A 43499-nucleotide genomic window follows, 5' to 3' on the forward strand; every position below is an offset into this window, starting at 1 on the left:
TCTTTGTCTTTTGGCAGCTCGTTCATGCGTTGACGCAATTGATCTACTGGAATATTAATCGCGCCAGCGATACAACCACCCGCTTCAAGCTCACCTGGGTTACGGACATCTAGCAACAATTGTTCTGCTGATAAATTATCCATTTCATCAAAATGTATCGCGCTTGAATCACCTTTAATAAGGTTATTGGCCACAAATGCTGCTTGGTTGATGACATCTTTAGCGCTGCCATAAGGCGGTGCATAGGTCAGTTCAAGGTCTTGTAGCTGTTCAACTGTCATACCGGCACGTTGGGCAACGGCCATCACGTCAATACGTTTATCGACGCCATCTTTGCCTACCGCTTGAGCGCCAAAAATTTTTCCTGTTTTAGGATCAAATAACATTTTAAACGAGACAATTTCTGCGCCTGGGTAGTAGCTTGCATGGCTTGCGGTATGCACATACACTTTTTGGTATTCAACGCCATCACGCTTTAATTGCTTTTCATTTTGACCCGTTGAAGCAACGGCAAGGTCAAAAATCTTACAAATTGCGGTGCCCTGCGTGCCCTTATAGGTTTCATTACGGCCAAGCATATTATCTGCTGCCATACGCCCTTGGCGGTTGGCAGGCCCAGCTAGCGGCACTAAGGTTTGTTTACCGGTCACAAAGTCTTTGTCTTCTACTGCATCACCAACGGCATAAATATCTGGATCACTGGTTTGCATGTTTTCATTGGTATAAATACCGCCTAAATCGCCAATTTTTAAACCCGCTTCTTTAGCAAGTTTTGTTTCAGGTCGAACGCCAATGGCCATAATAAGAATATCAGTATCTAGGGACTCACCATTATTGAGTGTAAGGCTTAACTTACCTTGCTTGTGTTGGTGGGCTTCATTTTCGCCAGACTCGATACTTAAGATATTATCGCAAGGAGTAAACTCAACAGCTTCTAATGCTACCCCCAGTTGTAAATCAACACCTTGTTGGCGAATTTCTGCGTGGGCAAATCCTGCCATTTCACGATCAACAGGAGTCATTACCTGCTCGGCCATTTCAATTACAGTGGTTTTTATCCCTAGTTGATGAAATGCTTCCATCATTTCTAAACCAATAAAACCACCACCAACCACTGTTGCGTGCTCGGGTTTGTTGGTTTTGATGGTATTCAGAATCCGATCCATATCTGGGATATTACGTAACGAGTGCGTCAATGGATTATTAATGCCAGGAATAGGCGGAACAATGGGGCCAGCGCCTGGGCTAAGTAATAGCTTGTCATAAATTTCAGTGTATTCATTGCCACTGATTAAATTTTTTACCGTCACCGACTTAGTGACGCTATTGATTGCAGTCACTTCATTCATCACGCGAACATCAACGTTAAAGCGTGCCAAGAAACTTTCTGGCGTTTGCAGCAATAGCTTGCTTCTATCTTTGATGTCACCACCAATATGATAAGGCAGCCCACAATTGGCGAACGACACGAACTCGCCACGTTCAAACATGATGATCTCAGCATCTTCACTGAGACGACGAGCACGTGCTGCAGCTGAGCCGCCACCCGCTACACCACCGATAATTAAAATTTTTGACATGACTCTCTCCCGTTACAACCGATTGCTGAACTGAAATAACTGTAATGGCAACTTAGTGTTTTGCGACGATGTCGTCTGCCATACTTTTTATTCATCGTTCTATATAGTTCACATATTGAATAAAACATATTATCTATAAGTTTTTTCTAATGCACAACCAGTTAAACAAAATTTCATAAGATTAGATTTTATTAATATACCAGCTCTTGTATACTGCGCTAAAACCTTGCTTTAACAATGGCTTGTGTGAAATTAATGCTGCGCGATAGCGTTAATTGTTACCGCACTGACAATTAAGTGTTACAGCCGTTAAATTATTTTGGAGTGTTGAATGACAGAATTCACCCCTTGGAGTGCCTTATTTGGCGGAATGCTGTTAGGCCTTTCGGTAACCATGCTCATGCTGTTAAGTGGAAAAACAGCTGGGATCAGTGGCATTTTAGGCGGCATTTTTGGCGCTAATAACAAAGACAGAGCATGGCGAGTGGCTTTTGTTATCGCCATGGCTGCCAGTTTATTGTTTGACCCTTTAATGGGCCTTCACACCGCCGCTTTACCGGACTATTCATTAACTTGGTTATTGGTTGGCGGGTTAGCTGTCGGTATTGGTACCCAACTCGCTAATGGCTGCACTAGCGGCCATGGTATTTGCGGCATAGGTCGCCTATCAATGCGCTCAATGATTGCCACTGTGATATTTATGTTAAGTGCGGCGTTAGTGGTGTGGTTGTCTGGAGGTGTGCATGTTTAAGGTCTTAGTAGGCTTAATCACCGGGCTGTTATTTGGCTTAGGTATGAATATTTCGCAAATGGTAAACCCTTACAAGGTGCTTAACTTTTTGGATGTCACCGGCAATTGGGATGGCAGTTTAGCCTTTGTTATTGGTGGCGCGCTATTGGTATTTTTGCCAAGTTACCATTTTTTAATCAAACCCCGTACTCATGCCGTTAATGGCGATGAAATGCCAACGCTGCAACAGGGGCTTACGCCTAAGTTAATTATTGGCTCAGTTATTTTTGGTCTTGGCTGGGGAATGGTAGGCATTTGCCCGGGTCCGGCGGTAGCAAGTTTGTTACGCGGTGAGTCGGCGATTTACTGGTTCATGGCAAGTATGCTGCTTGGCTACTACGGGAGCAAAAATGTCCCTTGGCCAATTAAAAGGTAGTCCCCTTAAGAAACACAGTGGGACCTTGCGCGGTTAAGCTCAAGTGAGTGCTTAGCATTTTGCAGCACTAAAATATCTATCCCTTTTTAAAAATGCCAGCGATATAATCGCTGGCATTTTTTTATCGCTTTTAGCTAACTGACTGAAGCATCAGGCTGCTTTTTCATATAAGCCATAACCACTAACCCTAGCCCCAATAACACAAACGGCACGCTAAGCATTTGCCCTACGCTCATACTCCAATCTTGGGCAAAGTCAGCCTGTCTTACTTTTACAAATTCAATTAAATAACGTGAGCCATAAACCAGCGCTAGAAATAGCCCTAATAATGCCCCTTGTTTTTGTTTCATGTCAGTAAAACGATATAGCAGCCACATTAGAATAAATAGCGTTAAATAGGTGATTGCTTCATATAATTGCGCAGGATGACGTGGCAGCATATCAATACGCTGGAAAATAATGCCCCAAGGTTTATCCGTTGGCACCCCGACAATTTCTGAATTGGTAAAATTGGCCATACGGACAAAAAAGCAGAAAATACCAGTGGCGATGGCAATGCGATCCATCAAGAATAAAAACGGTAACTGCACCTTGCGTTTATAAAGACACATGGCTAACAACACACCAACAGTGCCCCCGTGACTGGCAAGCCCGCCTTTCCAAATAGCGAATATTTTTAAGGGGTTGGCAAAGTAATAGCCCGGCTCATAAAATAACACGTGCCCTAATCGCGCACCTACAACAATGCCGACCACACAGTAAATGACTAAATCATCTAATGACTCAACATCAAGCGCTTCAAGCACATAAATGCGCCTCATTACTAAAAAACCACTGATAATGGCGGTGGCAAACAACACTCCATACCAATGAATTTTTAGCCCCATAAACGACAACATAACAGGGTCGACATTCCAAACTATATGCTCCAAAATCGATGCTCCATATCAGATTGAATAATAAACATGCTAACAAGAGTATTACGTGCTTTGAGGTGGTAATTCAAGCAGTGATTATTTACTCCCTTCATTCAGCGAGTATCAACATCTATCTAACAAGCCTAATTCCGGCTATTAAGCTATGATGATATCTAGGGTGTCTTTATATTTGATTCTCATCAATTCATCCTGCTAAATAACTAGGAGCCATCGTTATGAGTATTACCGCTATTGATGCCCAAACAGCCTTAATTGTTATCGATTTACAGCAAGGGCTGGTGACCTTAGATACTTGTCATCCCATCAAAGATATTATCGATAATAGTTGTAAATTAGTGTCGTTATTTCGCTATGCCAGTTTACCGATTGTGCTGGTTAATGTGGATGGCATCGCGCCAGGGCGCACAGAACAAGTCAGAGTGCAGCAACAAAAACCAGAAAATTGGAGCCTATTGATTGATGAGTTACAACCTCAGCAAGACGATTTACAGTTAACCAAAAACACTTGGGGCGCTTTTGCTTCAACAGAGCTGCACAAGTACTTAGCATCATTAAAAGTCTCCCAAGTGGTCATTAGTGGTATCGCCACCAGCATGGGGGTGGAATCAACCGCAAGACAAGCCTTTGAGCTGGGCTACAACGTCACCATCGCCACTGATGCCATTACTGATTTTAATATGGATATTCATAACAATAGCGTTCACTCTATTTTCCCTAAGCTTGCTGAAACCGGCACCACTGCTGATATTGTCGATAGAATATCTACTGATCATGCTTAGTTTTAAGCTGCAGTTAACTCAAGCAAGGTTAGTCATTCTGCCCCATCGTTTGTAGCAGCATTCATATCCTCTGATTCCATGGGTGGTAGGTGATGGATGATAGGTGATAGCTGCTATCCACTACGCCGCTTAGCGAACAAATTATTAAAACAGTGCTGCACTTTCATTGATGAGCTTAACCTGACAACAACCTTGTATTCTGGGGGGATTTACAAAAACTAGCATCAGCAATTGTGTCTTATGTCCAACATTGCTTACTATAAATTACGGCCTATTTGAACAGTTAACTCCGACTTGTTGGACAAATAATTCCGTTTTTCTTGGACAGCACAATATGGTTCTTTGGTCTGTGTTAGCTAGAAATGCATGGGATACCTTGGTGATGAATGATGAAATATCAACTTTACGCTCAGGCTAAAGCTCTTGCTGAATTCGGTTTATCTCATTTAGCAAAGCAGGTAATTTAAAGCTGCGAAAACTCGCCAATATTTCTTAACAAACTTCCCAAACTTCTTAAAGAAATAGCCGCTCCGATCCGTATAACTCAACGGGTTATTCAACACATAACTATAACGGTTATAGTTCTGGCTATTCGTTGGGGTCTGAATATGCGGATCAGCTTGCAGGAATCTACCCAACGTTGGATCGTAGATCCGGCCGTTCATATGGGCGCTTAGGATGTAGGGTATTTTCTCTTACAAAAGTTATTTTTTTCAAATAGGTACAGCTATAACAACGAAGCTAAAAATTTTGTAAAGGGAGCTATATTTTGCTCGACGCTTGCCGCTTCTAATGCTTCCATGTACTCACTTCTTCGCTCAACGGGTACAATCGTCCACGAGTAACCACCTGCTGCCATCATCAAGTTCATAATAAATCGTCCCATTCGACCATTACCATCAAAATAAGGGTGAATATAAACAAAAATAAAATGCCCTAATACAACGCTAACCGCAGGGTTCTCTTCTTCCATTAATAAATCGAAAAGTGCAGGCATCAACTCTCTAACAGCTGCTTTGGTTGGTGGGGTATGTTTTGACTTTCTAATATAAACAGGCCCCGTTCGATAACCGGCTAAATCAGATTGTTTAATAATTCCAGCGGCAACACTTGGGCCGAATAAAGCTAAGTACCAATCAGCATGAACTGCTTCGAATACTTCTCCTGGGTTTTCACCATTAAGTACACGTTCAACGGCTAACTTTACTTGTTGAAAGGCATCCCAATAACCTTTCGCAGCCATTGCATCTAAATGCTTTCTACTATCATCAGATTGTTCAGGATTCCAATTACCTGAGCGTACATGTTCAATGAGCTCATGTGTTACTCGGTAGCCTTCAATCGATAGTGAGTGATAAGCATCAGTAACAAACTTGTCTTCTACTTCATTTAAGTAGCCTTGAACATTTATTTTAGCGTCAGCTACATCTGGAAAATGGGTAATCACATCGGTTCGCATGCTTTGCCACAATAAACGCAGTCGATTTACATAGGGTGAAACTTCACGGCGACCAAAGGTGATGTTTGTTTCATCTTCAAATGGATCAACTTCTTTAACTTTAAAATCTGCTGCATCCATGCTTTTAATGATATTATCCGCAATCAAGCCTCTGCCAATATTACGAAATGCCCCAGCCAATCGTCCTGCACTGGCAACATGACCACCATCAAGTAATACACTCAGGACTTCTGAGGCATCTGTGACCATTGAAAGTAGTGTTCTCATTTGAATGGGCTTTTGTGCAAAGGTAGTTTTAGCACAATGCACTAAAGTTGCGGCCAAGCTATACACTCTCAAACCATCAACGACTGTTAACTGTGCTTGCTCTGGCATCGCAGAGCGAATATCAAATACCGAAGTATTATGGAGTAAAGCCGTTGGTTTATTTCGCCCTTTAGGGGAGCGAACTAATAACTGAAGAGGAACCGTTTTATCACCAATATGAATTTGAATTGATTGCTCTGGTGATAAACACCAGTTTTGCTGAAGACGCTCATCTAGATATGCCCCACAAAAATCCCAAAAGAATGTATACCAAGCGGTACTATCCCCCTGTTGTTCATCTGGGCTTGAAGAAATATACCAACCTCGCATCACTTCTTTGATGAAGCCATGTTTAGTTAAGCGTTCTCTATCGGCGCGTTCAAGCATTTTTGATTGCACAGCAATAATCCCGCTATCTTGTAATAGCTTTAATTGCTCTAGCGAATGTGCAAGCTTCTCTGATACTTGACTCATGTTAACACCGTTAGCTTTTAATGATTTCAACAACTAGCTTTTAGTGTAAATCAAAATTAGCTTTTAATGAAGCTACTAATTAGCTTTTAATGAAGCTACTAATTAGCTTTTAATGTATAAACGATAGAGTTTTCAGCACTATAATCTTTACCTACGCTTACTTAAAGCCCTTAAATATCTATCGTTATGCAGAATCCATTATCTTCAAAAGTAAAACAAATTGACGGAAAGCTCCATGCTGAATTCCCCGCTAAAGTGACTGATACACTTAACATAAAAGAAGGTGACATCATTGAGTTCGGTCTTAGTAAACACATAGAACTTTGGAAAAGTCAGCAAATAACTATTCCAGAAAAAATTGTACCTTTATCAAAAGCTGCTTTTAAATCTGATGATTATATTTTTAGATGGCTTAATACCTCAAGAAGGCTTAGATATGGCTGTGGGGATTTGCTAAGCCACTCGCTATTTAGGCAAGTCTACTTCCCCATCAGCAAACCTTTATTTGATGTAATAACTAAACTTCTAACTCCCCAAACGGGTGAAAACACCTATTTTTCAAGCGAAAGATACCAAGTATTTACAAGTGAACAATCTATCAAGTTTAATGCCATTCAATCATTTGAAAACGCAGGTATTCCGCTACATGGCCAAGTTTTTGGTGCGTTTCTATATGATCTAAAATCATGTGATATCAATACGATTTTAACGGAGCTAAAGTGCCTAAAAAAGATACTCTAAATAAAAAAATAATACCGGTACGTTATATTGGTTAATCAAGAAAATAACAGCTTACTTCGAGCCAGAACAACGACATTTTATCCATCAATAACCACCTAGATTCACCAATAAGCAAGCTGTCCAATCAACCATATTTACTTGTAACGATTTAAACGGAAATAAGTGCTCAGTTTTTTCATCGTAAAATGTCCAAATCATCGAAATATATGCTTACCTTCATCCCGCCAACCAGGATCTGGCATGACTATTCCTGCAAAGGATTAGTGCGACCAACCATGGCTCATTTTCAAGCTAACATATTGAAATTATGATATTAAAAAATTAACAGTAGTTCGTAAATATTTGACCACAATCAATTTATCCTAAATGGTGCTCTGGCAAAATGTAGCAACACTTTTGCAACCAATTAGCTTGTATGCGTATAAATAAACCAATAATAAACAGCGAACAACCACTCAGCGATGATTGCATTTTACTCTCAACAACTGACCTTAAAGGAAATATCAAATACACCAACCAAGAGTTTATTAATATTTCAGAATTTAGTGCTGATGAATTACATGGTCAGCCACAAAATATCGTGCGCCACCCTGATATGCCGCCAAAAGCATTTGAGTCAATGTGGCAGTGCATTAAAGCCGGAAAACCTTGGAATGGCTTAGTCAAAAACCGTACAAAAAGTGGTAAATATTATTGGGTTAATGCCTATATCTCACCTGTGTATGAAAATGGTGAAATACACGAATTTCAATCTATTCGTCGAAAAGCCACTAAAGCACAAATCGAAACTGCTGAAAAAGTTTATCAGCAGCTTAATGATGGTGTTGCGCCAAAAGAGTTAGCTAGCCCCCTCATTAGTTTTGTTGGTAAATTGTGTTTATGGGCAATGTTTATCTCGTTAGCTACTATCATTGCCACCAGCATGATAACAACTCCCGCCCTCAGTATTGTAACGGCAATCGTCGGCATTATTTCCGTAGGCCTTGGGATCAATTATCTTTGCCAACCCTTGAAAGCGTTAACCACTAAAGCCACTAACATCATTGATGACCCCATTGCCTGCGGCATTTTTACAGGTAGCCAAACTGACATAAGTAAAATCGATTTAGCATTACATTACTTGATCACTGAAACGGGCGGCGTGGTCGGTCGCATGGCAGACTCTGCCACATCAATTAGTGAACAAAGTAAGCAACTTAATCAAACAATTATAGATACACGTGACCGAGCAGATAGCCAATGCCAGCAAACCAATCAAGCGGCAACGGCGATGGAAGAAATGACCGCCAGCTTTACTGAAGTCAGTGATAATACCCAAAACACTGCCCAAGAAATTACCCGTAGCCATGAAGCTGCAACATTAGGTCATGAGCGGATGGTCAACGTCGTTGAAGCCATTGAGAAACTAAGACAAGAGGTAGTGCATTTCTCAACCATTGTTGAGTCTATTGAACATGACAGTCATGCCATTTCCACAGTACTTGGCGAGATAAAAGGTATTGCTGAACAAACTAACTTATTGGCGCTTAATGCCGCTATTGAAGCAGCTCGAGCAGGAGAATCAGGCCGTGGTTTTGCCGTCGTTGCTGATGAGGTGCGCCAACTGTCAATGCGAACTACTGAGTCAACCACCCAAATCAGCAGTATTGTAAGTAACTTCCAGCAAAGCACCCAAAGTGCAGCTAAAGCCATGGATGCAGGTCAAGCGCAAGCGGATCTTTCTGTGCAATTAGCTGAAGATGCCGATAGCGCCTTTGATCAACTGCTGGCATCCTTGGATAATATTCACACCATGGCAGAAATGAATGCCACCGCGATGAGCCAACAAGCCTCGGTAGCCGAGGAGATTAATCAATCCATCTTGGTTATTAATGAGCTGTCTAATACCAGCTTAGCGCAAACAGACCAAGCTAAAATTAAATGTGAGCAAATGGCCCGTTTATCTAATAAAACCGCCCAGCTGTCAAAACAGTTTTGGCAACAAAGTGTTCAAAGGGAGTATTAATTCGCACATCACACTGTGATTTTTAGCCCCTTTGGGTAGGTTTAAGGGGCTTTTGTTTTGGTTATGACAGCTTAGTTGGCATCAATTGATCAGAATTCATTGATAAATGCAAAAACTGGATCAGTGATTGCCGCTCAAGAGTCATTTTTTGAGGATGATAAATAGCACAGATATTGGCACAAATATTCTGTTTGAGTTCAATAAAGCGCACATGTTGCCATGGCTGATGACTAAAACTTTGCGGTACAATAGAAATGCCTTGATGGCTGTTTATCATATTCATTAGCGTCATCGGCTCAATCACCTCTTGAATGATTTTCGGTAAGAAACCCTCCTTAATACAATGATTAATCACTAAATGCGCTGAAGCCGAGTTGGTTTGACTCATCATCACAAATTCTTCTTCTGCCAACTCAGATAAGCACAATTGATCACGCTGACTAAAAGGATGGCTGTCTGGTAGCACCAATGCCATAGGTTCACTGAATAGATTACACGACTCTAAAGGTTCAATATCCACAGTATCGGCATAGCGCACCAGTCCTATATCAATTTCGTTATTGATCAATGCTACCTTCTGCTGCTTAGGTGATTGCTCAATAAACTCAAACTGAATCGAAGGATATTGCTTTTTCAACTGTTGGCAGGCATTACCAAATCCAGCCAAAAACACTGAGCTAACAATACCTAAACGCAAGTGGCCTTGTTTTTCTCGCGCATATTGGGTCACTTTATTAATTGAACTATCCATCACCTCAAAGATGCTTTGGCATTCTTGACGCAGTAACATTCCCGTAGAGGTTAACTGCACACTTCGATGTTCTCGATTAAACAATTCAACCCCGAGAATCGCTTCTAATTCACGTATTTGCGCACTTAACGGCGACTTAGAAATATGCAATCGCTCGGCGGCTTGGGTCAAGTTTTGGCTATGGCTCACCACATAAAAATATCGCAGCATTTTCATACTGATGCGTTCAGCCCAAAACAAGTTTTTTAAACTCGTTTGCGCCGTAGGAATGACTTTTGCGTCTGAGTTCACAACTTTGCTTTCCATTTTATTGATACAAATCACCTTACAGCCTTAACCGAATTTAAGTAAATACAATTTTTCAGATAGTTAAGGCTAAAATTATTTCATATTTAGCTCATGGAGGAATCTGTGCTGAAAAAGAGCACATAGACACTGAATATAGTGATTTTAAACAAAGTGGCTTGGGTTTACCGTGAGTCCAATAGCAAAACCACTTAGGAATTAATTATGTCTCTATACGATCCTGTCCCAAATGCTGTCGCGACCATCGAAGCTTATAAACCGGGCTTTAAACCCCAAATAGCCATGATTTTAGGCTCTGGTTTAGGTGTACTTGCCGATAAACTCGAAGACAAAGTCAGCATTGGTTATCAAGAATTAGATGGTTTCCCTGTGAGCACAGTTGAAGGTCACAGTGGTGAATTAGTACTTGGTTTTTTAAACGGTGTCCCCGTTGCCTGTATGAAAGGCCGTGGCCATTTCTATGAACACGAAACCATGAAAGTCATGACCACGCCAGTACGGACCTTTAAAACCCTTGGTTGTGAAATGTTACTGGTCACCAACGCTGCAGGTTCCTTACGTCCAGATCGCATTGATGTGGGTTCTCTGGTGGTATTTTCAGATCACATCAATACCATGCCAAGTACGCCATTAACGGGTCCAAATGATGATAAATATGGCCCGCGCTTTTTCAGCCTTGCCAATGCTTATGACTTTGACCTGCGCCAGCAAGCACTATCTATCGCCAGCAAGGAAAACATCACCCTTAACGAAGGCGTGTTTGTGTCTTACCCAGGTCCTTGTTTTGAAACTGCTGCCGAAATCCGCATGATGCAAATCATCGGTGGTGATGTCGTTGGTATGTCAGTGGTTCCTGAGGTTATTTCTGCTGCTCATTGTGGTTTACCAGTACTGGCTATCTGCGCAATCACCAACATGGCAGAAGGGCTTGGTGATGTAAAACTCTCTCATGAACAAACGCTTAAGTGTGCCAAATTAGCGGAAGATGACTTCTTAAAATTAATCAACTCATTTGTAAGTGCCAATAAAGCATAGAGGGTAATACCATGATGTTTATCGGATTTATCGGAATGCTGGCACTTTTAGGTATCGCCTATGCTTGCTCAGTCAATCGAAGTGCCATTAACCTGCGCACAGTGGGAACGGCATTAGGCCTACAAGTGGCCATTGGCGCCTTGGTACTCTACGTCCCCATAGGGCGACAGGCATTAGAGTCTATGTCTCACGGAGTACACGTGGTACTGGATAGCGGTAAAGCCGGTATTCAATTTTTATTTGGTAACTTGGTTAACTTCTCAGTTGAAGGTATAGGCTTTGTCTTTGCCTTAAACGTTTTACCTTTAGTGGTGTTTTTCTCTTCACTTATTGCTGTACTTTATTACCTTGGGGTTATGCAGTTTATTATCCGCTTAATCGGCGGTGGTATGGCCAAAATACTGGGTACATCAAAGACTGAATCCATGTCGGCAGTGTCTAATATTTTTGTGGGTCAAAGTGAAGCACCGTTGGTCATTAAGCCTTACATGGCTAAAATGAGTGATTCTGAATTCTTTGCGGTAATGTGTGGCGGCATGGCTTCGGTATCTGGTACGGTTTTGGCCGGTTATGCAATGATGGGCGTCAACATGGAATATTTGCTAGCAGCCTCGTTTATGGCTGCACCAGGCGGTATTTTATTTGCAAAAATTATTCTACCTGAAACTGCAACACCAACTTACACCGTTGATAATAGCGTTCAATTTGATGAAAAGCCGCCTGTAAACGTGCTTGCAGCAGCCGGTGAAGGCGCATCAAGTGGTATAAAGCTCGCCGCAGCGATTGGTGCGATGCTGATTGCGATGATTGGCTTAGTCACTTTAGTTAATACGCTTTTAGGGAGTGCTGGTGATGCTGTTGGAATGCAGTTATCACTTGAAGGCATTCTCGGTTGGATTTTTGCTCCACTGGCCTTTTTATTAGGTGTACCGCCAGCAGATATTGCCATTGCAGGTTCTATGATTGGTAAAAAACTGATTGTAAATGAGTTTGTAGCATACAGTGATTTAGCGCCTTACTTAAAAGACAGTGCAGATGTGGCAGCAGCAGGGCTGCATGAGCTACAAGATAAAAGTAAAGTGATTATCAGTTTCGCCTTATGCGGCTTTGCTAACCTCGCATCGATGGGGATTTTAATTGGTGGCCTTGGTACACTGTGTCCATCAAGAAAAGACTTCATTGCTAAGTATGGTTTACGCACTGTTGTGGCTGCAACTTGCTCAAACCTAATGAGTGCAACCATTGCTGGACTGTTCTTTTCTCTAGCAAGCTAATTCTCTGCTAAGTAATAAATTAACACTAAAAGGGGCGAGCTTTCGTCCCTTTTTATTTAAGGTTTTTTCATGTTCAAGTCTGCGCTACCCCATATCCAAATGCTGTTTTTTACCTTTATCATTGCGATGACATTTCCCATTGGTAAGCAATTAATGCTTGAAGTACCACCAATGATTGCCACTTGGCTTAGATACGTTATCGCAGCGCTTCTGTTTGTCATTTTATTAGCCTTAAGTCGCCGTTTAAACTTACCCAGTGTAAAAAGCCTCTTACGTTATACCTTGGTGTGCCTCCCCTCTCTGGCTTACTTTACTGCCATGTTTAGTGCCCTGACTCAAACTACCGCCTTTGCCACCAGCGCTTTGTATACTGTGGTCCCCTTGATTACGGCATTTTTAGCCATGTTAATCTATAGAAAAGTGGGTAAGTTAAGCCATTGGTTAGCACTTATTGTCGGCTTTGGTGCTTCGCTGTTTTTAGTGATACAGCAATCAAGTGGGAAGTTGGCATTTGAATGGAACACTGGCTATAGCCTGTTTATGCTTGGCTGCATTGCTATGGCCGCTAACCCTCTGGTCATAAAAGCGTGCTATCGACAAGAGAACTTTATGGTATTCACTGGCTGGAGCCTCATTACCGCCTCGATTATTTTGTCGGTATGCTTAACCCCACAGATAATCGATTTTAACTGGCAACAGGTCTCTCGCAATGGCTGGTTTGCCTGCTTGTACCTTGCTGTATTTGCCACTGCCATTAGCTTTTTTCTGTTTCAAAAAGCCAGCGTAAAATTAGCACCGCAACAAGTTTCAGCTTATGTATTTCTGATCCCGGTGTTTGTATTAATGACAGGTGGCAATATCGATGTTAACTGGATTTATACAACGATTGCCATGCTACTGCTTAGTGCGGCAATGTATTTACTGATGCGAAAGCAATGAGGCATATTTATATACTTTTGAAGCTGTTTTCTACCGTTATATAAAGAGCGACGTTAACACAAACAGGCGCGCATTCAGCATAAAAACCCACAAACATAACAATGATTTAACCAATATTAAATGTCATTCATGTACTTGCTTTGCATGTTTAAGCAGCGCTATTCTTACTGCCCAAGGTTATGGTTTTATTGATGCCCCTCAACTTTACACGTCGCACCAATCCTGAAAGTTAGCCAACGCTATATTCAGTTACCAGATCTACTTAATTAAATGTAACGGAGTTAGCCAATGAGAAATTTACAACTATTCAGCACCGCATCTGTCGATCACTTACTATGGTCTAGCAAAGTACAAGCCGCACATATGGATTCACCTGCGTTAGATATTTTTACTGACTTTGATGTTGCCCGTCCCATCGTAGTTGATGCGTCGACCAGTGCTGTCGGCACAGGTAAAATCATGGAAAAAACCCATGCTTACATGCGTCTTGTTGTTGATAAAGATGATAAATTTCTTGGTGTGATTACCATGCAAGAGCTGTCACATCATAATCTATTAATGACAGCGAAAAAACTAGAACACAACATTGATGAAGTCCTAGTGACTGATGTCATGGTAAAAAGAGAAGATCTTCAAGCGTTTGACTATGATCAAATTGCCACAGCAAAGGTCAGCGATGTGGTACGTATTTTAAAAGAAAATAGCTTGCACCATATGTTAGTGATTGATCACGAACAGCATCATATTCGCGGTATTATTGCAGCTAGTGACTTAGCAAGAAAACTAAGTGTGCCAATTGAAATTCATCAACGTCCTTCATTTAGCCAGATTTTTAACACTGCCAGCTAGAGAAATCAGCAGTAAATTAACTCTGAGAATGATACAAATTCTATCTATAAGCCTTACTTCAAAGGCTTATAAATTTATCATTCAGATTCATATATTCAGATCAACCAACATTGTACTTATACCTGTCGGCGGACATTAATTATAAATGCTATGTTACATGTAACTACCGATAAGCCACTATTTAACATGCTTTTTTACTTGGTTGCACTTTTTATGATTAAAAGTTCTTATTAAAATTAAGGTTGCTTAGTGCTATCAATTTCTAACGCTGCTTTATCAAACGTATAAACCACTGATACTTCGTCATTATTTAGCTGACCATATCGCTTCGCTTTGTTTACAATTAAGGCATCTGGAAAATCAGCCTGTTTAATTTTACCGCCCGACCTAATAGGCTTGGCGTTAGTGAAGTCTTTTAAAGCTCCCCACACAGCCTGTCCATCCTCAAACGTCAATTTAGGCTCTGCAAATAACGCATGAACCACATCAATTATCTGCTCTTTACTCAAGTTGTAACGCTTACCTTTGAGCGTCCAAATTGTTTCAGTTAACACGACATCAGTAACCAAAACAGGTTGAGTTCCTAAAATCAATTTAGACGCTTTACTAGCTTGCTTTTCATCATCTTGTAGCAAATAACGAAGCAATACATTTGTATCAATTGCAATCATCTCTCTAAAGCACTCTCTAAAGACTTTTGCTCACTAATGAGTTCATTGGTAACAATATCTTTTAACAAGCCTTTCGCTGCTCCTGCTTGTTTTTTCACTATTGAAATAACACCTTGCCTATCAACAAAGCTTTCCACATCATCACCCGCATAAATGTGAGCTATTGCACACTGTTCAATAGGTAGTGTTATTTGCCTTTTTGCGCTAACTTTAGCCATGTTAACCTCTTTACCAAACCAATATAAGTAAAGAATAGCACGTCTTTACTCTACGTCAAATAGTAAGGATTACTGAGGCGTTTTTATAGTGAAGCTTAATGTTCAAACGTTTTGAACGTAGCTTTTTGGAGGTTAATAGTCGTTACATTTTTGGGGATTCATAACATTAAAGATCAAGATTTTTCTCTTACACAGGACTGATTACTACGTGACACTATAGCCAAGAAGTGCCAATAAAGATTGATACTTAGACTCAAATCAAAGTGCTTATCCAACGAAATTTTGACGCTAGCTTACTGTCATACAGCCTTGATCTGCAACGATTTCAGGACTAAGCACAGCCTAATTATTATTTCTATATCATTAGCTCATGGGTTAAAAAGTGTTTCTACCGTTTTCATTGATAGAAACATGCGAATGCGCCCATTATGTTCACACAATACCTCAAAGCCAAATTTTGTATAGAATGCCTGTGCTGAATCAGTGAGACAGTCTACGACAATAGCGTATGCCTTCATATGGTGGTTAACTTCCCAAAGGTACTTCAGTGCACGGATTAAACTGACTTTACCTAGCCCTGAGCCGTGAAATTCCTTATGCACAGCTAACTGAGCTAAAAGAAACACTGGAATTGGGTATCGAGGAAGTTTCTTTGCTAGTTGCGCTGGTAAGGTTTCTCGACTGATTGAGCTAGGCGCAACACTGTAAAATGCGCATATTGCAAACTTCTGATTAAGCAATGGCTGAGCACTAGGAAGAATCATAGTTCGACTAATACCTGCTTCCATATGCTTTGCTGCTTGAGTTTTGATAAATGTATTTAGCTCTTGCTCACCACAGTCGAATGAGTTTCGGTCGTGGTATGATTTACTAAGTTCTACAAACTCTTTGCCCCAACTCACTTGATACCGCTTTCATCTGTAAATTTTGCAGCTTCCAACAAAGCTTGATTTGGCGCTTTTGCTTTATCACAAGCAGCCATAAATGCGTCAAAGACACTATCTTGAACCACGATACTTTGGTGCTCTTCAATTACGTGTGTTGCATCTTCGTCCATAAGCCTAACTACATATTCAGTTAAACTTTTCAGCCCAAGCAATGCTGATGCCTTTTCAGCTTTCGCTTTTATCTCTTCATCAAGGCGGATATCTAAACGTGCTATTGCCATAACTCCTCCAGTGTACGGAAATATTCCGTAACGTCAGAGATTATAGTTCAAACATTGCTCATATTCAACTTGTACGGAAAGGTTACGGATTTAAAAAAGCATAATGATTTCGATGTGACACTGAGACGCATTAATTCGTCGGGAGCAGAGTTCAGATAACTTTTAATATGGCAAACGCACATTAACGGCATGTGAATGAGTATTTACTCTATCGAATAAAGGGCAAAACCTTGTCAGAACAAAAAACAAACTACAACATAAAACAATCGAAAAGTTTTGATTTTATTGTCATAGTTCTAATCTTTATTGTCGAATTTAAAACTTTAATGTTCAATGAGAATACCATCGCCCAAACTGTATCCCGTCAACGTAATAAATACGCCGTGATTAAGCCACTTCAAGTGTAAATTCAATACAGCAATTTTTACCCTGATCTTTAGCGCGATAAAGCGCACTATCTGCTTTTTCAATAAACTCTCTGGCTGTTGTATTAGCATCTGGCGTCATGGTAACAAAACCCACACTCATTGTGACTACCGGCTCAGCGCCATGAAAATGAGGGATACTTAACTCAAAAACACTTTTGCGAATATCTTCAGCCAATGCGGCCGTATCTACATTTTTCGCCATAACAAATAATGGCAAACTCTTCACCACCATAGCGGCACACCACATCAGTAGAGCGACTGCATACTCGGGCAATACACTGAGCGACTTTTATCAAACACTGATCGCCCTGATAATGCCCCAAACTATCGTTGTAAGATTTAAAGTAATCAATATCGCACATGATTAAAGAGACATTTTTCTGTTCTCTTTTGGCTAAATTAATGACGAAATCCAATTGAGAATCGAATTCACGGCGGTTATTAAGCCCAGTTAAGCTATCAATTTTCAATAATTTAAACAGCTCAGCACTGGTGCGTTCACATTCAATCACTCCAAATAATATGATTGCGTTGCCCTTATCATCACGCAGTACCACCCTTGCCTTACTGGTAAAATAAAGTACTTCATCAACGCGACTGTCGTAGTAAGGGAAACGATTATTGAACTCTTCGATAACGCCATTTTTTAATTTAAGGTAGTCATCTCGGATCTTGTTGGCTTTTTGGGAGTCTTTTATCGCAATATTTTTATTGTAATCTCCAGCAATGGGGCAGGTTTTTTTAACACTGTGATGGCTTAATTGTTTATCTAAAGCAAACATGTCACACATACTATCGTTGCAATAATAGGTATTAGCGTCTTCAGATAAATCGATTAACCACCATGAAACACCAGAGAAATTGAACAAGTTTTGATATAATTGGTAATACTTTTCTATACAGGAATTAGGAAATGTCATATTTAATTAGCCGCTCATTTTTAGCTAATTTATTAGCCTGATAACAGACTAACTTTCCTTTTAGCAGGATTTAAGATAAAGGTCTTTCGCTAAAAGTATAGACCTTAAAATCAAAATTTCCTGTTTAAGCTTTCGCGGCTAAGCATCAGATTACTATCTTGAACAAAACTATTTAGCCAACCATTGCTGGGTTAACTGCGGAGCATTATTAAGCATGTAGTTTTCAAGTGAGCGGCTATCACTGTAGTCTATTGCGCGCCATAATTTTACGCTAAAGCAGTCGCCCACATTAACTACGCCGACACCTTTAGGGGTACCGGTCATCACAATGTCACCGTCTTCTAAACTGATAAATTCAGTTAACGATTGCTTAATGGCAGTTGTGCTATACATCATTAAGTCACTGTGACCCACTTGGACAATGTTTTCATTGATAGATAATTGAAAAGCCCATTTACTGCAGGCTGTTGCGTCTAATCCCTTAAGGGAAATAAAATCACTGAACAGCGCCGAGCCGTTAAAGGCTTTTGCCCGCTCCCAAGGTAATTGCTGAGCTTTAAGTGTCGATTGCAGCGCTCGTTTGGTTAAATCTAACCCTACACCCACTGCTGAAAACTGATTGTTTTCCATAATAAAACATAACTCAGTTTCGTAATGAATTGGCTCTTGTTGAAAGGCAATAAGCTCTGTTGTCATAGCTGAATTGGGTTTTAAAAATACCACCATATCTGCAGGCATCTCATTACCCAGCTCTTGGATATGATCGACATAGTTGCGACCGATACAAACGATTTTAGAAGGCGTCATCTTTACACGGCTTGAAGCCGATGAGTTCGCGGTTGGGTTGATGATTGATACGGAATGTAAAGCCACGATGAGTCCTTTTTTTGATGACTAGGTATAAACAAATGTAAATTATGAATCGAGTAAATAAGATGCTGAAGAATCGACTAAAAACCGCCCTGCTAGTGCTCTTCTGCCCAGCAACATTCTAAATTGCATATTGTCACGGGCAGTGAGTGTCAGCTCAATATCAAAATGATGTTCACCAATGATAATCGGCGTTTTTATCACATAACGACTGGTTATGTGTCCGCCAGAATCTTTGACATTACGACGATCAAACACCACAAAGTCACAAACAACTTCACGAGAGGATTTTTGCTCAGGGTGAAACCACACTTTAATCCACTCTTGGTTATTTTTTATAAAGGGTTCAATTTTAAAAGCATGTAAGCATGAGGTTTTAGCGCCAGTATCAATTTTCATATTGACCCGTTCATTGGCAATTTCGGGAAATGTGGCCCACTCACACCAGCCAAGCACTTGTAACGATGTCGTCATGGTAAACCTTTAAAAATTTCTGTTTTATCCCAAGGGGCGCGTATAAAATACGCTATCAATAATGGCCTTTAATCTAGCCTTTGATAGTACAAAGTACTACTTTAATATAAGCCTTTCTAATACTGAAACCTAGCTTTTAATAGATTGAATTTAAACTTAATCTATATAAATGAACACTCATTTGAGCTGATGGCGATCATACGCCGTTAAGGCGCAATTAACGATTAACACGAATAAGGCAGCCTATGTTTTCTCAACAAAGCTTTGATTTTCTGACTCTTCTAGCTGATAACAACGATCGAGAATGGTTTAAGCAAAACCAGCAAACCTATGAAGACTTAGTGCGTACGCCAACCCTTAAATTTATTGAAGCCATGCAAGGCCCTATCCTTAGCTTATCGCCAAGGTTGACAGCTGTGCCTAAAAAAGTCGGCGGCAGTATGATGCGCCCCCAAAGAGACAGCCGATTCAGTAAAGATAAAAGTCCTTATAAACTTAACGTTGGCATTCAATTCCGACATTTCCAAGGTAAAGATGTCCATGCTCCAGGCATATATTTGCACCTTGCCAATGATGGCTGTTTTTTAGCAGCAGGGATTTGGCACCCAGAATCAAAAGCACTCAATGCCATTCGTCATTGTATTGATGAAAACCCTAATGGTTATAAAAAGGCTTTGGCACAATTAGCTGCAGCTGGGTTTGAGTTATCTGGGGAAAGCTTAATCAGACCACCCCGTGGATTTGATAAAGATCATCCATTCATTGAAGAATTAAAGCGCAAAGATTTTATTGCCATCAAACCTGTCACCATTGAGCAAGTCTGCGCTGATGATTTTGTGGAGTTCTGCGCTAAAGAGTTTAAGCATACCATTGGTTTAATGGGCTATTTATGCTTTGCCTTAGACTTAGATTTTTAGTAATAATGACTACTGTCATCATTGCAACAGGGTCGTAGATGGAGGTTATTCTGAAGATATAAACATTCGCCACTAAACGAGACCAACCAAGACGCTGAGAACCAGTGCTGGTGAATTAGCGAAAATTATCCAAATTTTAACTACTATTATTTAAAGGCTAACATAACCAGCAGGCATTTAAGTTGACAACATTCTCACGGCTATATTCTGTTATTACTCCAAAAGAACTCAGCAAAGAAACGATGATAGTGCTGATGGCGCTGTATTTTACGCTAGTGATTAACTTTCCGCTTATCCAACGTATTTTTCAATTATCAACTGATAGCCATTTCGTATTCTCTATTACACCGGCGCTAGTACTCTTTAGCATTTTTATCATTGTTTTTTGCTTATTTTCGTCTCGATTTATCTTTAAGCCCTTACTAACAATCTTACTGCTCACCTCTGCGGCAGCCATGTATGGCACCATGAAATACCAGGTATATTTTGATTACGCCATGATTGAGAATATCTTTGAAACCAATACTGGCGAAGCCCTATCCTATATCAGCACTACATCCATTTTATATATCTTGGTGTTTGGACTAATTCCATCCATATGGTTATGGCGAGTGCGCCTAACGCCATCACAAAGCTTAGTTAAATCCTTAATGAGACGTTCAACATTAGTGATTGTAGGCTTAGGTTTAATAGGAGTCGTGCTACTAGGCTTTTATAAGGACTATGTGTCGATGGGGCGTAATAATGTTTACCTTAAGAAAATGGTCATACCTGCCCACGCCTTTAATACGGTTAAATATATTTATAAAAACAATTTTGTCACCCCCTTGCCTTATACCGTTAGAGGCCAAGATGCACGCTTAATCGATACTAACCCAACAAAGCCAACTTTATTTGTACTGGTCGTCGGCGAAACGGCCCGCGCTCAAAATATGGCTTATTACGGCTATAGTCGTAACACCAATCCTTACACTGAAAACTTAGACTTTATTGTTGTTAATAATGTCAGCTCATGTGGCACCGCGACCGCGCATTCATTGCCTTGCATGTTTTCTGATCTCACTCACGATAATTATAACCGTGAAAAAGCACTGGCCACTGACAACCTACTAGACATAATTCATCAAGCAGGCGTAGAAGTGGTATGGCTTGACAATGATGGCGGCGATAAGCATCTGGCAGACCACGTTATTGAGTTTAATATTCCGACTGACTCAAGTGATGATTTGTGTGACGGTAATAGCTGTTATGATCAAGTCCTGGTGCGCGAGTTTGCTTCACATATCGAACAGCGATTAGAAACTAAGCAGCAAACGTTAACCAATCAATTATTGATATTGCACACAATTGGGAGTCATGGACCAACCTATTTTAAACGTTACCCTAAAGATAAGCAGCATTTTAGCCCCGCCTGTGAGCGCAGCGATCTTGAAAATTGCAGCGATGAAGAAATCATCAATGTCTATGACAATACCTTAGTTTATACCGATTATATTTTGTCAGAAATCGTTAAACTATTAGAGCAATACGCCAGCGATTATGAAGTGGCAATGATGTATATCTCTGATCATGGTGAGTCGCTGGGTGAAAGCGGTATGTATCTTCATGGCACCCCTTATGCTTTTGCACCAGCAGAGCAAACGCTTGTACCTTGGTATTTATGGTTACCAGAAAGCTACGCCCAGTCAAAGCAACTCGACCGTCAATGTATCATCACGCAAGTGAGTCAGGGGACGCATTCCCATGACAATTTGTTTAATACGCTTATCGGCTTGTATGGCGTCGATACCCATTTACTCGATACTTCGCTTGATCTTAGCCATTCTTGCATGCAAACAACTGAGCTTTTGGGGACAAAATAGCATTTAGTGATAGCGATTTATCTCTGCTATCACTCGTCGCCCTCAAACTAGTCGCAATAAATATGGCCTAAATTAGCCGACGAATTAGATTTTTAATCAACTTCATCTATATTTATCTAATAAATAAAATGATTAACTATCAGCCCGTTAATTACGTACTCACCGACAATGTTAAAGGCTCACGGATGATAAAAATGCGCTTTTCTCGAGCTTCGACTCGATACTATTTCACCGCCCTTTCGGCCTGTTCACTATTACTGACGCAATCTTTTGCCCATAGCGCCCCACAGAATATTAAATCCGTCATTAATCGCGCCGAGTCGCCAAGGGTTGGCACAAGAGAGCTGATACTCCCCTACGCCTTCAGTACCGACTCAATGGGCTTAAACTTAGGTGTTGGCACTATGGTCAGTGGTTACGGGCAAGAACAAATGACTATCGGTGGTACCGTCTATGGTGGTGATGTCAGTTACGGCGTTGGCGCAGGGATATGGAACTTTAAAATACCACGAACCGAACGCTTCTTTTTAAGTGCCGTTGGCTTTGTCGGCTATTATCCACAGAAAAAAGCCTACGCCGGCGGTACCTTGAATTATACCCCAGCAGGCACGCCTATACCTGGTAGTAATGACTCCTCAAATGAACAGTTTTTACAAGCTGATGGCTCGTCAAACTGGTGGAATATCAAACTTGAATACACCCTACCCATTGGTGCAACACGTGATAAAGGCCAAGTAAACTATGAACTGACCCGCGGCTTATTGACCTCAAAACCCTCTGGTGGTGACAGCTGGAACCCGCTTGAGTCTGGTGCCACAGTGGCAATATTGAAACAATTTAACCGCTTTGAAACCTTTGAATTTGAAGACGGCGAATTAGATGGCGCCGTTCATGCGATGAGTTTAGGGCTGCTTTATGATAATACCGACTTTTCACGAAACCCCAGCTACGGCAGTAAGCAGTTTGTCGCCATTTCCCATGATGCGGCTTGGCTAGATTCTGATAATCAGTGGACATTTATCGAATTTGAAGCTAGCAAGTACTTCTCTTTTGGGGCCTCAGACTGGGCATCGCAACGCATATTAGCGTTAAATTTTTGGACCGGTTACTCGCCCTCATGGGAGCTTGAATATAATGATGAAGGAGGAAGAAGGATCACCAATGATGCACCCTACAGCGAAGGGGCAACACTCGGTGGCTTTTATCGAATGCGCGGTTATGACAGCAGCCGTTTTCACGATAAAGCCTCGATATATGGCACAGCTGAATATCGCTACACCTTCAAAAACAACCCCATTGAAGATGTAAACTGGCTTAAATTTTTACGCCTAGATTGGTTTCAATTGGTGGGCTTTGTTGAAGCAGGCCGCGTTGGTGAGGCTTATACCGCCAATGAATTATTAACCGATTTAAAATTTGATTACGGCGTTTCTCTTAGAGCATTAACCGCAGGGATCATTGTAAGGTTTGATGTCGCCCAATCAGATGAAGCCACCAATGCTTGGGTGATGGTAGATCATCCGTTTTAACTAGGCCTTAATCCACAAAAGTGCCGCGCTAACAATAGTAAGTGTGGTTATAACAATAGTAAGCGGCGTTATAACAATCTGTACGACCATACTAAAGTTTGATCATTTTCAAGCTCACTTTTGGACAAAAATGTTGTAATGCACCTTCGGATGAATTACAACATATCTTCTATAAATGATAAAAATAAAAAGTGGACATATAGTCTTATCCTTAAATTACAAACGCTTATCTGCATACCTGTAAGCTTCAGCGCCTTCTCTTTTTCCAACAGCTACAACAAAAACAGTGATCCGCTCGTCTTGTACTTGGTATATCAATCGATAACCCGCGCTACGCAACTTGATTTTGTAACAGTCGGGTAATTCTCGTAACCGATTAGCTTCGATACGAGGGTTAACCTGCACCTCAGCTAACTTCTTTTTAAACTGCTGGCGAACGGTATCACCCAACTTGTGCCATTCCTTCAAAGCACGGGGATCAAACTCCAACTCATAGGTCATCCAAAGCAACCTTCACACCAGGTTGTGGATCGGCCAAGCGAGCCTTTGCTAATTCTAAAAGGGCTTGGTCCTCATCGGTTAACAGTACCGGCTTAAATGGCAGCACCCCTCTTTGCGCTACATATTCCAATGTTTGGCGTAGCAACTCTGATGGTGTCACACCGAGTTTTTCCAAGGCCGCATAAGAGCGTGTTTTTAGCTCGTCATCGACACGAATATTAATGGTTCCCATAATCAGACCTTGTAGTTACAAATGTAATTACATGGTATGAGTTTGTACAACAAATAGCAAGCGCCAAATATTGTAAGATAGCGCCCCTAGGTCGAATCGCCAAAAAATATCAAACTATTATATAAATGATCAAACATTATTAAGAATTACCAAACTAACATATAAACGCACACAACCTCCCCATTAACGGCTATTGCTGTCTGCTAAGGCCTAGGATAATTAGACACAAGCCTTGCTTTAACCGCCGCCGATAAAACAAGCACGGATTTAACAACAGCAGCAGTCATGGTAAACTGCAGCACAATTATCCCCATTGCGCTGCAAAGCCAACCTGAGTGAGTCATGGAACCAGTTAATCAACCCCATCTTCAAGCTAATACTCCTGCAGAAAAAAGAGCATTAAGCTACTCTGCCACCATCAAAAAGTTATTCGATGAAGTATTAGACACCAAAATGCCTGCTGATAGGATTGTGGCAAACTACTTCCGTGAGCACAAAAAGCATGGTTCAAAAGATCGCCGTGTGATTCGTGAAACCTTATTTGGGCTATTTCGTTGGTGGGGCTGGCTAAAACAGTTTGGTTCTCAGCATGAGCAACAAACTTGGTATCAAATGCTCAGCGTTTGTGCCTTACTTGAGCAGCATCAATGGCGTCAGTTTGCTGCTGCGTGGCAACAATTTGGCGGCTTTAGTCCTGAACAAATCAGCTTGATAAATCACACCATTGACGCTAATGCTGTTGCTAACTCATCTAATGCGCAACCAAGTGAAAGCTTTGATGTTAGCCACAAAAATAGCCTTATGGGTAAGCTGTTTACGACTATTGAATTTGCTGAAACCCAACTATTACCCGATTGGTTTTGGGCGCTATGCACCATTGATGATCAGCAAAACAAACTAAAATTGATTGAAGCCATGAGCAGCCGCCCGCCGATTTGGGCAAGAGCGCAGCGTATTAATACAGCATCGGCAGTCAGCACATTACAGGCAGCTGGTATTGACGCCCAGGCCAGTGAATATTTTACTGATGCATTAAGCCTTGGCAGCAAAAGCATTAACCTCAATGACGTCGACTTGTACAAACAAGGCAAGCTTGAAATTCAAGATTTAGCCTCACAAGTTATCGGTAATGTTTGTCAGCCTAAAGCAAACGACCAATGGTGGGATACCTGCAGTGGCGCCGGTGGCAAAACCTTACAGCTGCGCTCATTGATGCTGCAACATGGCGCATCAAACAACAATGCAACTGGTAGCATTACCTCATCAGACATTCGCTCAAAAGCCCTAGAAGAGCTTAATAAACGCGCCAAACGGGCAAACTTTGACAGCATTAGCGTCGCGCGCTGGAAAACCGATGAATTACCAGTCGCTAAAGCCCATTTTGATGGCGTACTGGTTGATGCCCCATGTAGCTGCACCGGCACTTGGCGCAGAAACCCAGATATGCGCTGGATTGATGAGCCAAGCTGTATCGAAGATAAGCCAGCACTGCAGCTAGATATCCTAACCCGCAGCGCTCAAGCGGTTAAACAAGGCGGCAAACTCGTCTATGCCACCTGCTCGTTATCGCCGCTTGAAAACGAACAAGTGGTGCAGCAATTCTTACAACACAATAGTGACTTTGAGTTGATCACCAGCGTACATCCATTTACCCAAGCTAAGCTTGAACATATTACTGTATGGCCTTATGAAGCCAATAGTGACGGCATGTACGTGGCGAGAATGATAAGAAAGTAACGTCCCTATTTATCAATAGGGATGACAATAAACTATTATCAAAAAAGGCCTTCACAAACATATGTGAAGGCCTTTTTATTTATTCAATGGCTGCACTCAATAGCAGTACTGTACGCCCGTATTAAAGTTTGATAAAAAATATGGTTATCATGAACGGTTACAACTCAATAGTTTGATAATTTCTCTGAGAACGGATGTCGTTTTCTTATAATAAAGTTTGTTACTTTAGCGTGCCGTACTTGTTCAAACTCTCAATAGCAGGCATCATTTTTAGGCACACTTTGCATCCTTTAAATTAATACTTTTTGAGCCGCTTCAATGTCCTTTACTCTAGCCATAAGCAACATAGGATCAAATGTGGATTCTTTGAAGCCAAATCTTGTGTAAAAATCTTTGGCTGAGTCGTCAATAGCGTGAACAAGAATACCCGCTCCGCCGACTACGTTCATAGCATAAACAGACCTTTTGACACAGTCTTTCAGAAGGCCAACACCGATGCCTTTTCCGTGGTGCGAGTCATTGACGGCTAATCTTGCAAGAACAATCATCGGTATTGGGCTGGGGCTGTTTCTTCTTAGGGCTGCTATCGCGCCTTCACGCTGAACAGACCCCATAGCAATAGCGTAATAGCCAATTACCTTTGCAGTGTTAGAATCGGTGACAATATAAACTTTTGCATTATTTCGTTGTTGGCTTTTTAGTGCCTTTTTTACTAGCCAGTCATTTAGCTCCGGCCTACCACAATCAAAATCAGATAAATCGTGAGTTTCTGTAAGCAATTCAGGTGCAGTTACTCCCAAGGTGATTTCCTATTCATCAACTCTACCATACCTTTATCAACTGCTGCTTCAGCGTCTAACGCTTGCTCAAATGCAGCTAAGGCTTGTTCATCCAAAGCAAAATCTCTTTGTGAAGCTATAACTTTGTGAGCTTCATGAAGTGCTGCTTGCTGAATAAATACAGAGCGGTCAACCTTTAGTAAATTAGCCGCAGCATCAATGATATTACGAACAGACGGCTCTACTCGCATATTGATAGGTGCAGTTTTAGTAGCCATGTCAGCTCCCGTATATTAATTAGATACACGCATCATAGTATATCTATTGGATACACACAAAGGTTTAATAATGTTGCTCGGGTATATATCAAACTTCAATATGAACGCACAAGTACTCGATAGCAGTGCTTTTAAGCATGCTTAAAAACCAAGCTTTACGCTAAATAGTCGTTATCTGTTAAATAGCGGATCACTTGTAAAGCGCACTGCTCAATATCTTGCTCTTCGGTCTTCACATGGATTTCAGCCTGGGTCGGTGCATCATAGGCTGAGTCAATGCCGGTAAAGTGCTTTATCTCACCTGCTCTGGCTTTTTTATATAATCCTTTAGGGTCGCGTTGCTCGCAAATTGCTAGCGGAGTATCAATAAATATTTCGATAAATTCATCTGTTGCTAATAGGCTTCGCACCATGTCGCGATCCGCTAAAAAAGGCGAAATAAAAGCAGTAGACACAATCAGCCCTGCATCGACAAATAGCTTTGATACTTCACCAACTCGTCGAATATTTTCAACTCTGTCAGTATCAGTAAAGCTTAAGTCGCCATTTAGGCCATGGCGAACGTTATCACCATCGAGTACATAGGTTTTACAGTTTAGATCATGAAGCATTTTATCAACCGCGTTGGCAACTGTAGATTTACCAGAGCCACTTAAACCTGTGAACCATAAAACGGCAGGCTTATGGCCATTTAGCTTAATACGCTCAGCCCGAGACACACTGGCCAAGTGCCAAACAACATCGGTTGACTTGTCACCAAGCACATCAACGTCTTGGTAGGGTGTATTTGACATGATAATTCCTTGTTCACTCTTTTCGTTCTGTTAATACTGACAACTAATATGTTTATATTGCTTAAAGCTGCCCACTAAAACGGGAAAAATATTGGCACGCTGATGGTCACAATTAAGCCGTAAACAATACTGACGGGCAAACCGACTTTAACAAAGTCTTTTATCTTATATTGCCCTGCATTAAAGACCATTAAATTGGTCTGATAACCGTAAGGGCTAATAAAGCTGCCACTGGCGGCAAATGCCACTGTCATCACAAAGGGTAAAACATCCACCCCAAAACCGAGCGCTAAACTATAAGCAATGGGAAACATCAACGCTGCAGCGGCATTATTAGTCACTAATTCAGTCATAAGCCAAGTCAGTACATAAACTAAAATCAGCGCGATATAAGCATGTTGCTGACCGACATTTTGCTTAACCACATCGCCAATCAATTCGACAACACCTGCATTAACCAATGCATGGGAAAGTAAAATGGCTGAGGCCACAATGAGCCAAATATTGACGGGTAATCGGCGCATCACTTCATTAACGTTAAGTGACTGACTAAACACCAGAAGTCCTAATAAAATCACTAAGCCTTCAAGTAAATCAATCACCCCAAATGCAGCAAGGGCTATTGAGGTTAAAAAGCCACCGACCGATAACCATGCCCGCCAGCCGTTAAGGCGTATTTCAGTTTCTACGCCGCTAAGCACAATAAAGTTTTTGCTTAAATTACGACGAGATTTAAAATCCTCACCGACAGATAACACTAAAAAGTCACCCGCTTGTAACTCGACTTCACCAAGTTTGCCAGAGACATTTTCGCCATCTCTGCGAATCGCCACCACGGCGGCATCAAATAGTGCTCTAAAGCCGACTTTCTTGAGTGTTTTTCTCACTAAAATACTTTCTTGCTTTACCACTACTTCAGTGAGGTTTGAGCCTTTTAAATCATTTTTATGGGCAAATGTTTCAAGCCCTGAAAACTGGCCTAATTGTCCTAGTTTTGCGATATCACCACTAAAAATAAGTCGGTCATTTTGTTGTAACACTTCTGTTGGCGCTACCGGAGTGATTAACCTGCCTTCTCTAACGACCTCGACCAAAAATAATGACTCTAAATGACGTAAACCATTGGCCTCGACAGAACGGCCAATCAGCTCTGAATTTTCGATGATTTTTGCATCAATAAAATAGCCCTTATTACCATCAAGTGTCTGTTCATTTTCAGGTAAAAACCTCACAAAAACCGCTAAAACGGCCCCGCAACAAGTCACCAGTATTAGGCCGATGGCAGTAAAAGAGAAAAAGGCTAATGAATGCCCCTCCACATCAATATACAGACTATTTACAATCAAATTAGTTGAGGTGCCAATTAATGTCAGCGTGCCACCCAAAATTGCTGCGTAGGATAAAGGCAATAATAATTTACTGGCAAAATGATGCGGGTTATTACGTATTGGCGATAAAAGCGTTGCTACCACAGCGGTATTATTAAGTAGCGCAGAACAAATCGTGGTAACACCAAAAAGCCGTATAAATGTGGCTTTATAGCCAACAACAATCACTTTTGACGCAATAACTCTCAGCAATCGGGTTTTCTCTAACGCGAAAGAGCAAATGATTAATAGAATGAGTGTGATTAAACCAGGATTGGCAATACTTGATAATAATTGCGTTTTAGACACTAGCCCAAGTGCAACTAAAGATAATAAGGTCACACCGCACACAGCAGCAGGTCGACTTTGAAATTTTAATAAACCACAAATCGTTAGTATGAAAATACTTATTGTTAAGTATGCATCTGTAGACATAAATAGAAACTAACCTCAACGATACAAAGTCAAAAAAAGCTGCAAGCTTACCAATCACGTTGCAGCTTTTTGATAAAGCCTAGCTGCTTAGCCTATGACTTTTGCGCCCCAATGAGGGTAGTGTTTTCTAACCAGTGCATTAAATTCGATTTCAAATGCTGAAGGTTTAGTGTCAACGGTGGCAGCTTTGCCTTCTAATGAATGCCTTATCATCCCCGCACCCACGGTGACATTGGTGAGACGATCAATAATGATAAATGCACCTGTGGTTCGGTTTATATCATAAGCATCAAACTGCACCGCTTCATTGACTGCAAAATTACAGCTGCCCATTTCATTGAGCTCAAGTTGATGGGCATCAAATGTCTCTAGGGTGTTCACATCGACTTTGTGATTCACATTCTCGACATAGCCATAAACTGATTTGCTGCCCATTTTAATGGCATATTCACGGTCGACATGCAGAGGTTCTTCTGTCATCCACACCACATCGGCCTCGAAATGACGACTTGATGATGGCAGCTCGTGAGGGCGAACCAGCATGTCACCACGGCTGATATCAATTTCATCTTCTAAAGTGATAGTGATTGCCATGCCGATAGTGGCTTTTTCAAGCTCGCCATCAAAGGTGACAATGGATTTAACTTTACTTTCTTTACCTGAAGGCAAGGTTTTGACGGTATCGCCAACGCGGATATCACCCGATGCAACCGTGCCACAAAAACCGCGAAAATCGAGGTTTGGTCGATTAACGTATTGCACTTGCATACGAAATGGGTGGGTTTTATCTTTGGCAACCGACACGGTATTTAACAGTTTCATCATGGTTGAACCCGGGTACCAAGTCATGTTGGCACTCTCGTTGACAACATTGTCGCCCTTTAATGCTGAAATCGGCACAAAGCGAATATCGTTAAACTGCAGGTTTTCAGCAAACTCACGATAGTCTTTCTTAATATTTTGATAAACGCTTTGGTCGTAATCCACCGCATCCATTTTATTGATAGCGATGATCACGTGCTTAATGCCTAGCTGAGAGCAAATAAAGCTGTGACGGCGAGTTTGCACTTGCACCCCATGCCTTGCATCGATCAAAATAATCGCTAAATCAGCAGTCGAAGCGCCAGTTGCCATATTGCGGGTGTATTGCTCATGGCCTGGGGTATCAGCGATAATAAATTTACGTTGCTCGGTAGCAAAATAACGATAAGCCACATCAATGGTAATACCTTGCTCACGCTCAGACTGTAAGCCATCAACCAATAAGGCTAAATCGAACGACTCATCGGTGGTATTAAAGCGCTTAGAGTCTTTTTCAATGGCCGCCATTTGATCTTCAAAAATCATTTTGCTGTCATACAGTAAACGGCCAATAAGGGTCGATTTACCATCATCAACACTGCCACAGGTTAAAATGCGCAGCATATCTTTATTTTCATGGACGTTTAAATAAGCTTCAATATCTGAAGCGATTAAAGCGGTATTAGACATCATAAATTCCTTAAGCTAACGTGCTGCCCTAAGCGTATATTCAACTGCAGCACATTGGTCATGTAATGGTTCAAACAATCAGAAGTGCCAAACACTTCATAAAAATGAGGTTTAAAAAAGCCTAGAAATACCCTTCCATTTTTTTCTTTTCCATTGAACCGGATGAATCATTATCAATCACTCGTCCCTGACGCTCAGATGTTGTACACAGCAACATTTCTTGAATAATCTCAGGTAATGTTTGTGCAACCGATTCAACTGCGCCGGTGAGTGGATAGCAACCTAATGTTCTAAAACGCACCATCTTATGCTCAATGACTTCGCCTTCTTCAAGCTCCATTCTGTCATCATCAACCATGATTAAGGTGCCATCACGTTCTAACACTGGTCTTTCTGCAGCTAAATAAAGTGATGGAATTTCAATACCTTCAAGGTAAATATATTGCCAGATATCTAACTCAGTCCAATTTGATAATGGGAAAACGCGAATGCTCTCGCCTTTATCGACTTTACCGTTATAGATATTCCATAACTCAGGACGTTGGTTTTTAGGGTCCCATCTGTGCTTGTTATCGCGAAAAGAATACACACGCTCTTTGGCGCGGGACTTTTCTTCATCACGACGTGCACCGCCAAAAGCAGCATCAAAACCATGCATATCTAACGCTTGCTTTAAGCCCTCTGTTTTCATGATGTCGGTGTGCTTAGCACTACCATGAACAAACGGGCTACAGCCCATTTCTAAACCGCGTGGGTTTTTATGAACGATTAGGTCAAAGCCGTACTTTTCGGCCATTTGATCACGAAAAGCAATCATCTCTTTAAATTTCCAGTTGGTATCAACGTGCATTAAAGGAAATGGAATTTTGCCGGGATAGAAAGCTTTACGCGCAAGATGCAATAAAACCGAGGAGTCTTTACCTACCGAGTAGAGCATGACAGGGTTATCAAATTCAGCGGCGACTTCACGCATAATTTGAATGGATTCTGCTTCAAGTTGCTTTAAATGAGTCAATTGTGTCGACATATCTATTCCAATAAACCTTTAATAATTCATACGCTATAAACAGACTCACATGATGTGCTGAGCAGTATCATAACCATGATTGTTAATCCAAAGTTGCATGCAATCATATTACCAGCATCAACTGATAGTAAAAGTTATTAATGAGTGGCTGACTATAACAAAAAGGAATAAAAAGGATGAAAAGGTTTGTTTGGAAAAATGATCTAAAAAGTATTAACTCAACCATGCATTCATCTATGTGGTGATCATTACAATTGAAAAGTTAACTTTGAAAGGTTAGAGGCTAACCAATAACTTAGAAAGGATTAAGCAGGTTAACGAGATAATATTTTTCTCGTTTATGACTCAAACCGAGCTTAAGCATCATCTGTAAAGCGTTATACAAATCATTAAGACTGCTTATAGAGCATCAACATCGAGATTGTTAACCAAGGTTTTAATTGATGCTTGCCAATCACAAGTGTCGATACCCCAAGCCATTTTTATCTGCTGGCAATCTAGCACGCTGTAGGATGGCCGCTTGGCAGGCAAAGGATAGTCGTCTGTATCAATCCCCTTGAGTGTTGGAACTGTTAGTAGCTTACCTTGCATACTTGCCTCATCGACAATGGCTTTCGCTAAACCATACCAGCTGATCGCTGTATCGCCGCAGTAATGAAAAGTGCCCCAAACTGTTTTACCCTGCTGAATTTGCGCAGCGATGTTTAGTATCGCTTTTGCTAAATCGCCCGCATAAGTGGGACAACCAGCTTGATCGGCCACCATAGTCAATGTCGGTTTAGTTTTGGCTAATCGAATCACCGTTTTGGCAAAGTTATGCCCAAACTCACTTATCAGCCAAGACGTTCGAATGATAATGTGTTGCGGCAAAATATCAGTAATACATTGCTCGCCGCGCCATTTAGATGCGCCGTAACGATTTAATGGATTGGGTACGGCGGTTTCAGGATATGGGCTTGGACTCGTTTTAAGGGCAGCTTCAAGGCTCTTTTCAAAAGCACAGTCAAGGCCACCAGCAAGCTTTGGCTCATCTATAGACAGCGTTGAATTCACCGCAGAGGATGACTGCCAGCCACTTTTGCCATCAAAGACATAATCCGTTGAGATATGAATAAGTGGAATAGATGCTTTTAGCGCCGCTAAGGCGAGATTCTTCGCCCCTGTGGCATTAACATCATCAGCGAGCTGTTGATGCGTTTCAGCCAGATCCACTTGAGTGTAGGCAGCGCAATTGATGATTAAATCGGGTTTTAGCCGATCAATCATTTCCATGACCGCATTAGCATCACTGATCTCTAAATCTGATTTATCTGCCGTGAGAAGTTGTAGCTCATTTGGCATGTATTGAGATGACAAGTCAGTGTTAAGAAAGCTGCTAATATTTCTATGATTATTATCATTATTCGTGGCTAAAAAGGCGTTATGATCCGCCACGCAGCCTCTGATACTCAAGCCTAATTGACCGTTAGCGCCTGTTAATAACAGCTTCACTTTGTGACAACCGCTTTTTGGGTTAACTGCTGCTCATTGTGGATTGCTTTTAACGCCTGAAAAGACAAACCTTGTTGATCTTTAGCAGATTGAATGACCTCCCTAATAGGCCAGTCTATGGCTAAATCAGCATCATCCCAGCTAAGACAAGCTTCATTTTTAGGGTCATAATAATCGCTACACTTGTATTCAACATCACATACCGCTTCTAAGGCAACAAAGCCATGGGCAAAGCCTTCTGGCACCCATAATTGTCGTCGGTTGGTCTCAGATAACTCAACCCCAACCCAAGCGCCATAAGAGGATGAATGTGGGCGGATATCAACAACCACATCGAACACTTTTCCTCTGACTACTCTCACTAATTTAGCTTGCGGCTTCTGGGTTTGAAAATGCAGACCTCGAAGCACACCATAGCTTGAACGTGAGTAGTTATCCTGCACAAAGGGTTTGTTGGTGTTCAGTAACTGCTGATAACGTTGCTGCTGAAAAGTTTCCATAAAAAAGCCGCGTTCATCTTCAAACACTTGAGGTTCAATGATTTTGACATCAGGAATGATGGTATTAATAACGTTCATTAACGATGCTCCTCAACGAGTTGGCTTAAGTAAGTGCCATATGCCGTTTTTTGATGAAATTGCGCTTGTTGCTCTAACTCATCAACAGATAACCAACCATTAATGAAGCCAATTTCTTCAAGACAGGCCACCTTTAAGCCTTGGCGTTTTTCAATGGTCTGCACAAAATGACTTGCTTCAAGTAATGCGTCATGGGTTCCGGTATCAAGCCATGCAAACCCACGCCCTAGAATATCCACCGTTAAGGATTTTTTAGCCAAATAAGCCATATTCACATCGGTAATTTCAAGCTCACCTCGCCCTGATGGGCTAATGCTTTTAGCAATGTTTACGACCTCATTATCGTAAAAATAAAGCCCAGTTACGGCAAAGTTGGTTTTAGGTGCTAGCGGCTTTTCTTCAATACTAAGCGCCATGCCATTATCGTCAAAATCAATAACCCCAAATCGCGCGGGATCGCTAACATGATAGCCAAAAACCGTTGCGCCGCTGCGCTTTGCTGTGGCTGATTTTAATTTTTCACTAAAACTTTGACCATAAAAAATATTATCCCCTAAAACTAACGCTACATTACTATCACCAATAAACGGCTCACCGATGATAAACGCCTGCGCTAAGCCCTCTGGCGCAGCTTGCTCTGCATAACTGAGCTTAATACCAAAGCGCTCACCGTTACCTAATAGACGTTGAAAACGCGGTAAATCTTCAGGGGTTGAGATCAGTAAAATGTCATTAATACCCGCCAGCATTAATACTGATAAGGGATAATAAATCATCGGCTTATCATAGACAGGTAATAACTGTTTTGAGGTGCCAAGGGTTAACGGAAATAAGCGGCTGCCCGTGCCACCCGCTAAAATAATGCCTTTATAGACAGGCGTGCTGAGTTGACTCATAGATTGCTTCATTAACCCTTACCCAGCCGATTAAGACGGTAGTCACCAGTTAAGATCTGTTGCCACCAGCAAGGATTATCGATGTACCATTTTACCGTTGCAGCTAAACCCAACTTAAAATCGTGTTCGGGTTGCCAGCCTAACTGTGCTTGAATTTTCGATGCATCAATGGCGTAGCGACTATCATGACCCGGTCTATCGTCAACATAGGTAATTAACTCAGCATAAGATTGACAGCCTTGCTTGGCCTCTGGTGCCAATTGCTCTAATAACTCGCAGATGCTGTTAACCACATCAATATTGGTTACTTGATTGAGACCACCAATATTGTAGCTTTGGCCTACTTCGCCATGTGTCAGCACTTGATAAAGGCCGCGGACATGATCCTCTACATGTAACCAGTCCCTTACTTGCAGGCCATTACCGTAAACGGTTAACGGTTTACCTGCTAAGGCATTCAAAATGGTGTGGGGGATCAACTTTTCAGGAAACTGATAAGGGCCATAATTGTTAGAGCAATGACTAACCACCACAGGCAAACCATAGGTACGGTGCCAGGCATTGACTAAATGATCGGAAGAAGCTTTAGAGGCAGAGTAAGGCGAGCTTGGTTTATATGAAGTTTGCTCTGAAAATGGCGCTTCATCAGAGCTTAAGTCACCAAAAACCTCATCGGTTGAAATATGATGAAATCGAAATGCCGCTTTAGCATCAGTTGTTAGCGTGCTCCAATACTCACGGCACACTTCAAGCAATGTGAATGTCCCTATGATATTGGTTTGCATAAAAGCACTGGCATTATCAATAGAGCGATCCACATGACTTTCTGCAGCAAGGTGCATTACCGCGGTAGGCTTAAACTGGTCAAAAACCTGTTTTACACTATTTGCATCACAAATATCTGCATGAACGAAGTGATACCGTTCTGAGTTCGCGACATCTTTTAATGAATCAAGGTTGCCTGAGTAACTTAAGGCATCAAGGTTCACGATAGATTCTTGAGTATGAGCTAACAAGTAACGTATTAAAGTGCTACCAATAAAACCTGCACCACCTGTGATTAAAATCATACTCAGTAAACCTTCAACATTAAAATGACCTTTAAAGCACTTATATCAAAGCACTTATATCAAAGTGCTTACACCAAAGTGCTAATACCCACGTGCCTGACGGGTATTATACGCCAATTATCAATAGAAATTGATGCCTAGCGCATAACAAAAATGCCAGAGTATCAATACTCTGGCATTTAATAGCATAGATAAAATCTACCCTAATTGATAAGACAAATTATTAACTTGCCGCTTTAACCACATCCGCAATTGCTTGGGCTTGGGTTTGAGTCATATCCGCATCAGTTGATTCAACCATCACGCGAATTAATGGCTCTGTGCCTGATTTACGCAATAACACGCGACCATTATCGCCCATCACTTGCTCCGCGGCTGTTACAGCTTGCTGCACGGCATCAGAGGCAATGATCTCATCAGCGTTGTTAGCACTTAAGCGAACATTAATCAGCACTTGCGGCAGTTTTGTCATACCAGACTTAACTTCGGCTAAGCTTTTACCTGACTCAATAACAGCATCAAGCACTTGTAGCGATGCCACAATACCATCACCTGTTGTGGTGTGTTTAAGGCTTAAGATATGGCCAGAGCCTTCGCCGCCCAACATCCAACCAGTTTCTTTAAGCTGCTCAACCACGTAGCGATCGCCCACTTTAGCGCGAATAAATGGAATATCCATTTCTTTAAGCGCCAGCTCTAAACCAAGATTTGACATCAAGGTACCGACAACGCCGCCGTTTAGCTCACCGGCTTGTTGAAACGCTTGCGCTAAAATAAAGATGATTTCATCGCCATCAACCACATGACCGTTTTGATCAACAAATAATACCCTGTCAGCATCGCCATCTAAAGCAATACCTAAGTCAGCTTCATGTATCATCACTGCAGTTTGCAGGCTATCAAGGTGAGTTGCGCCGCAGCGCTCATTAATGTTTAACCCATCAGGCTTATCATTAATGCTGATCACTTCAGCACCTAACTCTGCATACACTTCTTTAGCGATGTGATACGCAGCGCCGTTAGCTGAATCAACGACGATTTTCAAACCCGCAAGGGATTTGTTTTTATCAAACGTCCCTTTACAAAACTCAATGTAACGCCCAGCAGCATCACCAATACGGCGCACTTTACCTAGTTTTGCCGAGTCCACACACGACATAGCGCCATGATTAATGGCTTGATCGAGTAGGTGTTCTATTTCTAATTCTTGCGCATCATTAAGCTTAGTGCCCGAGTTTGAGAACAGCTTAATGCCGTTATCATAATAAGGGTTGTGCGATGCACTGATCACCACCCCAGCATCGGCTCTAAAGGTCGATGTTAAATAGGCAATCGCCGGCGTTGGCATAGGGCCAACTAAGGCGCAATTAATACCCGCGGCAGAAAAGCCGGCTTGCATAGCAGTTTCTAACATGTAACCACTAATACGAGTATCTTTACCGATAATCACTTCTTTGGTGCCTGCTGACGCTAAAACCGTCCCTGCAGCCCAACCTAACTTCATCGCAAAAGACGGGTTAATCGGAAAATCACCCACCTTTCCTCGTACACCATCGGTGCCAAAATACTTACGAGACATAACAACTCCAAAAACCAACATTCCATATTGGTATAAAACTAAATAAGGTCACTTTTTTAAGTGGAGGCAAATTATATACGAAAAGGCAGTGCAATTACTCATCTAATTGTGACATTTTTAAGCCACTGCAATCTTTAATTGAATTTTGTGGCTTAAAGCAAAGCAGCAAAGTGATTTGCTGCAGCCTTACTGGTATTTAAACAATTCAAATATATAAAATGGTGATTATGTAGTGCTGCTATCTGAAGGCGTTAATTGGTATTTAAACTTGATGATAAAAAATCGTTACCTCCCTGAACACCTCATTGCATCAGGCTAAATTGATCTCTACTATTGGGCTCAAGTGCAAAGGTGAACAAACTAATAATAACGACCGTGACCTCGCAAAATTACGGGGCTGTAAATGCGATTATGTGAAACATAACAATCCCGTTCAAACACTTAGTACCACTAGGGATATAGATGCCATTTAAATTAATTTACAAACGGCTTAGACAGTCAATTACACGTCTCAAAGGTGAACACCAATCTTGTAAGGACTATAATTGTCCTGACATTATCACTTGGTCATGACACTCATACAGACTCTCAAAACATGTGTATCTGCAAGCATACAATACCTTTAGCAAACGATGCTCTATTTAGCGCCCCCATTGTAATGATCAAACCGAGATTAATCGTGGCAAGTTACGGTTCTGACATCGAAATTGGGCGCATAATTTCAATTAATTGATATAAGTACCTTCCTTCAATTTCCAGTCATCTTACTTTAGCTAGCGGTATATTTAAGCGTCTCATTTACATGAGGTTTATAGTTTGAAACTTTGGTTCTACGGATCCTTATGCGTGGATCACAGCGATTTAGCGAGTGGTAAGGACTTACCATAGTGCTATAATTTAATTATGGGATAATAAATGAGAGTACGGGAATGTTTACTGATACGGTTAATTATTGGATGCCACTCGTCGCTGTAGGCTTTGCGTCTATAGTATGTTTTGGGATGATCACTTATTTTCTCTATCAACAAAGTAAAAAGGAAAATAAAAACGATTAATCGGTTATTGTGTTACTCACACATCCTAACGCATAAAATCTTGGCTAAACAACAATGACAATTTAGAACAACATTTGGCTATTTCAACCCTATCACAGAGATCTGCTAGAGATGGATTGAGTACAACAAGTCATTTTAAATGATGGTGTTTATGTCACTAAAAAACGGTGTTGTTGAACTGTTTATGTAAACTGCTTATGTAAACTGCCAAGGAAAGAGAAATGGCAATAAATGAGCGTCGTGTGGAGCGCCAAACCATCGCGCTGTTTAAGCGGGTAAAAATGGCCAAACAGGACATCAAACACGGTCAAAAAATGTCTCCAGAAAATGCGCTAAGGAAAATGCGCGCTGCAAGAAAATAGTTAGGCCTATTAGGTGTTTTTACAATTAGTGATTTTATGAATAAAATTCAGAAACTTACAGTTAAATCACATTAACCATGAGACGTTTATTTGTCTGAAAATGGCCATTTGAGACAGTTTACCCCCATCCTTCCCTGAGTTTTAAACGTGAATTTTGCGCACAAAAATGCCGCTAAAGCGGCATTGTTGATGACTTTAAAATGCGTTTAAAGCCTATTTGTCATTTGGCTGAGTATCGATTTCACTCCACGCTGTCACGATTTGATGCGCAACACTTGCACATACACGCTCAGAGTTTTCACGTTCAACACCAATCCAATGTTGCTCTATTAACACCAAATACGTCGTCAGTTCATCAACTTTATACGCTTGGGCTAAACGTATCACTTCAGTCTCATCATCTACATATTCATTTGATAGTTCTTCATCTAAAGGATCAGCAGAATAAACAAATATAGGGTCCCATTGTTGAAGGAGTACTTGATGTACGTAATGTGAAAATGCTTCATGATTTTTTGCATCGCCGTAAGGCTTGGTGAGAACAGTCTATTTCTTGGCGTTTTGACTCAATCAATACGGATGCTAAGGCCACTCAACGTTTAGTTGCCTATGCAGTTACTACTATGCTTAAAATTGTGAACCAGATATTGTTTCAAACAATGCTTTGATGTGAATACAACCTTATTCACATCATGGATTGAGTTGAATAAAGGCGCTAAATAAATCATAATCTGATTAGATGAATAAATAAACTAATCAAAGGGGCTAATTATGTGGATATGGCAACAGGACAGTTGGCCTGTTTTTACATGGAACCAAAAAATAATAGCACCTTTAGTAAGGCAAACTCGGCTAAACCAAGGTATTTTGTTAGGTAAAATGGCTAGTCAATGTAATGACCAAAATCAAAGTCTACTAGATACCCTGATTTCCAATATCGTTCATTCAAGTGCCATTGAAGGCGAGAAGTTAAATGCTTTTTCGGTTCGTTCATCTTTAGCTAATAAATTGGGGTTGTCAGAAGATAAGCCGTTTCCCACCACCATACAAACTGACGGCCTTGCTGAAATAATGCTAGATGCGATTGAAAACCTTAAAGAGCCCTTAAGTCAAAAGCGGATACTTCATTGGCATTCTTGCTTATTTCCTGATGGTTATACTTTATTAAATCCAATTATTGGAGGGCAACTTAGGGGGAGTCATCCAATGCAAGTGGTTTCGGGGCGAATAGATAGGCCAGTAATTCACTTTGAAGCCCCAGGAAGGGAGATACTCGATGTAGAATTAGACGCATTTATAACTTGGTTTAATGACTCTAAAGAAGATACGGCACTTGACCCGTTAATTAGAGCGGCAATATGCCATCTTTGGTTTGTCACCTTGCACCCTTTAGATGATGGGAACGGTCGAATTACACGCTTATTAACAGACTTAGCATTGGCGCAGGCTGAACAACAATCTGTCCGTTTTTATGCTATGTCAGTGGGTATATTAGCTAACCGTAAACGTTATTACGAGATACTAGAAACAACTCAAAAAGGAGGTTTAGATATAACCCCTTGGTTGTCTTGGTTTCTTGAAATATTGAATGAAACGTTTGCAGATGTTCTTTGTGGAATAGATGAAAAATTATTCAAAACCAATTATTGGCTTAGAATTGACCAAACTAAATTAACATCTGAGCAAGTCAAAGTGCTTAACCGAATGCTAGATGGAGATTTTGAAGATGGGATTAATACTAGTCAATATCACAAAGTTGCTAAGGTAAGTAAGGCAACTGCCACTAGACACTTATCGGCACTGGTCGATGCTGGGTGTCTAGTGAAGTCTGAGGCGGGTGGGCGAAGTACCAGATACTTGTTAGCTAGATAGGTATTCTATTCTCTTGGACGAAAGCAGCCAGTTCCTTGGCGCTTGTAAGACCATATTAAAGTTTAATCAGTTTCTAGCTCACTTTTGGACAGAAACGTTTTACGAACTTCGGGCGACATCTACATTTCCCACTTCCAGATATCAAAACGGCACCTCATGAAGCGGTGCCGCTAGTGACTGGAATTAGACAAAATCATTCACCTCTGCTCTGAAGTGTTAGATTCATTATATGCAAAATTTCTTGCTGAACATGCATAACGCACACATGGATAAACACAAAAGTGTGTCTTAACCACTTTTCATTTTGTGTGATCACTAAGCGATTCTGAACTTGTTGGATTAAAACGCGCTTGGCGATCTTGATTACAAAACTATTTCTATTTAAAGCATAAGCTTAAAGTTCTTTAACTTTGAGACAAAGCTTGGAAGTTTCTGCTTTTGCAAGCAAGCTAAAAACTCGTCTTGACTCATTGGTGGCCTTTTCAACGAACCTCGTTGTTGCTGGGCAGCCTTGACGCAAGCACTGCTATCTAACTCAAACATATCACATAAGAACTCATCTGGATGTATTGCAGAAAGACCTAGCGGATCAAGTTCCTTTGTAGGGAAGTCTTTTAGATTGAAGGTAATGATAGACTCCGCTTGTCCTTTAATAGCAGCAGCAACAACGTGTCTATCATCAACGTCTGGCAAGGTTAAACCATTAATCAATGGTTCATAACCTTCAACCAAGCAGTCAGGTACATGAGCGTTCATTAACTGCTTGGTTCTTTCTAGCCGCACAGGATCGGCATCTGGGTTGTTCTTGAGAAGATTACGAATCCATTCATCATGTATTTGCTCTGTCCATCGTGCTCTGAATAGCCCAGTGTTAGACAAATACATTAGGTAACTGCGAAGTGGAGCTGGATACATAACACATGCGTCTCAAATTACCGTGTATGATGTCATTAATATCCCATATCCATTTCTTGATCTAATGCGGATAGTTCAGCTAGAGCAGCTAGTCTGTTCTCTTCTAAACGGCTCTTGTATTCCATAAGATCAGCATAGGCCACCTTCCTACGGTTACCAGTGCGACTAAAAATAATCTCATTAGAATCTAAGAGCTTAATAAATGTAGGGCGAGACATATTTAGCATGTCAGCACCTTCTTGCGTTGTGAGTTCAGCATGAATAGGTGTAATGCTAACAGAGTTACCCTGACCTAATTGAGTAAGCACCTCAATCATCATGCTTAATGCACTTGATGGAATCATGACTTCGTGAGTCTTACCAGACTTATCGATAACATTAATCCTTTGAGCTTCGCCATTGGTTTCCATAACGGCTGACAACTCTTGGCTACCAAGCTTAGCCAGTGCAATTTCTTCAGCGCTTGGCAATTTTGTAGCAGTATTCATCGTATTTCTCTCTAGTTTCAAATTTAGACTATACAAATCTGTATATCAGAACATTATCCGAAATATTCGAAAAGTCAACATTCGAAATATTCGAAAAAAGTCAACATTCGAAATATTCGCAACACTAAAAGTTTACTGTATTAGGGTAGCCCTAAAACTTATCTCCAGAAGCAACTAGTGCCTTTCAATGAAAAAGCATAACAATTCAAACGAGAACGACTAGCTGGAAACCGTTTTTGCTTGAAAATTGGAGGTTTCTTTCACCGCTCTTTGGCTCCCAAACATTGATATGGTGCCTATAAGGGAAGGACAGAATTTATCGACTCAAAATTTCACTGGCAAGGAATGGGGCATAAATGAGCCAGCCCACTAACCAGTTTCTGTCGGATAGGCGACACCTGTTACCAAGTGCCGCCCTCTTAAGAACCGTACGTGCAACTTTCACTGCATACGGCTCAAGCCTCCACTAAGGCGTGTTCTGTTACCCAGCACCCTACATCGCAGCCAAGACTGGCTCAAACCATAAGTTTCTACCTTCCTTTGCCCGTTTTCGCTTACCTAAGTAAGCTTCATGTTCGGGGTCGTAAGGTGTCGTTGCACTCCTGATTTTTACATGTCTTTTTATGAGCGTTTGAGCTATTTGGACAAGGTTAAATCGACAATCCATGTTCGCTATTTTCTGCCAACCATGAAATTGCCATTGCCCCTTACCATCCAAATAATATTTACGCCTCACCCAGTCTTTACTTTTCGTTGGATGACGCCTAACGGCCCAACGCCATAACAACCAGAAAAGTTGATACCCTACATAACCGAAAACTTGTTTTGCAACACTGTGGCGATAATAGTTCGCCCATCCTCTCAGTTTCGGATTTAATATTTTGATTAAATCG

General features: G+C 41.1%; 45 protein-coding genes (1 of these 45 running past the window's edge). 15 read left to right on the forward strand and 30 right to left on the reverse strand.

The features are described from left to right. Positions 1-1580, reverse strand: the 5' portion of a protein-coding gene (locus BM739_RS03355; RefSeq protein WP_076537247.1) for an FAD-dependent oxidoreductase. The gene continues 124 nt to the left of window position 1, outside the view; 1580 of the gene's 1704 nt are visible here — the first part of the coding sequence; the start codon lies at positions 1578-1580; its stop codon lies off the left edge, out of view. A gap of 331 nt (positions 1581-1911) precedes the next feature. Here BM739_RS03355 and BM739_RS03360 point away from each other — a divergent pair, with 331 nt between their 5' ends. Next, positions 1912-2331 (forward strand): YeeE/YedE family protein, encoded by a 420-nt coding sequence (locus tag BM739_RS03360; RefSeq protein ID WP_076537249.1) that lies wholly within the window; start codon positions 1912-1914, stop codon positions 2329-2331. Beyond that, positions 2324-2746, forward strand: a complete 423-nt coding sequence (locus BM739_RS03365; protein ID WP_217697821.1) for a DUF6691 family protein — start codon at positions 2324-2326, stop codon at positions 2744-2746. The genes BM739_RS03360 and BM739_RS03365 overlap by 8 nt, the downstream gene beginning before the upstream one ends. Positions 2747-2880: 134 nt before the next feature. On the opposite strand, the gene lgt is transcribed toward BM739_RS03365, so the two are convergent. Beyond that, positions 2881-3678 carry a prolipoprotein diacylglyceryl transferase gene (lgt, locus tag BM739_RS03370; protein WP_076537253.1) on the reverse strand — a complete coding sequence of 266 codons (798 nt, stop codon included), beginning with the start codon at positions 3676-3678 and terminating at the stop codon, positions 2881-2883. A 221-nt stretch (positions 3679-3899) separates the two neighbouring features. Here lgt and BM739_RS03375 point away from each other — a divergent pair, with 221 nt between their 5' ends. After that, entirely contained in the window at positions 3900-4463 is a 564-nt protein-coding gene (locus BM739_RS03375; protein ID WP_076537255.1) for a cysteine hydrolase family protein, read from the forward strand. A 446-nt stretch (positions 4464-4909) separates the two neighbouring features. Here BM739_RS03375 and BM739_RS03380 read toward each other — a convergent pair whose 3' ends face one another. Continuing rightward, positions 4910-5128, reverse strand: a complete 219-nt coding sequence (locus BM739_RS03380) for an RHS repeat-associated core domain-containing protein (protein WP_083698047.1) — start codon at positions 5126-5128, stop codon at positions 4910-4912. A 62-nt stretch (positions 5129-5190) separates the two neighbouring features. After that, positions 5191-6702 (reverse strand): Fic family protein, encoded by a 1512-nt coding sequence (locus BM739_RS03385; RefSeq protein WP_076537346.1) that lies wholly within the window; start codon positions 6700-6702, stop codon positions 5191-5193. Positions 6703-6888: 186 nt separating this feature from the next. Here BM739_RS03385 and BM739_RS03390 point away from each other — a divergent pair, with 186 nt between their 5' ends. Both BM739_RS03390 and BM739_RS03395 read left to right on the forward strand, forming a co-directional pair. Next, positions 6889-7443: a hypothetical protein gene (locus tag BM739_RS03390; RefSeq protein ID WP_076537256.1), complete on the forward strand. Its 555-nt coding sequence runs from the start codon at positions 6889-6891 to the stop codon at positions 7441-7443. 415 nt (positions 7444-7858) lie between these two features. Next, positions 7859-9448: a PAS domain-containing methyl-accepting chemotaxis protein gene (locus BM739_RS03395; protein ID WP_139326808.1), complete on the forward strand. Its 1590-nt coding sequence runs from the start codon at positions 7859-7861 to the stop codon at positions 9446-9448. Positions 9449-9509: 61 nt separating this feature from the next. On the opposite strand, the gene BM739_RS03400 is transcribed toward BM739_RS03395, so the two are convergent. Then, positions 9510-10490 (reverse strand): LysR family transcriptional regulator, encoded by a 981-nt coding sequence (locus tag BM739_RS03400; protein WP_254843451.1) that lies wholly within the window; start codon positions 10488-10490, stop codon positions 9510-9512. Positions 10491-10709: 219 nt separating this feature from the next. Between BM739_RS03400 and xapA the strand changes: the two genes are divergently transcribed. The 4 genes from xapA to BM739_RS03420 all read left to right on the forward strand — a co-directional run bounded on the left by xapA (position 10710) and on the right by BM739_RS03420 (position 14602). Next, positions 10710-11540: a xanthosine phosphorylase gene (xapA, locus tag BM739_RS03405; RefSeq protein ID WP_076537258.1), complete on the forward strand. Its 831-nt coding sequence runs from the start codon at positions 10710-10712 to the stop codon at positions 11538-11540. 11 nt (positions 11541-11551) lie between these two features. After that, positions 11552-12814: a NupC/NupG family nucleoside CNT transporter gene (locus tag BM739_RS03410; RefSeq protein WP_076537261.1), complete on the forward strand. Its 1263-nt coding sequence runs from the start codon at positions 11552-11554 to the stop codon at positions 12812-12814. A 69-nt stretch (positions 12815-12883) separates the two neighbouring features. Next, on the forward strand, positions 12884-13753 hold the full coding sequence (locus BM739_RS03415; protein WP_076537263.1) for a DMT family transporter: 870 nt from the start codon (positions 12884-12886) through the stop codon (positions 13751-13753). A 288-nt stretch (positions 13754-14041) separates the two neighbouring features. Then, entirely contained in the window at positions 14042-14602 is a 561-nt protein-coding gene (locus BM739_RS03420; protein ID WP_076537265.1) for a CBS domain-containing protein, read from the forward strand. Between the two features lie 236 nt (positions 14603-14838). On the opposite strand, the gene BM739_RS03425 is transcribed toward BM739_RS03420, so the two are convergent. From BM739_RS03425 to BM739_RS03455, 8 genes are all read right to left on the reverse strand, one after another. Further along, entirely contained in the window at positions 14839-15273 is a 435-nt protein-coding gene (locus BM739_RS03425) for a PIN domain-containing protein (RefSeq protein ID WP_076537267.1), read from the reverse strand. Then, complete coding sequence (locus BM739_RS03430; RefSeq protein WP_076537269.1) at positions 15270-15491, reverse strand: AbrB family transcriptional regulator; 222 nt, start codon at positions 15489-15491, stop codon at positions 15270-15272. The genes BM739_RS03425 and BM739_RS03430 overlap by 4 nt, the downstream gene beginning before the upstream one ends. A 368-nt stretch (positions 15492-15859) precedes the next feature. After that, entirely contained in the window at positions 15860-16393 is a 534-nt protein-coding gene (locus BM739_RS03435; RefSeq protein ID WP_076537271.1) for a GNAT family N-acetyltransferase, read from the reverse strand. Then, positions 16390-16659, reverse strand: coding sequence for a DUF1778 domain-containing protein (locus BM739_RS03440; protein WP_076537273.1), 270 nt, complete (start codon positions 16657-16659; stop codon positions 16390-16392). The genes BM739_RS03435 and BM739_RS03440 overlap by 4 nt, the downstream gene beginning before the upstream one ends. A gap of 387 nt (positions 16660-17046) precedes the next feature. Beyond that, a complete protein-coding gene (locus BM739_RS20425) occupies positions 17047-17304 on the reverse strand; it encodes a diguanylate cyclase (RefSeq protein ID WP_254843452.1) in 258 nt (85 codons plus the stop codon). Next, the gene (locus tag BM739_RS03445; protein WP_254843453.1) at positions 17255-18007 is read right to left on the reverse strand and encodes a diguanylate cyclase; all 753 of its coding nucleotides are present in this window, start codon (positions 18005-18007) and stop codon (positions 17255-17257) included. The genes BM739_RS20425 and BM739_RS03445 overlap by 50 nt, the downstream gene beginning before the upstream one ends. A gap of 168 nt (positions 18008-18175) precedes the next feature. Continuing rightward, positions 18176-18814 (reverse strand): fumarylacetoacetate hydrolase family protein, encoded by a 639-nt coding sequence (locus BM739_RS03450; protein WP_083698052.1) that lies wholly within the window; start codon positions 18812-18814, stop codon positions 18176-18178. 108 nt (positions 18815-18922) lie between these two features. Continuing rightward, the gene (locus tag BM739_RS03455; protein ID WP_076537277.1) at positions 18923-19351 is read right to left on the reverse strand and encodes a RimK/LysX family protein; all 429 of its coding nucleotides are present in this window, start codon (positions 19349-19351) and stop codon (positions 18923-18925) included. Between the two features lie 245 nt (positions 19352-19596). Here BM739_RS03455 and BM739_RS03460 point away from each other — a divergent pair, with 245 nt between their 5' ends. The 3 genes from BM739_RS03460 (at position 19597) to BM739_RS03470 (ending at position 23659) form a co-directional block, all read left to right on the forward strand. Beyond that, positions 19597-20268: a DUF2461 domain-containing protein gene (locus tag BM739_RS03460; RefSeq protein WP_076537279.1), complete on the forward strand. Its 672-nt coding sequence runs from the start codon at positions 19597-19599 to the stop codon at positions 20266-20268. A 182-nt stretch (positions 20269-20450) separates the two neighbouring features. Further along, positions 20451-22130, forward strand: coding sequence for a phosphoethanolamine transferase (locus BM739_RS03465; protein ID WP_254843454.1), 1680 nt, complete (start codon positions 20451-20453; stop codon positions 22128-22130). A gap of 194 nt (positions 22131-22324) precedes the next feature. Then, positions 22325-23659, forward strand: coding sequence for a BamA/TamA family outer membrane protein (locus tag BM739_RS03470; protein ID WP_076537351.1), 1335 nt, complete (start codon positions 22325-22327; stop codon positions 23657-23659). A 216-nt stretch (positions 23660-23875) separates the two neighbouring features. Here the strand turns inward: BM739_RS03470 and BM739_RS03475 are convergent, their stop codons facing one another. After that, the gene (locus BM739_RS03475) at positions 23876-24160 is read right to left on the reverse strand and encodes a type II toxin-antitoxin system RelE/ParE family toxin (protein WP_076537283.1); all 285 of its coding nucleotides are present in this window, start codon (positions 24158-24160) and stop codon (positions 23876-23878) included. Further along, entirely contained in the window at positions 24150-24392 is a 243-nt protein-coding gene (locus BM739_RS03480; protein WP_076537285.1) for a type II toxin-antitoxin system RelB/DinJ family antitoxin, read from the reverse strand. Before BM739_RS03480 ends, BM739_RS03475 begins: the two co-directional genes overlap by 11 nt. A gap of 342 nt (positions 24393-24734) precedes the next feature. On the opposite strand from BM739_RS03480, the gene BM739_RS03485 reads away from it, so the two are divergent. Next, the gene (locus BM739_RS03485) at positions 24735-26129 is read left to right on the forward strand and encodes an RsmB/NOP family class I SAM-dependent RNA methyltransferase (protein ID WP_076537287.1); all 1395 of its coding nucleotides are present in this window, start codon (positions 24735-24737) and stop codon (positions 26127-26129) included. 290 nt (positions 26130-26419) lie between these two features. Here BM739_RS03485 and BM739_RS03490 read toward each other — a convergent pair whose 3' ends face one another. The 11 genes from BM739_RS03490 to glmM form a co-directional block, all read right to left on the reverse strand. Beyond that, positions 26420-26929: a GNAT family N-acetyltransferase gene (locus BM739_RS03490; protein WP_076537289.1), complete on the reverse strand. Its 510-nt coding sequence runs from the start codon at positions 26927-26929 to the stop codon at positions 26420-26422. Then, positions 26920-27186, reverse strand: coding sequence for a DUF1778 domain-containing protein (locus BM739_RS03495; protein ID WP_076537291.1), 267 nt, complete (start codon positions 27184-27186; stop codon positions 26920-26922). The genes BM739_RS03490 and BM739_RS03495 overlap by 10 nt, the downstream gene beginning before the upstream one ends. 155 nt (positions 27187-27341) lie before the next feature. Then, the gene (gene cysC, locus BM739_RS03500) at positions 27342-27980 is read right to left on the reverse strand and encodes an adenylyl-sulfate kinase (RefSeq protein ID WP_076537293.1); all 639 of its coding nucleotides are present in this window, start codon (positions 27978-27980) and stop codon (positions 27342-27344) included. A 74-nt stretch (positions 27981-28054) separates the two neighbouring features. Further along, positions 28055-29782 carry an SLC13 family permease gene (locus BM739_RS03505; protein ID WP_076537295.1) on the reverse strand — a complete coding sequence of 576 codons (1728 nt, stop codon included), beginning with the start codon at positions 29780-29782 and terminating at the stop codon, positions 28055-28057. 87 nt (positions 29783-29869) lie between these two features. Next, entirely contained in the window at positions 29870-31276 is a 1407-nt protein-coding gene (gene cysN, locus BM739_RS03510; protein ID WP_076537297.1) for a sulfate adenylyltransferase subunit CysN, read from the reverse strand. A gap of 118 nt (positions 31277-31394) precedes the next feature. After that, entirely contained in the window at positions 31395-32300 is a 906-nt protein-coding gene (cysD, locus tag BM739_RS03515) for a sulfate adenylyltransferase subunit CysD (protein ID WP_076537299.1), read from the reverse strand. A 399-nt stretch (positions 32301-32699) separates the two neighbouring features. Next, the gene (locus BM739_RS03520; RefSeq protein ID WP_076537301.1) at positions 32700-33791 is read right to left on the reverse strand and encodes a dTDP-4-dehydrorhamnose reductase; all 1092 of its coding nucleotides are present in this window, start codon (positions 33789-33791) and stop codon (positions 32700-32702) included. Further along, a complete protein-coding gene (gene rfbC, locus BM739_RS03525; protein ID WP_076537303.1) occupies positions 33788-34369 on the reverse strand; it encodes a dTDP-4-dehydrorhamnose 3,5-epimerase in 582 nt (193 codons plus the stop codon). Before rfbC ends, BM739_RS03520 begins: the two co-directional genes overlap by 4 nt. Then, on the reverse strand, positions 34369-35265 hold the full coding sequence (gene rfbA, locus BM739_RS03530) for a glucose-1-phosphate thymidylyltransferase RfbA (RefSeq protein WP_076537353.1): 897 nt from the start codon (positions 35263-35265) through the stop codon (positions 34369-34371). The genes rfbC and rfbA overlap by 1 nt, the downstream gene beginning before the upstream one ends. A gap of 11 nt (positions 35266-35276) precedes the next feature. Next, entirely contained in the window at positions 35277-36335 is a 1059-nt protein-coding gene (gene rfbB / locus BM739_RS03535) for a dTDP-glucose 4,6-dehydratase (protein WP_076537305.1), read from the reverse strand. Positions 36336-36558: 223 nt separating this feature from the next. After that, a complete protein-coding gene (gene glmM / locus BM739_RS03540) occupies positions 36559-37914 on the reverse strand; it encodes a phosphoglucosamine mutase (RefSeq protein WP_076537307.1) in 1356 nt (451 codons plus the stop codon). 1276 nt (positions 37915-39190) lie between these two features. Here glmM and BM739_RS20350 point away from each other — a divergent pair. After that, complete coding sequence (locus BM739_RS20350) at positions 39191-39331, forward strand: hypothetical protein (RefSeq protein ID WP_217697822.1); 141 nt, start codon at positions 39191-39193, stop codon at positions 39329-39331. 213 nt (positions 39332-39544) lie between these two features. Here the strand turns inward: BM739_RS20350 and BM739_RS20205 are convergent, their stop codons facing one another. After that, positions 39545-39718 (reverse strand): hypothetical protein, encoded by a 174-nt coding sequence (locus tag BM739_RS20205; RefSeq protein WP_175609481.1) that lies wholly within the window; start codon positions 39716-39718, stop codon positions 39545-39547. Positions 39719-40102: 384 nt separating this feature from the next. On the opposite strand from BM739_RS20205, the gene BM739_RS03550 reads away from it, so the two are divergent. Next, entirely contained in the window at positions 40103-41203 is a 1101-nt protein-coding gene (locus BM739_RS03550; protein WP_076537309.1) for a Fic family protein, read from the forward strand. A gap of 381 nt (positions 41204-41584) precedes the next feature. On the opposite strand, the gene BM739_RS03555 is transcribed toward BM739_RS03550, so the two are convergent. The 3 genes from BM739_RS03555 to BM739_RS03565 all read right to left on the reverse strand — a co-directional run. Then, positions 41585-42118: a PIN domain-containing protein gene (locus BM739_RS03555; RefSeq protein ID WP_076537311.1), complete on the reverse strand. Its 534-nt coding sequence runs from the start codon at positions 42116-42118 to the stop codon at positions 41585-41587. Positions 42119-42153: 35 nt separating this feature from the next. Beyond that, the gene (locus tag BM739_RS03560) at positions 42154-42606 is read right to left on the reverse strand and encodes an excisionase family DNA-binding protein (RefSeq protein ID WP_076537312.1); all 453 of its coding nucleotides are present in this window, start codon (positions 42604-42606) and stop codon (positions 42154-42156) included. A 493-nt stretch (positions 42607-43099) separates the two neighbouring features. After that, on the reverse strand, positions 43100-43499 hold a 400-nt coding region (locus tag BM739_RS03565), incomplete at its 5' end, for a group II intron maturase-specific domain-containing protein (protein ID WP_303046085.1).

This window comes from Shewanella sp. UCD-KL21, assembly GCF_001957135.1.
GTDB lineage: Bacteria > Pseudomonadota > Gammaproteobacteria > Enterobacterales > Shewanellaceae > Shewanella.

What these genes read in the sequence shown, in the direction of transcription:
- BM739_RS03360 (WP_076537249.1), top strand. Translation starts at nt 1,912, where the DNA reads ATGACAGAATTCACCCCTTGGAGTGCCTTATTTGGCGGAATGCTGTTA.
- BM739_RS03365 (WP_217697821.1), top strand. Translation starts at nt 2,324, where the DNA reads ATGTTTAAGGTCTTAGTAGGCTTAATCACCGGGCTGTTATTTGGCTTA.
- BM739_RS03375 (WP_076537255.1), top strand. Translation starts at nt 3,900, where the DNA reads ATGAGTATTACCGCTATTGATGCCCAAACAGCCTTAATTGTTATCGAT.
- BM739_RS03380 (WP_083698047.1), bottom strand. Translation starts at nt 5,128, where the DNA reads ATGAACGGCCGGATCTACGATCCAACGTTGGGTAGATTCCTGCAAGCT.
- BM739_RS03385 (WP_076537346.1), bottom strand. Translation starts at nt 6,702, where the DNA reads ATGAGTCAAGTATCAGAGAAGCTTGCACATTCGCTAGAGCAATTAAAG.
- BM739_RS03390 (WP_076537256.1), top strand. Translation starts at nt 6,889, where the DNA reads ATGCAGAATCCATTATCTTCAAAAGTAAAACAAATTGACGGAAAGCTC.
- BM739_RS03395 (WP_139326808.1), top strand. Translation starts at nt 7,859, where the DNA reads ATGCGTATAAATAAACCAATAATAAACAGCGAACAACCACTCAGCGAT.
- xapA (WP_076537258.1), top strand. Translation starts at nt 10,710, where the DNA reads ATGTCTCTATACGATCCTGTCCCAAATGCTGTCGCGACCATCGAAGCT.
- BM739_RS03410 (WP_076537261.1), top strand. Translation starts at nt 11,552, where the DNA reads ATGATGTTTATCGGATTTATCGGAATGCTGGCACTTTTAGGTATCGCC.
- BM739_RS03415 (WP_076537263.1), top strand. Translation starts at nt 12,884, where the DNA reads ATGTTCAAGTCTGCGCTACCCCATATCCAAATGCTGTTTTTTACCTTT.
- BM739_RS03420 (WP_076537265.1), top strand. Translation starts at nt 14,042, where the DNA reads ATGAGAAATTTACAACTATTCAGCACCGCATCTGTCGATCACTTACTA.
- BM739_RS03425 (WP_076537267.1), bottom strand. Translation starts at nt 15,273, where the DNA reads ATGATTGCAATTGATACAAATGTATTGCTTCGTTATTTGCTACAAGAT.
- BM739_RS03430 (WP_076537269.1), bottom strand. Translation starts at nt 15,491, where the DNA reads ATGGCTAAAGTTAGCGCAAAAAGGCAAATAACACTACCTATTGAACAG.
- BM739_RS03440 (WP_076537273.1), bottom strand. Translation starts at nt 16,659, where the DNA reads ATGGCAATAGCACGTTTAGATATCCGCCTTGATGAAGAGATAAAAGCG.
- BM739_RS03445 (WP_254843453.1), bottom strand. Translation starts at nt 18,007, where the DNA reads ATGACATTTCCTAATTCCTGTATAGAAAAGTATTACCAATTATATCAA.
- BM739_RS03450 (WP_083698052.1), bottom strand. Translation starts at nt 18,814, where the DNA reads ATGACGCCTTCTAAAATCGTTTGTATCGGTCGCAACTATGTCGATCAT.
- BM739_RS03455 (WP_076537277.1), bottom strand. Translation starts at nt 19,351, where the DNA reads ATGACGACATCGTTACAAGTGCTTGGCTGGTGTGAGTGGGCCACATTT.
- BM739_RS03460 (WP_076537279.1), top strand. Translation starts at nt 19,597, where the DNA reads ATGTTTTCTCAACAAAGCTTTGATTTTCTGACTCTTCTAGCTGATAAC.
- BM739_RS03470 (WP_076537351.1), top strand. Translation starts at nt 22,325, where the DNA reads ATGCGCTTTTCTCGAGCTTCGACTCGATACTATTTCACCGCCCTTTCG.
- BM739_RS03475 (WP_076537283.1), bottom strand. Translation starts at nt 24,160, where the DNA reads ATGACCTATGAGTTGGAGTTTGATCCCCGTGCTTTGAAGGAATGGCAC.
- BM739_RS03480 (WP_076537285.1), bottom strand. Translation starts at nt 24,392, where the DNA reads ATGGGAACCATTAATATTCGTGTCGATGACGAGCTAAAAACACGCTCT.
- BM739_RS03485 (WP_076537287.1), top strand. Translation starts at nt 24,735, where the DNA reads ATGGAACCAGTTAATCAACCCCATCTTCAAGCTAATACTCCTGCAGAA.
- BM739_RS03495 (WP_076537291.1), bottom strand. Translation starts at nt 27,186, where the DNA reads ATGGCTACTAAAACTGCACCTATCAATATGCGAGTAGAGCCGTCTGTT.
- cysC (WP_076537293.1), bottom strand. Translation starts at nt 27,980, where the DNA reads ATGTCAAATACACCCTACCAAGACGTTGATGTGCTTGGTGACAAGTCA.
- BM739_RS03505 (WP_076537295.1), bottom strand. Translation starts at nt 29,782, where the DNA reads ATGTCTACAGATGCATACTTAACAATAAGTATTTTCATACTAACGATT.
- cysN (WP_076537297.1), bottom strand. Translation starts at nt 31,276, where the DNA reads ATGATGTCTAATACCGCTTTAATCGCTTCAGATATTGAAGCTTATTTA.
- cysD (WP_076537299.1), bottom strand. Translation starts at nt 32,300, where the DNA reads ATGTCGACACAATTGACTCATTTAAAGCAACTTGAAGCAGAATCCATT.
- rfbC (WP_076537303.1), bottom strand. Translation starts at nt 34,369, where the DNA reads ATGAACGTTATTAATACCATCATTCCTGATGTCAAAATCATTGAACCT.
- rfbA (WP_076537353.1), bottom strand. Translation starts at nt 35,265, where the DNA reads ATGAGTCAACTCAGCACGCCTGTCTATAAAGGCATTATTTTAGCGGGT.
- rfbB (WP_076537305.1), bottom strand. Translation starts at nt 36,335, where the DNA reads ATGATTTTAATCACAGGTGGTGCAGGTTTTATTGGTAGCACTTTAATA.
- glmM (WP_076537307.1), bottom strand. Translation starts at nt 37,914, where the DNA reads ATGTCTCGTAAGTATTTTGGCACCGATGGTGTACGAGGAAAGGTGGGT.
- BM739_RS20350 (WP_217697822.1), top strand. Translation starts at nt 39,191, where the DNA reads ATGGCAATAAATGAGCGTCGTGTGGAGCGCCAAACCATCGCGCTGTTT.
- BM739_RS03550 (WP_076537309.1), top strand. Translation starts at nt 40,103, where the DNA reads ATGTGGATATGGCAACAGGACAGTTGGCCTGTTTTTACATGGAACCAA.
- BM739_RS03555 (WP_076537311.1), bottom strand. Translation starts at nt 42,118, where the DNA reads ATGTATCCAGCTCCACTTCGCAGTTACCTAATGTATTTGTCTAACACT.
- BM739_RS03560 (WP_076537312.1), bottom strand. Translation starts at nt 42,606, where the DNA reads ATGAATACTGCTACAAAATTGCCAAGCGCTGAAGAAATTGCACTGGCT.